Annotated in this window: 51 protein-coding genes and 1 pseudogene (1 of these 52 running past the window's edge); 5 read left to right on the forward strand and 47 right to left on the reverse strand. The window is 64.8% G+C overall.

The genetic code is table 11. The features are described 5' to 3' along the window. Window positions 1-201: 201 nt before the first annotated feature. The 10 genes from H3H39_RS22465 to H3H39_RS22510 all read right to left on the reverse strand — a co-directional run bounded on the left by H3H39_RS22465 (window position 202) and on the right by H3H39_RS22510 (window position 11857). Window positions 202-684, reverse strand: coding sequence for a GlcG/HbpS family heme-binding protein (locus H3H39_RS22465; RefSeq protein WP_182156624.1), 483 nt, complete (start codon window positions 682-684; stop codon window positions 202-204). 97 nt (window positions 685-781) lie between these two features. Then, complete coding sequence (locus H3H39_RS22470; protein ID WP_182156625.1) at window positions 782-1744, reverse strand: helix-turn-helix domain-containing protein; 963 nt, start codon at window positions 1742-1744, stop codon at window positions 782-784. Between the two features lie 127 nt (window positions 1745-1871). Continuing rightward, on the reverse strand, window positions 1872-2810 hold the full coding sequence (locus H3H39_RS22475) for a LysR substrate-binding domain-containing protein (RefSeq protein WP_182156626.1): 939 nt from the start codon (window positions 2808-2810) through the stop codon (window positions 1872-1874). A 95-nt stretch (window positions 2811-2905) separates the two neighbouring features. Further along, window positions 2906-3682 (reverse strand): SDR family NAD(P)-dependent oxidoreductase, encoded by a 777-nt coding sequence (locus H3H39_RS22480; RefSeq protein ID WP_182156627.1) that lies wholly within the window; start codon window positions 3680-3682, stop codon window positions 2906-2908. 27 nt (window positions 3683-3709) lie between these two features. Further along, complete coding sequence (locus H3H39_RS22485) at window positions 3710-5242, reverse strand: aldehyde dehydrogenase (NADP(+)) (RefSeq protein ID WP_182156628.1); 1533 nt, start codon at window positions 5240-5242, stop codon at window positions 3710-3712. Then, window positions 5239-6231 (reverse strand): AraD1 family protein, encoded by a 993-nt coding sequence (araD1, locus tag H3H39_RS22490; RefSeq protein WP_182156629.1) that lies wholly within the window; start codon window positions 6229-6231, stop codon window positions 5239-5241. The genes H3H39_RS22485 and araD1 overlap by 4 nt, the downstream gene beginning before the upstream one ends. Window positions 6232-6248: 17 nt before the next feature. Continuing rightward, window positions 6249-7988 carry an IlvD/Edd family dehydratase gene (locus tag H3H39_RS22495; RefSeq protein ID WP_182156630.1) on the reverse strand — a complete coding sequence of 580 codons (1740 nt, stop codon included), beginning with the start codon at window positions 7986-7988 and terminating at the stop codon, window positions 6249-6251. A 120-nt stretch (window positions 7989-8108) separates the two neighbouring features. Next, a complete protein-coding gene (locus H3H39_RS22500; protein ID WP_182156631.1) occupies window positions 8109-9170 on the reverse strand; it encodes an aldose epimerase family protein in 1062 nt (353 codons plus the stop codon). A gap of 74 nt (window positions 9171-9244) precedes the next feature. Then, window positions 9245-10495, reverse strand: coding sequence for a maltoporin (locus tag H3H39_RS22505; protein WP_182156632.1), 1251 nt, complete (start codon window positions 10493-10495; stop codon window positions 9245-9247). A 156-nt stretch (window positions 10496-10651) separates the two neighbouring features. Further along, the gene (locus H3H39_RS22510) at window positions 10652-11857 is read right to left on the reverse strand and encodes an MFS transporter (RefSeq protein WP_182156633.1); all 1206 of its coding nucleotides are present in this window, start codon (window positions 11855-11857) and stop codon (window positions 10652-10654) included. Window positions 11858-11957: 100 nt separating this feature from the next. On the opposite strand from H3H39_RS22510, the gene H3H39_RS22515 reads away from it, so the two are divergent. After that, complete coding sequence (locus H3H39_RS22515) at window positions 11958-12854, forward strand: LysR family transcriptional regulator (protein WP_182156634.1); 897 nt, start codon at window positions 11958-11960, stop codon at window positions 12852-12854. Window positions 12855-12945: 91 nt separating this feature from the next. On the opposite strand, the gene eno is transcribed toward H3H39_RS22515, so the two are convergent. The 4 genes from eno to ppc all read right to left on the reverse strand — a co-directional run bounded on the left by eno (window position 12946) and on the right by ppc (window position 19582). Next, on the reverse strand, window positions 12946-14229 hold the full coding sequence (gene eno / locus H3H39_RS22520; RefSeq protein WP_182156635.1) for a phosphopyruvate hydratase: 1284 nt from the start codon (window positions 14227-14229) through the stop codon (window positions 12946-12948). Between the two features lie 14 nt (window positions 14230-14243). Next, entirely contained in the window at window positions 14244-15641 is a 1398-nt protein-coding gene (gene pyk, locus H3H39_RS22525) for a pyruvate kinase (RefSeq protein ID WP_229218204.1), read from the reverse strand. Between the two features lie 93 nt (window positions 15642-15734). After that, the gene (gene gap, locus H3H39_RS22530; RefSeq protein WP_182156637.1) at window positions 15735-16748 is read right to left on the reverse strand and encodes a type I glyceraldehyde-3-phosphate dehydrogenase; all 1014 of its coding nucleotides are present in this window, start codon (window positions 16746-16748) and stop codon (window positions 15735-15737) included. 83 nt (window positions 16749-16831) lie between these two features. Continuing rightward, the gene (gene ppc, locus H3H39_RS22535; RefSeq protein WP_182156638.1) at window positions 16832-19582 is read right to left on the reverse strand and encodes a phosphoenolpyruvate carboxylase; all 2751 of its coding nucleotides are present in this window, start codon (window positions 19580-19582) and stop codon (window positions 16832-16834) included. 271 nt (window positions 19583-19853) lie between these two features. Between ppc and H3H39_RS22540 the strand changes: the two genes are divergently transcribed. Then, window positions 19854-20642: a substrate-binding periplasmic protein gene (locus tag H3H39_RS22540; protein ID WP_182156639.1), complete on the forward strand. Its 789-nt coding sequence runs from the start codon at window positions 19854-19856 to the stop codon at window positions 20640-20642. A 203-nt stretch (window positions 20643-20845) separates the two neighbouring features. Here the strand turns inward: H3H39_RS22540 and H3H39_RS28415 are convergent, their stop codons facing one another. From H3H39_RS28415 to H3H39_RS22615, 15 genes are all read right to left on the reverse strand, one after another. Beyond that, entirely contained in the window at window positions 20846-22552 is a 1707-nt protein-coding gene (locus H3H39_RS28415) for a methyl-accepting chemotaxis protein (RefSeq protein WP_182156640.1), read from the reverse strand. 96 nt (window positions 22553-22648) lie between these two features. Further along, entirely contained in the window at window positions 22649-23698 is a 1050-nt protein-coding gene (gene dmpG / locus H3H39_RS22550; RefSeq protein WP_182156641.1) for a 4-hydroxy-2-oxovalerate aldolase, read from the reverse strand. Then, window positions 23698-24612 carry an acetaldehyde dehydrogenase (acetylating) gene (locus H3H39_RS22555; protein ID WP_182156642.1) on the reverse strand — a complete coding sequence of 305 codons (915 nt, stop codon included), beginning with the start codon at window positions 24610-24612 and terminating at the stop codon, window positions 23698-23700. Before H3H39_RS22555 ends, dmpG begins: the two co-directional genes overlap by 1 nt. Further along, the gene (locus H3H39_RS22560) at window positions 24612-24851 is read right to left on the reverse strand and encodes a tautomerase family protein (protein WP_311196970.1); all 240 of its coding nucleotides are present in this window, start codon (window positions 24849-24851) and stop codon (window positions 24612-24614) included. Before H3H39_RS22560 ends, H3H39_RS22555 begins: the two co-directional genes overlap by 1 nt. Then, the gene (gene dmpH, locus H3H39_RS22565) at window positions 24839-25630 is read right to left on the reverse strand and encodes a 2-oxo-3-hexenedioate decarboxylase (protein ID WP_375540454.1); all 792 of its coding nucleotides are present in this window, start codon (window positions 25628-25630) and stop codon (window positions 24839-24841) included. The genes H3H39_RS22560 and dmpH overlap by 13 nt, the downstream gene beginning before the upstream one ends. An 8-nt stretch (window positions 25631-25638) precedes the next feature. Next, entirely contained in the window at window positions 25639-26436 is a 798-nt protein-coding gene (dmpE, locus tag H3H39_RS22570; RefSeq protein ID WP_182156645.1) for a 2-oxopent-4-enoate hydratase, read from the reverse strand. A gap of 7 nt (window positions 26437-26443) precedes the next feature. Then, a complete protein-coding gene (locus tag H3H39_RS22575) occupies window positions 26444-27904 on the reverse strand; it encodes a 2-hydroxymuconic semialdehyde dehydrogenase (RefSeq protein WP_182156646.1) in 1461 nt (486 codons plus the stop codon). A gap of 192 nt (window positions 27905-28096) precedes the next feature. After that, on the reverse strand, window positions 28097-29155 hold the full coding sequence (locus H3H39_RS22580) for an NADH:ubiquinone reductase (Na(+)-transporting) subunit F (RefSeq protein WP_182156647.1): 1059 nt from the start codon (window positions 29153-29155) through the stop codon (window positions 28097-28099). 9 nt (window positions 29156-29164) lie between these two features. Beyond that, the gene (locus H3H39_RS22585) at window positions 29165-29521 is read right to left on the reverse strand and encodes a phenol hydroxylase subunit P4 (RefSeq protein WP_182156648.1); all 357 of its coding nucleotides are present in this window, start codon (window positions 29519-29521) and stop codon (window positions 29165-29167) included. Between the two features lie 82 nt (window positions 29522-29603). Further along, the gene (locus H3H39_RS22590; RefSeq protein ID WP_182156649.1) at window positions 29604-31121 is read right to left on the reverse strand and encodes a YHS domain-containing protein; all 1518 of its coding nucleotides are present in this window, start codon (window positions 31119-31121) and stop codon (window positions 29604-29606) included. Between the two features lie 11 nt (window positions 31122-31132). Next, complete coding sequence (locus tag H3H39_RS22595) at window positions 31133-31402, reverse strand: MmoB/DmpM family protein (protein WP_182156650.1); 270 nt, start codon at window positions 31400-31402, stop codon at window positions 31133-31135. A 9-nt stretch (window positions 31403-31411) separates the two neighbouring features. Next, window positions 31412-32404, reverse strand: a complete 993-nt coding sequence (locus H3H39_RS22600) for an aromatic/alkene monooxygenase hydroxylase subunit beta (protein WP_182156651.1) — start codon at window positions 32402-32404, stop codon at window positions 31412-31414. Window positions 32405-32425: 21 nt separating this feature from the next. Beyond that, complete coding sequence (locus H3H39_RS22605; protein WP_182156652.1) at window positions 32426-32713, reverse strand: phenol hydroxylase subunit; 288 nt, start codon at window positions 32711-32713, stop codon at window positions 32426-32428. Window positions 32714-32722: 9 nt separating this feature from the next. Continuing rightward, window positions 32723-33658 (reverse strand): catechol 2,3-dioxygenase, encoded by a 936-nt coding sequence (locus H3H39_RS22610; protein ID WP_182156653.1) that lies wholly within the window; start codon window positions 33656-33658, stop codon window positions 32723-32725. 39 nt (window positions 33659-33697) lie between these two features. Next, the gene (locus H3H39_RS22615; protein WP_182156654.1) at window positions 33698-34024 is read right to left on the reverse strand and encodes a 2Fe-2S iron-sulfur cluster binding domain-containing protein; all 327 of its coding nucleotides are present in this window, start codon (window positions 34022-34024) and stop codon (window positions 33698-33700) included. A 646-nt stretch (window positions 34025-34670) separates the two neighbouring features. On the opposite strand from H3H39_RS22615, the gene H3H39_RS22620 reads away from it, so the two are divergent. Beyond that, window positions 34671-37259 (forward strand): DUF6600 domain-containing protein, encoded by a 2589-nt coding sequence (locus H3H39_RS22620; protein WP_182156655.1) that lies wholly within the window; start codon window positions 34671-34673, stop codon window positions 37257-37259. Between the two features lie 221 nt (window positions 37260-37480). Here the strand turns inward: H3H39_RS22620 and H3H39_RS22625 are convergent, their stop codons facing one another. Then, window positions 37481-37879: a VOC family protein gene (locus H3H39_RS22625; protein WP_229218192.1), complete on the reverse strand. Its 399-nt coding sequence runs from the start codon at window positions 37877-37879 to the stop codon at window positions 37481-37483. A 320-nt stretch (window positions 37880-38199) separates the two neighbouring features. Between H3H39_RS22625 and H3H39_RS22630 the strand changes: the two genes are divergently transcribed. Next, window positions 38200-38553, forward strand: coding sequence for a hypothetical protein (locus H3H39_RS22630; protein ID WP_182156656.1), 354 nt, complete (start codon window positions 38200-38202; stop codon window positions 38551-38553). Window positions 38554-38608: 55 nt separating this feature from the next. Here the strand turns inward: H3H39_RS22630 and H3H39_RS22635 are convergent, their stop codons facing one another. From H3H39_RS22635 to H3H39_RS22655, 5 genes are all read right to left on the reverse strand, one after another. After that, window positions 38609-40276, reverse strand: a complete 1668-nt coding sequence (locus tag H3H39_RS22635) for a sigma-54-dependent Fis family transcriptional regulator (RefSeq protein WP_182156657.1) — start codon at window positions 40274-40276, stop codon at window positions 38609-38611. Window positions 40277-40358: 82 nt separating this feature from the next. Then, entirely contained in the window at window positions 40359-42800 is a 2442-nt protein-coding gene (locus H3H39_RS22640; protein ID WP_182156658.1) for an efflux RND transporter permease subunit, read from the reverse strand. Then, window positions 42797-43924, reverse strand: coding sequence for a WD40/YVTN/BNR-like repeat-containing protein (locus H3H39_RS22645; protein WP_220461640.1), 1128 nt, complete (start codon window positions 43922-43924; stop codon window positions 42797-42799). The genes H3H39_RS22640 and H3H39_RS22645 overlap by 4 nt, the downstream gene beginning before the upstream one ends. 124 nt (window positions 43925-44048) lie before the next feature. Next, window positions 44049-45398, reverse strand: a complete 1350-nt coding sequence (locus tag H3H39_RS22650; RefSeq protein ID WP_182156659.1) for a DUF1329 domain-containing protein — start codon at window positions 45396-45398, stop codon at window positions 44049-44051. 21 nt (window positions 45399-45419) lie between these two features. After that, window positions 45420-47105: a DUF1302 domain-containing protein gene (locus H3H39_RS22655; RefSeq protein ID WP_182156660.1), complete on the reverse strand. Its 1686-nt coding sequence runs from the start codon at window positions 47103-47105 to the stop codon at window positions 45420-45422. Between the two features lie 301 nt (window positions 47106-47406). Between H3H39_RS22655 and H3H39_RS22660 the strand changes: the two genes are divergently transcribed. Next, a complete protein-coding gene (locus tag H3H39_RS22660; RefSeq protein ID WP_182156661.1) occupies window positions 47407-48303 on the forward strand; it encodes a LysR family transcriptional regulator in 897 nt (298 codons plus the stop codon). 213 nt (window positions 48304-48516) lie between these two features. Here the strand turns inward: H3H39_RS22660 and H3H39_RS22665 are convergent, their stop codons facing one another. The 12 genes and pseudogenes from H3H39_RS22665 to mdcA form a co-directional block, all read right to left on the reverse strand. Beyond that, a complete protein-coding gene (locus H3H39_RS22665; protein ID WP_311196962.1) occupies window positions 48517-49299 on the reverse strand; it encodes a sterol desaturase family protein in 783 nt (260 codons plus the stop codon). Next, complete coding sequence (locus tag H3H39_RS22670; protein WP_182156662.1) at window positions 49296-50027, reverse strand: PEPxxWA-CTERM sorting domain-containing protein; 732 nt, start codon at window positions 50025-50027, stop codon at window positions 49296-49298. The genes H3H39_RS22665 and H3H39_RS22670 overlap by 4 nt, the downstream gene beginning before the upstream one ends. 133 nt (window positions 50028-50160) lie before the next feature. Beyond that, window positions 50161-50515, reverse strand: a pseudogene (locus H3H39_RS22675) (Rossmann-fold NAD(P)-binding domain-containing protein); the annotation flags it as partial. A gap of 31 nt (window positions 50516-50546) precedes the next feature. Then, window positions 50547-51482, reverse strand: a complete 936-nt coding sequence (gene mdcH / locus H3H39_RS22680; protein WP_182156664.1) for a malonate decarboxylase subunit epsilon — start codon at window positions 51480-51482, stop codon at window positions 50547-50549. Next, on the reverse strand, window positions 51479-52147 hold the full coding sequence (locus H3H39_RS22685; protein WP_182156665.1) for a malonate decarboxylase holo-ACP synthase: 669 nt from the start codon (window positions 52145-52147) through the stop codon (window positions 51479-51481). Before H3H39_RS22685 ends, mdcH begins: the two co-directional genes overlap by 4 nt. A 1-nt stretch (window position 52148) precedes the next feature. Beyond that, on the reverse strand, window positions 52149-52913 hold the full coding sequence (gene madM, locus H3H39_RS22690; RefSeq protein ID WP_182156666.1) for a malonate transporter subunit MadM: 765 nt from the start codon (window positions 52911-52913) through the stop codon (window positions 52149-52151). A gap of 10 nt (window positions 52914-52923) precedes the next feature. Continuing rightward, the gene (madL, locus tag H3H39_RS22695) at window positions 52924-53352 is read right to left on the reverse strand and encodes a malonate transporter subunit MadL (protein WP_182156667.1); all 429 of its coding nucleotides are present in this window, start codon (window positions 53350-53352) and stop codon (window positions 52924-52926) included. A 95-nt stretch (window positions 53353-53447) separates the two neighbouring features. Continuing rightward, window positions 53448-54287 carry a biotin-independent malonate decarboxylase subunit gamma gene (mdcE, locus tag H3H39_RS22700; RefSeq protein WP_229218193.1) on the reverse strand — a complete coding sequence of 280 codons (840 nt, stop codon included), beginning with the start codon at window positions 54285-54287 and terminating at the stop codon, window positions 53448-53450. Next, complete coding sequence (locus H3H39_RS22705; protein ID WP_182156668.1) at window positions 54284-55132, reverse strand: biotin-independent malonate decarboxylase subunit beta; 849 nt, start codon at window positions 55130-55132, stop codon at window positions 54284-54286. Before H3H39_RS22705 ends, mdcE begins: the two co-directional genes overlap by 4 nt. Then, a complete protein-coding gene (locus H3H39_RS22710) occupies window positions 55129-55440 on the reverse strand; it encodes a malonate decarboxylase subunit delta (RefSeq protein WP_182156669.1) in 312 nt (103 codons plus the stop codon). The genes H3H39_RS22705 and H3H39_RS22710 overlap by 4 nt, the downstream gene beginning before the upstream one ends. Before the next feature lie 20 nt (window positions 55441-55460). Then, a complete protein-coding gene (locus tag H3H39_RS22715) occupies window positions 55461-56342 on the reverse strand; it encodes a triphosphoribosyl-dephospho-CoA synthase (protein ID WP_182156670.1) in 882 nt (293 codons plus the stop codon). Further along, window positions 56342-57209: the 3' portion of a malonate decarboxylase subunit alpha gene (gene mdcA, locus H3H39_RS22720; protein WP_182156671.1), read on the reverse strand. It continues 794 nt past the right edge of the window; the window shows 868 of its 1662 coding nt (coding positions 795-1662); the start codon falls outside the window, past its right edge — the gene reads right to left on this strand; it ends in the stop codon at window positions 56342-56344. Before mdcA ends, H3H39_RS22715 begins: the two co-directional genes overlap by 1 nt.

The following is a 57209-nucleotide window of genomic DNA, read 5'->3' on the forward strand; positions in this document are numbered from 1 at the left end:
CAACCAAGCGCTAATTGCTCTCGCCAGGCGGCGCTGCGATGTCATCTACGCCATGATGCGAGACGGCACACTTTATTGTCCTGCCTCCGTCACAACTGCTTGACGAACGACATAGGGACACCCCCCCGGAAAAGTCAGCCCATCACTCTGCGACGATTGGTGTTGCCTGGAACGGCTATCGGCGCCGCCAGCCAGACTGATTTACTTGCCCGCCTCGACCCCGGCACGGGCAATCTGGCCATCCTGGCCGCTGGTCCCGCCCGAGACACCGATGGCGCCCACCAGTTTGCCGTTGAGCAAAACCGGCTCGCCGCCTTCCAGCATCAGCAGGTCTGGCAAGCTGAGCAGGGCATTGCGGCCACCGGCGATGCCCTCTTCCAGGGCTTTGCTGGGACGGCGCAACGTGGCGGCGGTACGCGCCTTCTGGAAGGCGAAGTTCGGACTGGCCGTCATGGTATCGTCCAGCACTTCGAGATACACGGGCGTCCCATGGGTATCGACCACGGCGACGGCCACCGCCAGTTTCAGGCGCTTGGCTTCGGCCACGGCGCCGGCGGCGGCGCGCTTGGCCAGGTCCAACGAAATGGGCGCCCCATAGCCGGGCTGCTGGGCAAACACGGGCGTTGCAGGCAGGGCGGCCCAGAGCAGGCCTGCGGCAAGAAAGTAAGCACTGGTTCGCGACATGGTGGTCTCCACATTGTTGACATATTGCAACGATGCCATGGATTGCCACGGCCGACGTTGCATTGCGCGCCATCACGGCTTGCAATGCGCGCCAACGCTAGTCGCGTGCCGCGTGCCGCATGGCCGACGCCGTCATGCCAAACCTGGACTTGAACTGGCGGTAGAAGGTGGCCAGCGAATCGAAGCCGCAGCGCAGGGCGATATCGGTGATCGACATCTGCGGATGCGCCAGCATCAGGGTGCGGGCGCGTTCGATACGCTGCCCCCGGATCGCGTCGGAAACGCTATGCCCCACGCCTTCAAACGCGCGATGCAACTGACGTAGCGAGATGTTCTGGGCGAGCGCGATGGCGGCGGGAGTCAGGCGCGGCGAGTCCAGGTGGCTGTCGATGTATTGCAGGGCGAGCGACAGGCGCTGCTGCGCCACCACGCCGGCCAGCTCCTCCGGCGCCGCCGCATCCGCCAGCGCCGCCGCCAGCAATTGGTCCAGCGCCCGCAGCGCGGCCGCGGCCGCCGGTGCATCGAGCCGGGGCAACTCCTGATTCAGGCTGTTCAGGTAGGATGCCAGCAAGCCGTTCATGGACGTTTGCGGCTGCACCAGCTGGAAGCCGCCGTGCTGGATACGCGGCGCGGACAGCGCAAACAGATGTTCCGGCACGCTCAACGCGTGAAAACCCCAGTCACGGCCATCGGCGGCGACGCCCTTGTACACGGCATCCTGGCTGCCGACCACCACCGAGCCGGCCGCCGTGACAAACTGCTCGCCCTTGGCATTCTCGAAGCGGCTGCCACCCTGCTTGATCAGGTACACCAGCAGATTGTTCGACGGAGCGGCCCTGGCGCGCGCACGGTTGCGCTCGACCACGCTCCACGACGTGTTCACCTCCATCACGCCCGCCAGCGCGCCCCTGGCGATACGAATATGCGCCGCCACCGCGGCCGGCTCGGCACCGCCCAGGTTGACGTCCAGGTTGAAATAGTGCGCGGCCGTGTCGCGGACCAGGGCAACCCGCCGCTCGCCTTGCAAATCATGGGTTGAAACGCAGGATTCAGTCAGCATCGGCGGCACGCGTTATCAGGAATATAAGCACGAGGATAACGCAATTTTCCTGCCGCCGATCCGGCGCACAGCGAAAATCGTCGTGCCGGCCCACAGGATTGCGATCCGGGCCTGGCCTATCGCCGTCTCAGAATATCTCCCTGGCCACCGCACGCAGGGCGCGCAACAGCAGTTCCGCGCCGGGCGACGGCAAGTGGCCATCCAGCGACACGATGCCGTAAGCATCCATCCGGCACGGCAAATCAATCGGCAGCACGCTCAGGACATTCTGCGATTCGTAATACCTGGCCACGGCGACCGGCATCACGTGCAGCGAGTCGGTCTGCTGCAGCAGGGCCGTGACCAGCAACAGCGCCGTCGTATCGATCACGTTCAGGGGCGGCGTGAGGCCGGCGCGGCGGAACATCAGGTCGCAGCGCGAGCGCAGGATGCTGCCCTGGGGCGGCAGGATCCACGGCCGGTCGACGATGTCGCTCAGTTGCAGGCCATCGACGGCCAGCAGCGGATGGCCCACCCGCACCACCACGCAGGCCGGTTCGTCCGTCAGCTCCTCGTATTGCAGGCCGGCCGCGCTGACGCGCTCCGGAATCCGGCCGATCATGAAGTCGAGCCGGCCCCGCTGCAGCTGGTCCAGCAGCACATTACTTTGCTCCATCTGTACACCGATGCGCAACCTGGGCGCCTGCTCCTTCACCATGGTCAGCACGCGCGGCAGCAGCACCAGGCCGGGCGTCATGATGGTGCCGATCTCCACCTGGCCCTGCAGGCCGGACTTGACGGCGACGATGTCGTCATGCGCCAGCGACAGGCTGTTCAAGGCCATGCGGGCGTGGCGGATCATCGTTTCGCCGTAGATGGTGGGCTCCATGCCGCGCGGCAGGCGCTCGAACAACTGCACGCCCAGCATGTCCTCCAGCTCCTTGAGCTGCTTGGAGGCGGCGGGCTGGGTCATGTGCAGCTCTTCCGAGGCGCGGTGGATGTTGCGCTGCTCGTCGAGCGCGATCAGCAGCAGCAGCTGACGGGTTTTCAGGCGGGCTTGCAAGAACCAGTTGGGGTTGATATCCATGGGTAAATATTATCAGTCTCTGGTCTGGAATGCGAAAAAGCCGGCTACGCATCGCGCAGCCGGCTGGCAAAGGGCGAACAACGGCGCGGCGGGGCTCAGACCCAGCCGGCGTCGACGATGAACTCCTGCGCCGTGCACATGGCGCCGTCGTCGGCGGCCAGGAACAGGGCCATGGAGGCGATATGCGCGGGCATCAGCTTGCCGGGCAGGCATTGGCTCTTCTTGATTTCCTCCTCGGCCGCGTCATCCACCCACAACGCCAGCTGGCGTTCCGTCATCACCCAGCCTGGCGTGACCGTATTGACGCGGATCCCGTGCGCGCCGTACTCGCGCGCCAGCCCGCGCGTGAGGCCGACCACGGCCGCCTTGGCCGTGGCATACACCGGATATCCGGCGCCCTTGACGTGCCACGAAATGGAACTGATGTTGATAATGGAACCGCCGCCCTTGCGCTTCATGCCCTCGAATACGGCCTGGCAGGTGAAGAACATGGGGCGCTGGTTGATGGCGATGCGCTGGTCCCAATACTCGGGCGTGACCTCGCCCGTCGCATGGCGCTGGTCGTTGGCGGCGTTGTTGATCAGGATGTCGAAGTCGCCATCCAGCCCGCCCGGGCCGGCCAGCTCGGCCATGGTTTGCCGCAGCGCCGCGATGTCGGCGATGTCGCAATAGCGGAATTGCGGCGCCGGATGGCCGGCCTCCGCCACGCGCCGGCACAGCGCCTCGCTCGCTTCGCGTGCGATATCGACGAAAGCGACCAGCGCCCCCTGCCGCGCGAACGCGTCCACCAGCGATTCGCCGATGCCGCTGCCGCCGCCGGTAATGAACACCCGCTTACCGCGCAGGCTGCCGTAGGTGGCCAGTTGAGTCATGTCGTTCTCCAAGATGTGCAATTACTTTTATTCGTCATTATCGTCCCGCAGCACGGCTGGCAGCAACGCCTGCGGCAGGTTCTGGTACGCCACCGGACGCAGGAAGCGCACGATCGCGGCCGTACCAACCGATGTGCTGCGGCCGTCCGAGGTGGCCGGGAACGGCCCGCCATGGACCATCGCGGCCGCCACTTCCACGCCGGTGGGGAAACCATTGGCCAGGATGCGGCCGGCCTTGCGTTCCAGGACCGGCAGCAGCGCCTGCGCCGCCTCCACGTCGCCCTCCTCCATCTGCAGGGTCGCCGTCAACTGCCCTTCCAGGCGCTCGGCCACGTGGCGCATCTGCGCCATATCGCGGCACACCACCAGCAGCGCGGCCGGGCCGAACACCTCGTCAGACAAGGCATGCTGCGCCAGGAAGGCGTCGGCGCTGGTGCGGAACAGGGCTGGCGCGCCCTTGCCGTCCAGTTGCGCCGTCATGGCCAGTGTGGCCACCTGTGGATGATCGGCCAACTGGCGCATGCCGCGCTGGTAAGCCTGGGCGATGCCGGGCGTGAGCATGGGCGCGGCGCGGCCCTCGGCCACGGCCAGCGCCGCCGCCAGTTCAAAGCGTTCCAGGTCCGGGCCATCCAGGGCCAGCAGCAGGCCGGGATTGGTGCAGAACTGGCCCACGCCCATCGTGAGCGAGGCGGCGAAGTCGGTGGCGATCTGGCCGCAGCGGGCCGCCAGCGCGGCCGGCAGCAGGAACACGGGATTGATGCTGCTCATTTCCGCGTAGACGGGTATCGGCTGGGGACGCGCCGCAGCCAATGCCATCAACGCCACGCCGCCGGCGCGCGAACCGGTGAAACCCACCGCCTTGACGGCCGGATGGCGCACCAGTTCCTGCCCCACCTCGTTGCCCGCGCCAGTCAGCAGCGCGAACGCGCCGGCCGGCATCTGGCACTGCGCCAGCGCCTTGGCCACGGCACGCGCCACCAGTTCGGACGTGCCGGGATGGGCCGGATGGGCCTTCACCAGCACCGGGCAGCCGGCCGCCAGCGCCGACGCCGTGTCGCCGCCGGCCACCGAGAACGCCAGCGGAAAATTACTGGCGCCGAACACGGCCACCGGTCCCAGGCCGATCATGCGGCGGCGCAGATCCTGGCGCGGCGGCACACGTTCCGGCAGCGCGCGGTCGATCACGGCCTCGTTCCAGGCGCCAGCCCGCAGCAGGTTGGCGAACAGCTTGAGCTGGTTGACGGTGCGGGTGCGCTCACCCTCGATGCGGGCGCGCGGCAAGCCGCTTTCGGCGCAGGCGCGCTCGATCAGCGCGTCGCCCAGTTCCTCGATCTGGTGGCCGATGGTTTCCAGCAGCGTGGCCCGTTGGTCGTCGCTGCTGGCGCGGAATGGATCGAAGGCCGCTTCCGCCAATTTGCACGCCAGGTCGATCTGGGTCGCGTCGACGGCATGGAAAGCCGGTTCCATGGCGCGGGCCTCGGCCGCACTCCAGGCCGTGAACGCCTGCCCTTTGCCCCGCACCGGCATGCCGCCGATGATTGCTTCGCCGGTGATGATCATAATGGCGTCACCTTGGCGATGCCGGTGGCGTAGGTGACCAGCATGTTGCGCAGGGCCGGCCCGAACGCGGGTGCCTCGATCTCGAACGTTTCGCCCGGCTTGACGACGATGTTGTCGGCCACGCTCAGGGTTGCCGTGCCGAAGAAGTGGATATGCACGTCGCCCGCACGGCGGAACAGCGGATATTTGAAGTGGTGGTGTTCCAGGTTGGCGATGGTATGCGACATATTGCGCTCGCCGCTGACGAAGGCCTTCTGCCAGCGCACCTGCCCTTCCCCGTCCAGGATACGCGAAGTGCCTTCCACGTGCGGCGGCAGTTCGCCCACCAGCAGCGCCGGCCCCAGGCCGCAGGCGCGCAGCTTGGAATGGGCCAGGTACAGGTAATTCTGGCGTTCCGTCACGTGATCGGAAAACTCGTTGCCGATCGCATAGCCCACGCGGTAAGGCTGGCCGTCGTCGCCGTTCACGTACAGGCCGGCGATTTCCGGCTCCTCGCCGCCGTCGAGCGCGAATTCCGGCATCGCCAACGGCTGGCCGCTGGCCGCCACGATGGAACCGTCGCCCTTGTAGAACCATTCCGGTTGCACGCCCGCCGCGCCGGCTGGCGGCTTGCCGCCTTCCACGCCCAGGCGGAACATCTTCATGCTGTCGCTCAGGGTTTCAACGTCGCCGCCGATTTTCTTGTGCATGGCGTCGCGCGTGTCGGCACTGCCCAGGTGGGTCAGGCCGGTGCCGGTCACGTAGCAGTGCGCCGGATCGGCATGGTCGAGCGGCGCCAGCAGGCGGCCCGCCTGCGCCACACTGGCGTAATCGACCGTCACCGTGCCCACCGCCGCGCCGGCCAGCGCGGCCAGGCCGCGCCTGGCGCGGATCGCCGCCTGGGCCAGCGCGTAGGTGCTGTCATAGCCTTCGATCACGCGGATCGTTTCCTGCTCCAGCACGCCCACGCGGCGCGTGCCGTCTTCCGTCTTGAATTGAACCAGTAACATGATGTCTCCCGCTAGTTTTAGTGTGAATGCTTGGGCACTTCCGAGCCACGGTTCCCGACCAGGAAATCGAAGTCGCAGCCTTCGTCGGCTTGCAGCACGTGGTCGATGTAGAGTTGCTGGTAGCCGCTCTTGGCGGTGGCCGGCTGGCGCGCAGCCCGTTCAGCCAGGCGCTCGGCCATCGCGGCATCGCTGATTTCCAGGTTCAGGGCGCCACCGGCGCAGTCGAGCGTGATCCAGTCGCCGTCACGCACGATGCCCAGCGGGCCGCCAGCCATGGCCTCGGGCGCCACATGCAGCACCACCGTGCCGTAGGCCGTGCCGCTCATGCGCGCATCGGAAATGCGCACCATGTCCCGCACGCCCTGGGCCAGCAGCTTGGGCGGCAAGCCCATATTGCCCACCTCGGCCATGCCGGGATAGCCTTTGGGGCCGCAGTTCTTCATCACCAGCACGGAGTTGGCGTCCACTTCCAGGTCCGGATCGATGATGCGGGCCTTGTAATGGTCGAAGTCCTCGAACACCACGGCGCGGCCGCGGTGCTGCATCAGGGCCGGGGTGGCGGCGGACGGCTTGAGCACGGCGCCACGCGGCGCCAGGTTGCCGCGCAGGATGCAGATGCCGCCATCTTCCAGCAGCGGCTTGTCCAGCGGACGGATCACCTCATCGTCATACACGGGCGCATCCTGGCAGTTTTCCCACAGGGTCTTGCCATTGACGGTAAGCGCCTCGGGATGGGGCAGCAGCTTGCCGTCGCCCATGCGGCGGATGGCGCCGGGCAGGCCGCCGGCGTAGTAGAACTCCTCCATCAGGAAGCGGCCCGACGGCATCAGGTCGACGATGGTGGGCATGCCGCGTCCAACGCGGGTCCAGTCCTCCAGCTCCAGGTCGACGCCGATGCGGCCGGCGATGGCTTTCAGGTGGATCACGGCGTTGGTGGAACCGCCGATGGCGGCGTTGACGCGGATCGCGTTTTCAAAATTCTCGCGCTTGAGTACTTTCGACAGGCGCAGGTCCTCATGCACCATCTCGACGATGCGGATGCCGCTCATGTGGGCCAGGATGTAGCGGCGCGAATCGACGGCCGGAATGGCGGCGTTGTGCGGCAGGCTGGTGCCCAGCGCTTCGGCCATGCAGGCCATGGTGGAGGCGGTGCCCATGGTGTTGCAGGTGCCGGCCGAGCGCGAGTGGCCCGATTCGGCGTGCATGAATTCGTGCATCGTGATGGTGCCGGCCTTGACCTGCTCGTGCAACTGCCACACGGCCGTGCCGGAACCAATGTTCTTGCCGTTGAGCTTACCGTTCAACATCGGGCCGCCGCTGACGACGATGGTGGGCAGGTCCACGCTGGCCGCGCCCATCAGCAGCGCTGGCGTGGTCTTGTCGCAGCCGACCAGCAGCACCACCGCGTCCATCGGATTACCGCGGATCGATTCCTCCACGTCCATGCTGGCCAGGTTACGGGTCAGCATGGCGGTTGGGCGCAAATTCGATTCGCCGTTCGAGAACACGGGGAATTCGACCGGGAAGCCACCCGCCTCCAGGATGCCGCGCTTGACGTAATCAGCCAGTTGGCGGAAGTGGGCGTTGCAGGGCGTCAGTTCGGACCAGGTATTGCAGATGCCGATAATCGGCTTGCCCTGGAATTCGTGATCGGGAATCCCCTGGTTTTTCATCCAGCTGCGGTACATGAAGCCATTCTTATCCTGGGTGCCGAACCACTCGGCCGAGCGCAGCTTGGTTTTCTTTGTCGCGGACATGCATTCCTCCTGGTTGAGCGCGCGGAACACCTTGCAGTCCGCGCAGCGATGAGTGATGGTAGTGCGGCCAGCCATAACAATCCAATCACTTATTCCTTTAAGTCGATATCGAAACGGATATCAATCCTGAACCAGGAAGCGGTAAGCGATGGTGCTGCGATGTACCTGCCCCGGCCGCAACATGGCGCTGGGAAAGTCTGGCTGGTTGGGGTTGTCGGGGAATTGTTGCGGCTCCAGGCACAAGCCGCTGCGATAGCCATGCTGGCCCGCGCCGCCCGTGAGGAAATTCCCGCTATAGAACTGCAGGCCCGGCGCCGTGCAGGACATTTCCAGCATCCTGCCCGAGCGGGGATCGCGCAGCCGTGCCGCCAGCGTGGCGTTGGCGTGCGGACGCGGACGCAGCACGAAATTGTGGTCATAACCGCCGCCCACGGCCAGTTGCGGATGGTCCGCGCCGATGTGCTGCCCGACCGCGCGCGGGGTGCGGAAATCGAATGGCGTGCCTTCCACCGGGACGATCGCGCCAGTGGGAATCAGGGTCGCGTCCACCGGTGTGTAATGGTCGGCGCCGATCGTCAGCCGGTGATCGAGGATATCGCCCTGCCCCGCCAGGTTGAAATAGGCGTGGCTGGTCAGGCTGACAGGCGTGGCCTGGTCGCTCTCGGCGCGGAAGTGGATCAGTAATTCATTGGCACGATTGAGTTCATAGAGCACCGTCAGCGCCAGGTTGCCGGGGTAGCCCTGGTCGCCATCGGGACTCAGATGCGTGAGCGACAGCCTGGCCGAACTGGCTTTCGCGCAGGGCATGGCTTGCCACAGCACCGTATGCAGTCCGGCGCGCCCGCCGTGCAAGTGGTTGACGCCATCGTTGACGTCGAGCTGCACTAGTGTGCCATCTTGCAGGTAGCGGCCATGGGCGATGCGGTTGGCGTGGCGGCCGATCAGGGCGCCCAGGTAGCCGCGATCGTCCAGATAAGGGGCAAGAGTCGCGTGCCCGAGCGTGACATTGGCGCGCACGCCGTCGCGGTCCGGCGCGTGGATGGCGGTGATGATGCCGCCGAAATCGCTGATGCAAACAGTCAGGCCGCAACCGTTATCGAGCGTGTAGAGGGAAGCCGCGCGACCGTCCGGCAACTGGCCGAACGGTGCGCGGGTGATGCTGGGGAGCGCGGTGGCGTTCATGAGAAACGAGATGGGCGCCGCCACGGCCCGGTTTGGACGTATCCTCCCCGAACCGTGACGGCGCCCTGCCCTCTTTAGAACCAGGCTTCGACTTGCAGGCCGACCGAAGTGCCGTTGGTGGCCGAACCGAAGGCCGGGCCGGCGTTGTTGTTGGCGTTCATCGCGGCGGTGGCTGGGTCGTTCCACTTGCCGTAGGTGACGAAGGCACGCAGTTCAGGACGCGACCAGTAACCCTTGCCGGCCGTGATGGTCGGCGCGATGGTGATCGTGTTCAGGCGCAGCGTCTCGCCGCCATTCGGCTGCGTCACGCGATGGGTGCCCAATTCCGCCTGCAGTTTGAAGTGTTCGCTCAGCGCATACACAGGACGGGCGCCCAGCGTGGTCCAGGTGCTGGAGCCGAGGTCCGACTTGTCGCGCTGGCCCAACACCACGAATTCCATGCTGAATTCAGGGGTTGGCTGCATCACCAGGTCGTTGAAGACGCGGGTGCGGGTCACATCGCTGCCCAGCGTGGTGCTGCCGGAGGCGCCGATGCGGTCGTTGCCGACGCCGATGCCCGTGCCTGGGCCCACGCCGTACTGGATGCCGAAGGTGTTACCGCCGCCCAGCACCTTGTCCTGCTTGTGCAGCACGGTCAGTTGCCAGCCATTGTGCTTGTCCTTGCCCTGCGCCGTGATGATGGAGGTGGCGATATCGAGCGTGCCACCCGGGTTGACAGGCAGGCCTTCGTAGATCAGGTTCTGGCGCAGGGCCGATTTGTTGTCGGTCACCAGGCCCGTGGCGGGATTGGTGGTGATGCTGTCGTTGTCCTTGAAGACGGCATAGCTGAATTTGCCGGGACCGGCCTTGACGCCGTCGATACCGCCACCGGTGCCGTTCAGGTTGATGTACTGCAGGTCCAGCATGTGGATGTCCGGACGGTAGTAGTAGCGCTTACCGATCCAGGCCACGCCGCCGTTCAGCACATCGATGCCCTTCGCTTCGACATAGGCCTTGGCCAGGCCCAGCTTGGCGTCGCCGAACTCGGAACCGGAGTTCCACTCATTGGCCCACAGCGTGCCGACGAAGCTCACGCCGTCCGGGGTCTTGGCAAATTCCTTGGTGTAGCCGCCTTCGAAGTAGGCATCGCACTCGTTGCCGAGGCGGTATTTCATGGTGTTACCGCCCAGGCCGTAGCAATTCTGTGGGCCGTGGCTGCTGCCCACGCCGGCGCGCAGGTAGCCGTGGAAGCCTTCCTCGTCATGGCCAGCGTCGGCGCGGGCGGCGTTGCCGGCCAGGGTCATGGCCAGGGCCAGCGGCAGCATGGTCAGGATGCGTTGCTTCATGAATGTCTCCTCGTTGTTTTTGGTTGGGTTGTGGCGCAAAACTGGTATCACCGCATGCGGTTCAGATGCCGAGCTTGATACTAGTGGCTGCAACGATTCCTTTCCAATTACTTATTATTCGAGTTCGATATCGGAATTGATATGAGTGGCAAATACTCAATGTGCCACGGCGGCGCGCCGCGGCTGAGCCAGTGTCGCCGCCCCCTCCGCGCGGTCCAGGCGGCCGGCCAGCGTCGTCAGGCCGAACGCGCCCAGCACAACGATGGCGCCTATCCACGGCGTCGCCATCAGTCCAAGATGCACCACGATCAGGCCACCGCCCCACGCGCCACCGGCGATGCCGAGGTTGAACGCGGCGATATTCAATCCCGAGGCCACGTCGACCGCCTGCGGCGCATCGCGCTCGGCCCGCTGGACGACGTACACTTGCAAGCCCGGCACATTCCCGAACGCGACCGCGCCCCAGGCCAATACCGTCGCCAGCGCCAGCCATGCATGGGGCGCCGTGAAGGTCAGCGCGAACAACACCAAGGCCAATAAGGCGAACACGATCTGCAGGGCGCGGATCGGGCCCTTGCGGTCGGCCAGCTTGCCGCCCCAGATATTGCCGAAGGCGACGGAGACACCGTACACCAGCATCACCAGGCTGACGCTGCCGGCCGAGTATCCCGACACTTGCTGCAGGATGGGCGCGAGGTAGGTGAAGGCGATGAAAGAGCCGCCGTAGCCGAGCGTGGTCATGGCATACACCAGCAACAGGCGCGGTTTCTTCAGCACGGACAGCTGAGTGAGCAAGGACGCTGGCTTGCTGGCGGCGATATCGCCAGGCACCAGGATCAGGCTGCCCACGAAGGCGATGCCCCCCAGCAGCGAAACGGCCAGGAAAGTGCTCTGCCATCCCAACGTCTGGCCGATGAAGGTGCCGAGCGGCACACCCGTGACCAGGGCCACCGTCAGTCCCGTGAACATCAGGGCGATCGCGCTGGCGGCCTTGTCCCTGGGCACCAGGCTGGTCGCGATGGTGGAGCCGATCGAGAAAAAGACCCCGTGCGCCAGGCCGGTCAGCACGCGCGCCACCATCAGGGCGGCGTACCCCGGCGCCAGCCAGGCCAGCAGATTCCCAGCCGTGAACAAGGCCATCAGGGCCAGCAACAGGTGCTTGCGGTGCATGCGGCCAGTCAGCGCGGTCAGCACGGGCGCGCCAATGGCGACGCCAAGCGCATACAGGCTGACCAGCAGCCCGGCCGACGGCACGGAGACGCCAAGGCTGGCGGCGATGGTAGGAATCAGGCCGACGATGACAAATTCGGTCGTCCCGATGGCAAACGCGCTGAGTGTCAGCGCCCAGAGTGCGAGAGGCATGGTTTTCCTTTGCGGTGAGTGGGGAGTTCCGCAGTGTGCGGCTCCCGCTGTCAAAGAAAAAGCGTTCCGGCTACAATACATTTTTGACCAAGGATCACGAATGCTGCATATTGAAGCGTTGATTGCATTTGTCAGCGTCATGGATAAGGGGTCGTTTTCTGCGGCGGCCGAGCATCTCGGGCAAACCCCTTCGGGCATCAGCCGCGCCATTTCACGCCTGGAAGCGCAATTGGGTACCACCCTGATCACGCGCACCACGCGCAGGCTGGACCTGACCGAGGAGGGAGCATGGCTGCTGGTGCGGGCGCGCGGCATTCTGGCGGAGTTGCAGGAGACGGAGGCGCAGATGGCGGCCCGCCGGTCCCAGCCCGCCGGCCTGGTGCGGGTCAGCGCGGCGACGCCGGCACTGATCCACTTGCTGGCGCCGCTGGTGGCGGCGTTCATGGATGCCTATCCTTTGATACGGCTGGAGCTGGTCAGCGGCGAGTCCATCGTTGACTTGATCGAGGCGCGCATCGACCTCGCCATCCGCATTGGCCCGCTCGCCGATTCCACCCTGAACGCGCGACGCCTGGGCAGCAGCCGGCTGCGGCTGCTGGCGGCGCCGGCTTACCTTGCGCGCCATGGCACGCCCCAGGACACGGCGCAGCTCACGGCCCACCGCCTGCTCGGCTTCACGGCGCCCGCGTCGCTCAATATCTGGCCCCTGCCCCAGCACGAAGGCGACGGGCTCGCCGTGCAACCGGCCATCGCCGCCTCAAGCGGTGAGTCGCTGCGGCACCTGGCCCTGAGTGGCGCCGGCATCGCCTGCCTGGCGGACTTTCTGACGCGCGACGACGTGGCCAGCGGCCGCCTGGTGCCCATCCTGGCGCCGGCCACACTGCCCTGGAGCCAGCCTGTATGGGCCGTGTTCTACAAACAGGGCACGCTGGCGCCACGCATCGCGGCCCTGGTCGACTTCCTGGCACAGGGCCTCAAAGACATGTTGGACGACTAAGGACGGCGGCACCATCGCATAAAGCAAAAACGGCCGGATCGCTCCGGCCGTTTTGTGTTTGTATTGCCGCGCCATGACTGGCGCCGCACGCTTACTTCAGGTTATAAAACGCCTCGCGGCCAGGGTAGGAAGCGACATCACCCAGGTCTTCCTCGATGCGCAGCAGCTGGTTGTACTTGGCCATGCGGTCGGAACGGGACATGGAGCCGGTCTTGATCTGCAGCGCGTTCAAGCCCACGGCGATGTCGGCGATGGTCGAATCTTCCGTCTCGCCCGAACGGTGCGAGATCACGGCCGTGTAACCGGCGCGCTTGGCCATTTCGATGGCGGCGAAAGTCTCGGTCAGGGTGCCGATCTGGTTGATCTTGATCAGGATCGAGTTGGCGATGCCCTTCTGGATGCCTTCCTTCAGGATCTTGGTGTTGGTGACATACAGGTCGTCGCCCACCAGTTGCACCTTCTTGCCCAGTTCCCTGGTCAGGATCGCCCAGCCGTCCCAGTCGCCTTCGGCCATCGCGTCTTCGATCGAGATGATCGGGTACTTGTCGCACCAGGTGGCCAACAGATTGGTGAATTCGGTGGCCGTCAGGCTCAGGCCCTCGCCTTCCAGCTGGTATTTGCCGTCCTTGTAGAACTCGGAGGCGGCGCAGTCCAGGCCCAGCGCGATCTGGGTGCCTGGCTGATAGCCCGCTTCCTCGATGGCCTGGATGATCAGCTTGATCGCTTCTTCGTGATTGGTCACGGACGGTGCGAAGCCGCCTTCGTCGCCCACGGCCGTGGTCAGGCCCTTCTTGTGCAGGATTTTCTTCAGCGTGTGGAACACTTCAGCACCGTAGCGGATCGCTTCGCGGAACGATGGCGCACCGACCGGGATGATCATGAATTCCTGGATATCCAGGTTGTTGTCGGCATGCGCGCCGCCGTTGATCACGTTCATCATCGGCACCGGCAGCTGCATCGCGCCCGAACCGCCGAAGTAGCGGTACAGCGGCAGGCCCGCTTCTTCAGCGGCTGCCTTGGCGACCGCCATCGACACGGCCAGCATGGCGTTGGCGCCCAGGCGGCCCTTGTTTTCCGTGCCGTCCAGATCGATCAGGATATGGTCCAGGAAAGCCTGTTCATTGGCATCCAGGCCCATGATGGCGTCCGAAATTTCGGTGTTGATGTTCTCGCAGGCTTGCAGCACGCCCTTGCCGAAGTAGCGTTTGGGATCGCCGTCGCGCAGTTCGATCGCTTCGCGCGAACCGGTGGAGGCGCCCGACGGCACGGCCGCACGGCCCTTGGCGCCCGACTCCAGCAGCACTTCGCACTCCACGGTCGGATTGCCGCGCGAGTCGATGATCTCACGGCCGGTCACATTGATGATTGCACTCATAACTACAGCTCCAGTCAGTTGTCGTTCAGCGCCGCTGCGCCGATTTTCATGATCTTCAAGGCGTTGGTACCGCCCACCACGCCCATGGGTTCACCCCAGGTGAGCACTACGTTATCGCCCGCCTTCACGGCGCCGCGCTTGACCAGCAGGGCTTCGACAGCGCGGAACGCCTGCTCCTTGCCGCCGTCCACCTTCAGTTCCAGCGCCGTCACGTTGCGGTACAGCGCCAGCTTGCGTTGCGTGGCCAGGCTGGGGGTCAGGGCCAGGATCGGGATGTCGATGTTGTTACGGCTCATCCACAAGGCCGTGGAACCGGATTCCGTCAGCGCCGCGATGGCCTTCACGCGCAGGTGGTGCGCCGTGAACAGCGCACCATACGCGATGGACTGGTCGATACGGCTGAACGAAGCGTTGGACAGGTCCACGTCCAGCTGGCAGGTGTCCCATTTTTCCGCGTCCAGGCAGATGGCGGCCATGGCTTCCACCGTCTCGACCGGATAGCGGCCGGACGCCGTTTCGGCCGACGTCATCACCGCATCCGTACCATCCAGCACGGCGTTGGCCACGTCCGACACTTCGGCGCGGGTCGGCACGGCGTTGACGATCATCGATTCCATCATCTGGGTGGCGGTGATGGCCAGCTTGTTGGAGGCGCGCGCCATCTTGATCATGCGCTTTTGCAGCGCCGGCACGGCGGCGTTGCCTACTTCCACGGCCAGGTCGCCGCGCGCCACCATGATGCCGTCCGACGCGTCCAGGATTTCCTGCAGCGCCGGAATGGCTTCGGCCCGTTCGATCTTGGCGATCATGAAGGGCTTGTGGTCAAACGGTTCACCGGCGATGTTGGCCAGTTGGCGCGCCATTTCCATGTCGGTCGCGTTCTTGGGGAAGGACACGGCCAGGTAATCGGCCTGGAAGCTCATGGCCGTCTTGATGTCTTCCATGTCCTTGGCCGTCAGCGCCGGTGCGGACAGGCCGCCGCCCTGGCGGTTGATGCCCTTGTTGTTGGACAGTTCGCCGCCGATGCGCACGGTGGTGTGAATCGCGCTGCCCACCACGCTGTCGACCACCAGCACGATCAGGCCGTCGTTCAGCAGCAGCACGTCGTCCGCCTTGAGGTCGCGCGGCAGGTCCTTGTAGTCCAGGCCAACGCGCTCGTCGTTACCCAGCTCGCAAGCCGCATCCAGCACGAACTTGGCGCCGGCCACCAGCTCGGTCTTGCCGTTCTCGAATTTGCCGACACGGATCTTGGGGCCTTGCAGGTCGGCCATGATGGCCACTTCGCGGCCGCATTCGCGAGCCGCCTCGCGCACCATGCGCGCGCGGTCCACGTGGTCCTGCGCGCGGCCGTGCGAGAAGTTGAGGCGCACAACGTCGACGCCAGCCTTGAACATCTTGACCAGCGTGGCCATGTCGTTCGAAGCCGGGCCGATGGTGGAAACGATCTTGGTCGCGCGATGGGTAACGGTATTGGGCACGGTTTGTCTCCTGGTGCGTTGGAATTGTTATTTGGCTGCGGCCATCAGGGCCACGGTGGTGTCGAGCATGCGGTTCGAGAAGCCCCACTCGTTGTCGTACCACGACGACACCTTGACCAGACGGCCCGACACCTTGGTCAGGGTCGAGTCGAAGTTGGACGAGGCTGGGTTGTGGTTGAAGTCGATCGACACCAGTGGTTCGGTCTGGTAGGTCAGCACGCCTTTCAGCGGGCCTTCAGCGGCGGCCTTCATCAGCGCGTTCACTTCGTCCACGGTCGTGTCGCGCTTGGCGATGAACGACAGGTCGACCAGCGACACGTTGATGGTCGGCACACGGATGGCGAAGCCGTCCAGCTTGCCGTTCAGCTCAGGCAGCACCAGGCCCACGGCGGCGGCGGCGCCGGTCTTGGTGGGGATCATGCTCATGGTGGCGGAACGGGCGCGGCGCAGGTCTTCATGCATCACGTCGCTCAGCACCTGGTCGTTGGTGTAGGCGTGCACGGTGGTCATCAGGCCGTTTTCCACGCCGATCGCGTCGTTCAGGGGCTTGACCAGCGGGGCCAGGCAGTTGGTGGTGCAGGAAGCGTTCGAGATCACAGTGTCGGCGGCCTTCAGCACGTGCTGGTTCACGCCGAACACGATGGTCGCATCCACATCCTTGCCGCCCGGTGCGGAAATGATGACCTTCTTGGCGCCCCCCTTCAGGTGAGCCGAGGCCTTTTCCTTGGTGGTGAAGAAGCCGGTGCATTCCAGCACCACGTCCACGCCCAGCGATCCCCACGGAATCTCGGCCGGATTACGCTGCGCGAACACGCGGATCACGTCGCCGTTCACGATCATGTTGTCGCCGTCCACTTCCACCGTGCCGGGGAACTTGCCATGCGCCGTATCGTAGCGGGTCAGGTGCGCATTGGCCTTGGCGTCGCCCAGGTCGTTGATGGCCACGATCTGGATATCCTGCTTCTTGCCGCCTTCGTAAAAAGCGCGCAGCACATTGCGGCCGATGCGGCCATAACCATTGATTGCTACTTTGATCGTCATGCTCTGTTCCTCAGGGTTGGGTTGGAAGGACACATCATTCAGTACGGTGCGGCGTGCGGCTGGGTGCGAATTGCGGAACCTCGTCAGCCGCTGTTACGCAGGCCGGCGGCGATGCCGTTGATCGACAGGTGCAGGCCGACACGGGTGTCGGCGTCCGCATTGTTGTCGCGATAGCGGCGCAGCAGTTCGACCTGCACGTGATTGAGCAAGTCCACATACGGGAAGCGGTTGCGGATCGAACGTTGCAGCAGCGGGTTGTGGTCCTGCAGTTCGCGCTGGCCGGTGATCTGCTTGACCGCATCCACCGTGCGCGCATGTTCGGCCTGGATACGGCCGAAGATGGACTCACGCAGCGCCACATCCGTCACCAAACTGGCGTAGCCGCTGGCGATGGCGATATCGCTCTTGGCCAGCACCATGTCCATGTTCGACAGCAGCGAGTGGAAGAACGGCCAGTCCTGGTACATCTGGCGCAGCATGGCCAGGCGCGGTTCGCGGTCCTCGGCCAGGAAGGCGGCGATGGCGGAGCCGAAACCGTACCAGCCCGGCAGCATCAAGCGGCATTGCGACCAGCTCAGCACCCACGGGATGGCGCGCAGGTCCTCGATCTTGCCCGCCGCCTTGCGCGAAGTGGGACGGCTGCCGATGTTGAGCGCGGCGATCTCGGAAATGACGGTCGATTGCCAGAAGTAGGTGTCGAAACCTTCCGTCTCGTACACCAGCGAGCGGTAAGCCTGCATGGCCGACGCCGACAGCGCTTCCATGGCGGCCAGTTGCGCCGCCTCGGGTTGGAACTGGCGCTCGCCCAGCAGGGTCGCCTTGAGTGTGGCCGCGACCATCACTTCCAGGTTGCGGCGCCCCACTTCGGCGTTGGCGTATTTGGCCGTGATCACTTCGCCCTGCTCGGTGACGCGGATGCGGCCCTGCACCGTGCCGGTAGGCTGGGCCATGATGGCCTCGTAGCTTGGGCCGCCGCCACGGCCGACGGAACCGCCGCGGCCATGGAACAACTGCAGCTTGACGCCGTGGCGGGCGAACACTTTCACCAGTTCGATCTCGGCCTTGTACAGTTCCCAGCCGGAGGTCAGGTAGCCGCCATCCTTGTTACTGTCGGAATAGCCGAGCATCACTTCCTGGCGCATGCCGCGCGATTGCAGCAACTGCTTATATTCCGGCACCGAGAAGGCCTGCTCCATGATGGCGGGACCGGCGCGCAAGTCCTCGATGGTTTCGAACAGCGGGATGATGTTGACCGCCAGCGTGGCCGTCTCACGGCGCAGCAGGCCGAATTCCTTGAACAGCACGGCAACTTCCAGCAAGTCCGACAGGCTGGCAGCCTTGGAGATGATGTAGTTGCAGATCGCATCCTGGCCGTAGGTATCGTGCGCTTTTTTCAGCTGCGCGAAGATGGCCAGCTCGCCGGCCGTGTCTTCCGAATACGCCTGGTATGGGCTCACCAGCAGACGTGGCGACGCGATCTCCTCGCGCAGCACGGCGCAGCGCCCCGCCTCATCCAGCGCCAGATAGTCGCAACCGGGACGGGCGTGGGCCAGCAGTTCGGCCACCACGCGCTCGTGCACGTCGGAGTTCTGGCGCAGGTCGATCGGCGCCAGGCTGAAGCCGAATACCTGCACGGCGCGGCGCAACTGGCGCAAGCGGCCCTTGGCCAGCGCGCCGGCGCCATGGGCCAGCAGCGAGTGGTGCAGGATGTCCAGGTCGTCGCGCAACGCTTGCGCGCTGACGTAATGGGAACGCGAGTCGGCATCGTCGGCGGCGCCGGTCAGCAGCGCGTGGGTGGCCGACAGCTTGGCGTGCATGCCGTGCAGCGCGCGGCGGTATGGCTCGTCCACCTGGTGCGGCGAGCCATCCGTCGCTTCATCGGCCAGGCGGCGCAGTTGTTCGGAGCTGCCGCTCAGGGCCTGCGCCAGCGAGAACTGCGAGGCCAGCTTGTGCAGTTCCGTCAAATAGTGCGACAACGCGACATTCGACTGGCGCTGCAAGGTGGCGCGCAGCACGTCGGCCGTGACGAAAGGATTGCCGTCACGGTCGCCGCCGATCCAGCTGCCGATGCGCATGAAGGTGGGTAGTTCGCGTCCCTGCCAGGCCGGGTCCAGCTTGGCCAGCGTGTCCTGCATGCCGCCGTACAGCTGCGGCAAGGTGTTGAGGATGGTGCGGTCGAAGAACGACAGGCCGTTTTCCACCTCGTCCAGCACCGACAGCTTGGTGGTGCGCAGCAAACGGGTCTGCCACAGCGTGACGATACCGCGCGCCAGCGCTTCCTCGTTCGCTTCTTCTTCCTCGGGCGTCATCTGGATGCGGTCACGCTCGTCGAGCAGGCGGGCGATGGCCATCTGGCAGTTCAGGATGCTCTTGCGCTGCACTTCCGTGGGATGGGCGGTAAAGACGGGGCTGATGCACGCTTCGGCCAGCACTTCCTGCAACTGGTCCGAGTGGCCGTCATCGACGATATTTTTCAGCGCCTGCGTCAGGCTGCCGTTGCGCGGCGCGGTGCCGGCGATCAGGTGGGCGCGGCTGCGGCGGGTGTGGTGCTGGTCTTCCGCGATATTGGCCAACAGCGAGAAATAGCTGAAGGCGCGGATCAGTTGTTTGGTGTCGACCGGGCTCAGCGCATGCAGTTGCGCCTGCAGCGCGTCGCGGCCCTCTTGCGATGGGCGCTGGCGCAGGCCGATCGAAGTCTGGCGTACCGCTTCGATCGACTCGAACACGGCCTCGCCATGCAGCGAGCGGATCGCGTCGCCCAGCAATCGTCCCAGCTGGCGGATATCCCGGCCCAGCAATTCATCTTTGTCATACAGTGCGTTTGAACCGTCCATGTGCCCGCCAAATTGTAGTGAATTTACGTAGAACATTCATGGACAAGCATAAATGCCCTCAAATTTCAGAATATTCTACTGATGAAAGTGAGAAATTACAATGCACCGCACAATAAAATGAAATTTTACTACACAGCACTATAAAACCAGCGAGTTACTTAAATACAACTAGCGGCAGGCAGCAGGATTCGACAAGCAGGCGGCACGGCCAGCAAACGATGCTATATTGAACACTTTGGCAAGAGCCAGGCTGGGACAACCCGTGGCGCACATGCATCGCATCATATTTCCGGCGCTGTTGACGCTGGCCACGGCAAGTTCGTCCGCCGTGGCAGATAATTACCACTGCGTGTCACTCGCTTATCCACCGCTGATCCAGCAGGATGCCAGCGGACCCGCGCACGGCCTGGCGGTGGACGTGGTACGCGCCGTGTTCGCCCGCCTGGGGCACGACATGACGGTGGAGGTGATGCCGTGGGCTCGTTCCCTCACGATGGTCAGGCTGGGGCAGCGCGATTGCGTGTTCACGATCTTCCGCACACCGGAACGGGAGCAATTCCTCGATTTCAGCCATGAGTCCATCATCCCCCAGCTGATCTATTTTTACGCCAGGAAGGACTCCGGCGTGGCCTTCAACGGCGACCTGGGTGCGCTGGCGGGACGGCGGATCGGCACGGTCATGAAGGTCAACTACGGCGAAAAATTCGATGCCGCTCGCGAGCGCTTCACGGTGCAGGAGGTGGCCACGCTGGAGCAGAATTTCCGCAAGCTGGTGCTGGGCCGGGTCGACCTGGTGCCCAGCAACGTCTACACGGCCACCTACACCTTGGCCAACATGCACGACGCCGCCGTCGATGCGGAAGTGGTGCAACTGCCCGTCCCGCTCGAGAACGTCGCCAGTCACATCGCCTTTGCCAAGAACCGGCAGTTGACGGCGCTGCGCGACCAGTTCGACAAGGAACTGAAAGCCTACGTCGCCAGCGGCGCCTACCGCCACCTGCTGAACCAGTACCGCATCGCCATCACGCCGGAAATGGCGCGATTCCTGGACAACAACTGATGACGGAAATCATGCACTAAATAAAAGACAGCACCGCCAACGACGCCAACCAACCCGAACCCGGAATCCAGCCCGAATATTTTCGTCCAAGGCGGTGTCAGGTCTGTCATTCGGACAGTCGTCGCGCATCTTTGAGTTTTTTCAACACGAGCCTTCCATTTTCAATTTAGCCAAAATGAGAAGCTGTCTACCACTTCCGATGTCTACGTCGTTTGATTGAGCTCAAGGCTACTATCTTTGAGTCCAATTGACAGACCTGACACCGAATTGGACACGGAATTGCGGCGTGAACGTTGCTCTCTCGTCGGCGAAACGCTGTCCCGTGCCACCAGCCGGAACACGTTCACCAGATGCCCCAGCCGCACCGCCTGCTGCCGCATGTTCTCCGCGCCGGCGGCCGCCTGCTCGACCAGCGCGGAATTCTGCTGCGTCATCGCGTCCAGCTGCACCACGGCCTGATTGACTTGCGCGATGCCCCGGCTTTGCTCCTCACTGGCATCGCTGATCTCGCCCATGATGCAGGCCGACCGGTCGATGGACTGGGCGATACCACTCATGGCGTAGCCCGCCGCATCGGCCAACTGATTACCCTGCCCGACCTGCCCCACCGATACTTCGATCAATCCCTTGATCTGCTGCGCCGCCGCCGCCGAGCGCTGGGCCAGCGTGCGCACTTCGGCCGCGACAACGGCGAAACCGCGCCCCTGCTCGCCCGCGCGCGCCGCTTCCACCGCCGCGTTCAAGGCCAGGATGTTGGTCTGGAACGCGATGCCGTCGATCACCCCGATGATGTCGGTAATCTGCTCCGCGCTGGTTTGTATCCGCCCCATCATCCCCACCACCTCGCCCACGGCGGCCTTGCCTTGCGAGGCGCTGTCGCAGGCGGCCACTACCAGCTTGTTGGCGTCGCGCGCGTGGTCGGCATTCTGGCGCACGGTTTGCGTCAGCTGCTCCATCACGGACGCCGTCTCCTCCAGCGCGCTGGCCTGCGCTTCCGTCCGTCCGGCCAGATCGGCGTTACCGGCCGCGATCTCGCTGGCGCCCTGGTTGACGAGCACCGTCGCCTCCTGGATCTGCCCCACCAGCAGCTTGATATTGGTCTGCAAAATGCGCAGCGCCTGCATGACGGCGGCCAGTTCGTCGTAGCCATCAGCCTCGATCTTGCTGGACAGGTCGCCCGCACTCATGCACTCGATAGCCACCTTGGCCTGCCGCAGCGGCAGCAGGATGCCCTGGTACAGCAACGGGATCAGCGCCAGCGCCGTCAGCGCGCATACCACTGCCGTGATGCTGGCCCAGTACCCGGTCACGCCCGCGCCCGGCCACGCGCACGCGGCGCTCACCAGCGACAGCACCGCCAGCCCGCCGCCGGCCGCGCTCAACCGCGCCTTGATGGTCATCTTGCGGAAGGGGTTGAAGCGCGCCGACAGGGTGCGTACCATCGCCTTCCCCTCCCTGATCTCCATATGCTTGCTGCCGCCGTTCATAGTCCGGTAGGCCGCGTCGGCAGCGCGGATCTGCTGCGCCGTCGGCTTGACGCGGATCGAGATAAAGCCTACCACCTTGCCGTCTTCCAGTATCGGCGCCGCATTGGTCTCGACCCAGTAGTAGCCGCCGCTCTTGGTCTTGTTCTTCATCAGCCCGACCCAGGTCTTGCCACCGCTCAGGGTGCGCCAGAAGTCTTCCGCCACCAGCTTGGGCATGTCGGGATGGCGCATGATGCTTTGATGGGCGCCGATCAATTCGTCGGCCGAATAGCCGCTGATGCGGACGCAATCGGGATTGACATACGTGAAGTGGCCCTTGATGTCCGTCTTCGAGATGATCATGTCCGACTCGCTGAGCACATATTCGCCGCCGCTCTGGCGTGGCCTGCTCGCATTGGTCCGGGTGAAAATGGGGTTGCTCATGGGAGGTTCCAGTGGTGAAAAGAACGGGGCGGGTGGGACGGGGCGGCGGGCCAATAACGGCCGCCGTCCATCCCAGCCCGCCCCGCCATCAGGCCATCAAGCCGCTTCGGCCAGCAGGCCGCGCTCGCGCGCCATGGTCATCGCGGTATCGGTGATCATGTCTTCCTGGCCACCGATCATCTTCTTGCGACCGAGTTCGATCAGGATGTCGCGTGCCGGCACGCCAAAGCGCTGGGCCGCCCGCTTGGCGTGCAGCAGGAAGGTGGAATAGACGCCCGCATAACCGAGCGTGAGCGAGTCGCGGTCCACCCGGACCATGTGATCCATCAGCGGCACCACGATATCCTCGGCCACGTCCATCAGCTTGAACAGGTCGCAGCCCGTCTCGATGCCCATGCGCTCGCACACGGCCACGAACACTTCCAGCGGCGTGTTGCCGGCGCCCGCGCCCAGGCCCGCCACGGAACCGTCGATCCGGCTGGCGCCCGCCTCGATGGCCGCGATCGAATTGGCGATGCCCATGCCCAGATTGTGGTGGCCATGGAAGCCGATTTCCGTCTCCGGCTTGAGCACCGCGCGCAGCGCGCCCACGCGCGCCTTGACGTGCTCCGGCAGCATGAAGCCGGCCGAATCGGTCACGTAGACAGTCTGCGCGCCATACGATTCCATCAATTTTCCCTGCTGCGCCAGCGCATCCGGCTCGCTCAGGTGCGACATCATCAGGAAGCCGGTGGTGTCCATGCCCAGCTTGCGGGCGTAGGCGATGTGCTGGGGCGAGGTGTCGGCCTCGGTGCAATGGGTGGCCACGTGCACGCTGCGCGCGCCGCAGTCGTAGGCCGATTGCAGCTCGCGCATCGTTCCCAGCCCCGGAATCAGCAGCACGGATACCTTGGCCTGCTTCATTTTCGGCACCACGGCATTCAGGTATTCCTCGTTGCTGTGCAGCGCAAAGCCATGCTGCAGCGAGTTGCCACCCAGGCCGCCGCCGTGGGTCACTTGGATCAGCGGCACGCCCGCATCGTCCAGCGCCGTGGCCACGGCCACCATGTCGGCTACCGTCATCTGCTCGCGCTTGGCGTGCATGCCGTCGCGCAGGCACATGTCATGGATGACGACCTTGCGACCTTTCAGACTGTTCTCGTTCATTATGCGACCTCCATGGGAGAGAGTTGGATGGTGCCGGCGATGATCTCCTCGGCGAACATTTCAGCCGTGCGCGTGGCGGCGGCCGTCATGATGTCCAGATTGCCCGCGTAGCGCGGCAGGTAGTCGCCCAGGCCCGCCACTTCCATGAACACGGTGACGCGCTTGTCGTCAAAAATGGGGCCGTTGACAAGGCGGTAGCCGGGCACGTACTTCTGCACCTGCTCGATCATGGCCAGCACGGCGGCCGTGATGCGGGCCTGGTCCGGCGCCTCGTCGGTCAGGCAAGAGATGGTATTGCGCATCAACATGGGCGGTTCGGCCGGGTTGATGATGCACAGCGCCTTACCCTTGCGCGCACCGCCGACAGCGCAAATGGCGTTCGACGTGGTGTAGGTGAATTCATCCAGGTTGGCGCGGGTGCCGGGACCCACCGAGCGCGAGGCCAGACTGGCCACGATCTCACCATAGGCCACGCTCTGCACGCTGGTCACGGCGGACACGATGGGGATCGTCGCCTGTCCGGCGCAGGAGATCATGTTGACGTTCATGACCACCTTCTCCGTCAGTGCGCGCAGGTTCACCGGCGGCACGCACAGCGGGCCAATGGCGGCGGGCGTCAGGTCGATCATCATCACGCCCAGTTCATTGAGCTTGCGCGAATTCTCCGCGTGGACATAGGCCGAGGTGGCGTCGAACGCGATCTGGATATTGTCTTCGAGGACGTGCGGCAGCAGGCCATCCACGCCGCCGGCCGTCGTTTTCAGCCCCATCTCGGCGGCACGCTTCAAGCCTTCCGATTGCGGGTCGATGCCCACCATCCAGACCGGCTCCAGCAACGGACTGCGTTGCAGCTTGTAGATCAAGTCGGTGCCGATATTGCCGGAACCGATCAACGCACATCGTATCTTCTTCATCACGCCTCCTGTTTGCGCTGGCCGATGGTGATCCCGCCAACGGCAAAGTTTTCATCCGGGTGTTCGGTGATCAGAATCCGAACCTGTTCCGGTCCCACGCCCAGCGTGTCCACCAGCGCCGAGGTGACTGCGGCCACCGCGTTGCGCTTCTTTTCCGTGCTGCGTCCCGCCAGCAGGTGCATCTCGATAATTGGCATTGCTGCCTCCCTTGCTTGTTTAGAATCCGTTATTCGATGAATCGCATCGACACGCTGCCCAGCTCCTGGAAGCGGGCCACGATGCTGTCGCCGGGCTTGACGGCGATGGCTTCCGTGATGCCGCCGCTCATGACGAAGCTACCGGCCGGCAATACCTCGCCCTGCTCGGCCAGGATGTTGACCAGCATGGCGATGGCCTCGGCCGGATGCCCCAGCACTGCGGCAGACGCGCCCGTGGCCACGATCTCGCCGTTCTTTTCCATCACCACGCCCAGCGTGCGCAAGTCCAGGTCGGCCGCATAACGCGCCCGGCCACCGGCCACATAGCGCGCCGACGAACCGTTATCAGCGATCACGCTGGGCATGTCGAACTTGAAGCCGGCGAAGCGCGAGTCGATGATTTCCACGGCCGGCAGCACGTAGTCGGTCGCATCCAGCACCTGCTGGCGGGTGCAGCCCGGCCCCTGCAACTGGGCCTTGGTGACGAAGGCCACTTCGCACTCCACGCGCGGATGCACCATGTCGGAGGTCTTGATGGCCGAACTTTCGGGCCGCGCCATGTCCGCCGTGAGGAAGCCGATCGACGGTGCGTTGACGCCCATCTGGATCATCTTGGCGCGCGAGGTCAGACCCGCCTTCCAGCCCACGAGACGCCGGCCGGCCGCCAGGAAGCGCTTGCGCAGCGCGTGCTGCACGGCGTATCCGTCATCGCTGGTCATGTTCGGATATTCGTCGGTCAGTTTGGGGATCGCCCGGGCGCGCGCTTGCGCCCCTTCGATGCGTTCGCACAGGCGCACGATGTCATCCGGCGTCAGGGTGATTTGGCGGCTCATACGGCACTCCTTCCGGAAAATTTAACTTGGCAGCTGCCCAGCCCGCCCACGGTGCAGGTCAACTGGTCGCCATCGGTCACCGGCACCAGCGCCGATTGGGAACCGGACAGGATGATTTCGCCGGCCTTGAACGGGATGCCCAGCGCGCCCAGCGTGTTGGCCAGCCAGGCCACCGCGTTGGCGGGCGAGCCTTGCACGGCGGCGCCGGCGGCGGTGGAGAACACTTCGCCGTTCTTTTCAAGCACCATGCCGGCCAGCGTGATGTCGAGCTGGCGCGGGTCGCCGTGGTTTTTGCCGAGCACGAACACGCCACAGGAGGCGTTGTCGGCCACCGTGTCCTGGATCTTGATCTTCCAGTCCGTGATGCGCGAATCGACAATCTCGAAGCACGGCACCACGTAATCGGTGGCGCGGATCACGTCCATGGCCGTCACGCCCGGTCCGACCAGGTCGTGTTTGAGCACGAACGCCAGTTCCGCTTCCGCCTTGGGCTGGATCAGGCCATTCAGGTCGATGACGTCGCCCTCCTGGTAGATCATGCCGGAGGTGAGCTGGCCAAAGTCGGGCTGGAACACGCCCAGGAAGTCCTGCACCGCCTTGCTGGTGACGCCGATCTTCTTGCCGACGATGGTTTCGCCAGCTTGCAGGCGGCGCGCCAGCATGCGCGACTGGATGCGGTAAGCGTCTTCCAGCGTAATGTCGGGCGTGCGCGTCGTCAGCGGCGGCACGGTGCTGCGGTCGACGAAGGCTTGATACAGTTCGTCGCCATATTGGTTGATGGTGATGTCGTCCATGAATTCCTCAGAGCTTGACGCAAACGTTGCGGGTTTCGGTATAGAACTCCAGCGAGTGCACGCCGCCTTCGCGGCCGATGCCCGACTGCTTGGAACCGCCGAACGCGGTACGCAGGTCGCGCAGGAACCAGCTGTTGATCCACGTGATGCCAACTTCGATGCGGCCCGCCATGCGGTGGGCGCGCGCCAGGTTGGTGGTCCAGATCGTCGTCGACAGGCCGTAGTCGTTGTCGTTGGCCATGTTGACCACTTCATCCTCCGTATCGAACGGGCGGATATGGCAGCAAGGGCCGAACACTTCCTCGCGCACCACCGCCGCCGTCTCCGGCAGGCCGGTCCAGATGGTGGGCTGGACCCAGTTGCCCTGCTCCAGCGCGGCCGGCATGTCCGGCACGCCGCCGCCCGTCACCACCGTCGCGCCCTCCTCCACGGCCTTGGCGTAGTAGGACAGCACCTTGCGGCGATGCTCGTCGCTGATCAGCGGGCCGTAGTTGGCTTCGGGATCGTCGGGCCGGCCGAACTTGACGGCTTCCGCCTTCTGCTTGAGCGCCGCCACGAAGCGTTCGAAGATGGGCCGCTCCACGTACACCCGTTCCGTACCCAGGCACACCTGGCCGGAATTGAGGAAGGCGGAGCGGAAGATACCTTCCACGGCCGCGTCGAAGTCGGCGTCCGCGAACACGATGCCGGCGTTCTTGCCGCCCAGTTCAAACGACACGTCGCGCATGCCTTGTGCGGCGGCCTGCATGATGGTGGTGCCGGTGCGCGTTTCGCCGGTGAAGGTGATGGCGTCGATGCCGGGGTGGCGGGTCAGGTGCTCGCCGGCCGAGGACGGGCCGAAGCCGTTCACCACGTTGTACACGCCGCGCGGGATGCCGACCTTGTTCATCACCTCGCCCAGCAGGGCCGCCGTCAACGGCGTCTCCTCGGACGGCTTGACCACCACCGTGTTACCGCAGGCCAGGGCCGGCGCCACCTTCCACGTCATCAGCAGGAACGGCGCGTTCCACGGCGAGATCACACCCACCACGCCTTTCGGCACCCGGATGCCGTAGTTCAGGGCGCCGCGGCCGTCGGGGGTCGCCATCTGGAACGCCTCGGTCGGCACGTTCTTGATGACGTCGGCGAACACCTTGAAATTGGCCGCGCCGCGCGGGATGAACACATGGGTCATCACATGGCGGGGCTGGCCCGTGTCGGCCATTTCGGCCGCCACGAAGTCCTCGAAACGGCGCGTGATTTCGTCGGCCACGCCGTACAGCAGGTCCACCCGCTGGTCCGTCGTCAGCCCGCCCCACACGCCGTTGCGCGCGGCCTGGGCGGCGCGCACGGCGCGGTCCACGTCCACCTGGCCGGCTTCGGCCACGCGGGCGATCACGCTGTTGTCCACTGGCGAGCGCTTGTCGAAGGTCTTGCCTTCCACACTGTCGACGAACTCACCGTCGATAAAATTCTTCACTATTTGCATTGCCAACTCCTTGCGGGTGCTTTCGTCCTCCGAAAGCGTTTGTGTTTTTTCGCGGCGGCCTGCGATCCAGACGGAGGCCGACTGCAAGCCAGTTTAGGGATGGCATCCCATACCGTCCAATACCTTTGATCCGGCATCGTGATACCCTCAAGGTATCAGGCTCCGCGCGCGCCGGCGCCAGCCGCCGTGCGCTCAGATCGAGCGGAACAGCGGGCTGCGCACCTGCTGCGCGTCGGCCGCCGAAATGAATTTCTCTGTGTAGATATCGCGTTCGAACAAACGGCCCTGCATCAAGGTGTTGATGCAGGCGTCGATCATCAGCGGCGGGCCGCACAGGTAAGCCTTGTGGCCACGGAAGTCGTTGTCGAAATGGGCCTTCGCCGCCTCGTGCACGAAGCCACGGAAGCCCTGCCACGCACTGCCTTCCGGCTCGCCCGACAAGGCCGGCACGTAATGGAAGTTCGGATGTTTGCCGGCCAACGCCAGGAACTCGTCGTGGTAATACAGCTCCTCGCGCGTGCGCTGGCCGTAGACCAGGGTGATGGGCAGCGCGCTGCCCTCCGCCAGCAGGTCCAATATCATCGACCGGGGGCTGGACAGGCCGGAGCCGCCCGCCATGAACAGCATGGGCACGGCCGCCGACTTCTTGACGAAAAAGCGGCCGTACGGGCCGGATAGCTTGACCCGCTCGCCCACCTGCATCTGCTGGTGGACGTAGCCGGTGGCGCGGCCGCCCGGCACGATGCGGATATTGAGCTCCACCTCACCAGCGCCAGGTGGCCCGGCCAGCGAAAAGGCGCGGCTCCCCATATCGTCCGGGAAGTGCAGGTTGACGTACTGGCCGGCCTGGAAATCGATACCAGCCGGATCATCCAGCTTGATCCACACGCCCTTGATGGTGGGTGTGAGCGACTCGATCCGGCTCACCGTGCCCACGTAATCACTCACGGGCAGGTTGCGCGCGTCCGCGTCTTCATCGATTTCCGCTTCGATCACCAGGTCGCTTTGCGGCGTGGCGCAGCAGGCCAGGCATTTCTGCTCGTCGCGCTCGAAGTCCATCAGCGCGAACGACGACGCGGCGCCATGTTCCACCTCGCCGTCCACCACCTGCACCTTGCAAGTGGCGCACAGGCCGTGGCAGCAGGCGTGCGGCAGGTAGATGCCGGCCCGCAGCGCGGCGTCGAGGATGGTCTGGCCCTCCTCCACCTCGATGGTCTGGCCCAGCGGCTCTATGGTCAGTTGGTAGCTCATATCAACACCTCAGGCATCGGCGCACAGCGTGTTCAGGCCCGGCGTGCGGAAACGGATCTGGTCCTTGTGGCCGATGCCGTTGGCGGCCACGCTGGCGGAAAAGTCCGGCGTCCAGGGCTGGTTCGATTTCAGCCACTCGACCTTGTCCCAGTCGACGGCGGCGGCATCGGGGTCCGCCTGCATCAGCGGCACCAGCATGGTTTCCACCACTTCGCCCAGCTTCGTCTCCGGCGTCATGCACAACAGGAAGGGCGACGCGAACAGCGAGTGACGGTCCCAGCTCGCATACACCAGCTGGCGTCCGTTGAAATTGGCCACCGTGTCGCGCGGCACGCCGATGTAGTCCTTGATTGCAGTTACAGCCATGATGATTCTCCTTGCATATTTTGTAGATGCAGCGCCGCCTACCTCTGTTGGCCAGCGGCGCCATGGGCGGCGCTTGCTTCGCTTACTTGTTGGCCTTGGCCATGCCGCGCCAGCGGTCGAAATTGGCCTCGTCCTGGGAGCCGACGAAATCGCCGTTGTCCACGCCATCCTTCAGGCTCACCCAATCCATCCACGCGCCCACGTCGCCGCCCAGCTCCTGGAACAGGCCCGGCATGGGCAGCCAGGCCTGGATGTACTTCTCCGGCTCGTTCTCGAAGATGTGCTGGCAGTGGTCCGAGCAGAAGTGGTACTTCTCGCCCTTGTGCACGGCCTCGCGATGGCAGCTCAGCGTAGGGTCGCCCGGCTCGCTGAACACGGATGGCAGCTGGCAGGTCTGGCACAGCTTGGCCAGGCCGAAGTTCTTGAACGGCGTGCCGGCGTCGGCCAGCTTCTTGATGTGCTTCCAGCGCGGCCGGTAATACTTGTCGAACGTGGTTGGATACTTGGCCGACAGCCACTCCATGTCCTCCTCCGACGGAATCCAGCTGTGGAAGGACGTACCGAAGCTCCACTGGTACAGGCCCAGCATGAACTGGTGCGACATGTGGTCGATCGCCTCGCCCGCATCGGCCCAGCCCTTGGGCGGACGGATGCCGTAGCGCGCCAGGTCGCGGAACAGCGCGCCGCCGTTTTCCTCGCCGTAGATTTCCCACGCCTCGCGCCAGGACATGACGCGCTTGGGCAGCATGTAATCCATCATGGTGCTGACCAGGCCCAGCACGCGGAAGCCGCGCCAGAACCACTTGTCGATCCAGCCCTGCACGATAGGCAGGTTTGCCGGATCCTGCTCCAGCATGAACTTGATGCACTCCAGGCCCAGCGTCATGTGGCGCGCCTCGTCCGACTGGGCCGAGAAGCCGAAGGTCACGGTGGCCATGTCGCCGTTGTAGGCCGCGCCGGACATGAAGGGCACGAACAGCAGATTGGTCAGCACGTATTCGAACGAGAAGCCGATCGCGATCATGAATTCGAACGGACCGGCCGACATCGCATCGTCAAAGAAGGAACGGGCCACGGAGGTGTACCAGATGCGGTCGCGCTGGTCGGCGAAAGCGTGGAAGCCGTTGTAGTACTTGTTATAGTTCGACAGCGCGTGGATCTGGGTCTGCGCGTGGCGGATCTCGTCGATGGCCTGCATCTGGCACGCCACCTGGGTACCCACGCCGGGGAACTCGCGGCCCGCGCGCGAAAAACCCTTGTGCGCCGCGTATTCTCCGGGGCTGATCGCCTGCAGGAAGATCTTCAACGCGCTCAGGTAGCGCGCGTCCGTAATGTTCAGGTGGCCGTTGTTCTGGGCGTGCGCGTCGATCACAGCGTAGAACTTGCGCTCCTTCTCGGCCTGGTATTTCCAGTACGAGTCCATGGTGAGGCGGAACGGGTCTTCCCACTTATCCCAGTCGTTGATCTTGATGCCCTCGTAGCGCGCGTACGGGTACACGGCTTCCTGCGGCTGATAGCTGGTTTCCCACGCCAGGTCGCGGGTGAGCAAACGGTATTTTTCCTTCAGGCCCAGCTTGGGCTTGATCACTTTGGTATCCATGTCGTGTTTCCTTAATTGTTCCAGTGGAGCGTGAGTTCGTCTTCCGTCTCTTCGACGTTGCCGCTGAGCGTGATCAAGTTGACCTGCAATTCCTGCAGATCGAAATGGGCGCCGGTCTGTTCCTCGATGGAGCTGCGGCGGATCACCAGATGGCCGGGGGCGTTGATCTTGACCATGGCCGGGTCGCGCTTGATGGTGGCGTCCGGGTTATCGGCCAGGATGGCGTCGATGATGGGACGGGTCGCTTCGTTCGCTTGCAATGCGATAAATACAGTGGACATGGGGCCTCCTCAGACTTCAATGCCGATTTTGTTCATACGCGCCTTGAAGGCCGCCACTTCCTCGCCGAGCACCTCGTCGGCTTCCTTGCCCAGCGCCAGTCCCGCCACCGGCAGCAAGGCGACCGCCGCGCGGTTGCTCCACTTTTGCGTCCACTCCTGCAGCAGCGCGCGGTTGTGCGACGATTCCGCCGCCGCGGTACGCAGCACGGCATCCACCCACTTGCGGGTTTCGTCGAACCAGTCGTTCATGAACTGGGTGAGCATGGCGACGGCCGAACCGCCGGCCGTGGACCAAGTGTCGTCCACCACGCGCTCGTAGATCAGCGGGTACAACAAGCCGTCCAGCGCCGCGTTCTGCGCCACGAACAGCTCGAACGGATCGCGCAACACCAGGCAATCCTCCATGTAGCGGCGCAGCGGCTGCCACGCATCGTCCGCCAGCCAGGCGCGCTTGCCTTCGGCCAGCGCCTCCGTGCCATCCAGCAGCAGGCCAAGGCGCGACAGGTACTGCGCGATGCCCAGGTTATCCATCGCGTGATACATGCAGGGCTGGGTGAAGATGGTGCTGTAGCCATAGCCGCAGATGAAGGTGTTGTTCAAATTGGCGCCGTAGGCCGCATGACGCAGCGGCACCAGCACGCGCAAGGCGGCGTCCTTCAGGTCCGCCGGCAGCGCGTCGGCCAGGCCGCGCGATTCCACGAAGCTGAAATTGGCCTCGGCCGTGTCCTGCTGGCGCGCGCGGGCCAGCGTGTAGGTGTTGTAGTAGAACTGGCGCGGGTCTTTCAAGGCGTACCAGTCGGCCATCACGATCTTGGTGATGGACGCGTCGTACAGCTCCTGGCTCGGATCCCAGGTGGGGCGATAGTGCAGGTTCTCGGCGGCCTGGATATCGTAGCTGCCCTCCTGGTAGCGCGAGGCCGGTTTGTCGCCGAAGCGGCGCGCCAGGTGGTCGAAGGTCTGCCGCAAGGGCTGGATGCTGAGCGTTTGTAGATCGATTTGCATGATGGTTCTCAAATAAGATGGTTAAGCATCGGTGGACTTGAATGGATGCGCGGTCGCGTCGGACAGGCGCCAGTCCCAGTCGTCGGGCGTGGCGGACGGCGCGGCCGCCGGCAGCACCTCCACCTGGTTGGCCTCGCAGAATTCCGCGTAGGCGTCCGGCGTGAGAATCAGCTCGACGAACAGTTCCGGCTCGCCGATGGCGAACTCGAATTCGATGAAGCCCTTGCCACGCCCGCCGCGCGGGCGCACGAAGCGGCGCGTGGTGTCAAGCGCGCGGGACGGGCTGGCCGTATCCAGGACGGGTTGCATGGCGGCCTCTCAGCTGACCACGGTCAGGAAGGTTTCATGCAGCTTGCGCTGCACATAGTCCAGGCCACCCTCGCCCACCAGGCCATCGAAGGTCCAGGTCAGCGGCGCGTGGTCCGGATACGGCGTGCGGTCTTCCTTGAACGTCTCGAAGCGGTTGCCCGACGGGTCGAACGCATAGATGGTGCAGCCGCGCGTGACGCCGTGGCGGGTGGGGCCGATATCGACCGGCACCTTATGCATGGACATGATGTCGCCCGCGCGCAGCACATGGTCCCAGCTGTCCATCAGGAAGGAGCAGTGATGCAGCTTGCCCGGCTCCGGGAATTCGCCGAACGCGATGTCGTGCGACTTGATCGAGCAGCTCAGGAACACCACCTGGTTGGCCGAGCCGTCCGGCGTGAGGATATGTTCGACCATCGTGAAGCCCAGCACGTCCACGAACAGCTTGCGCACTTCCTCGATGTTGGGGCCATACAGCAGCGCGTGATCGAGGCGGCGCGGCGCGATGCCCCGCTCCGACTGCGCGCTCCAGGGCGCGGGGTTGACAGGACCGCAGCCGTTACCGAAGGGCGCCTTCTCCGCATACAGTTCGATGGTGTGGCCGCTGGCGACCACGAAGCGCACCCGCTCGCCCGTTTCCAGCATCTCGCGCGCCGGAATGCGTTCGGTCTTGACGCCGTATTCCTTCAGGTCCGCCTCCAGCTGGTTCAGGGTCTTCACGTTCAGCACCTTGAAGCCGATGAAGTCCAGGCCCGCGCGGTCGGCCTGGCGCAAGACCACGCTGGCGTGATCGATCTCGTCCCAGCACTTGAGATAGACGCGGCCTTGTTCGTCGCGGCCCGTTTCCTCCAGCCCCATCACGTCGCGATAGTGGCGCACGCCTTCGTCCAGATCGAGCACGCGGATTTGTACATGCCCTGGGCGTAAAACACCTGTCATTGCCATTTGAAGTCTCCTGGTTGTCGTTGATTGAAAATTGATGGGTCAAGCCTGTTTGCTGGAAGGCTGGTCCAGTACTGCGAGTTTCATGTGGCCGAGCACGCGGATTTCGAGGTCGGTGCTGGGGGTGATGCGGCACGCGAGCACCCTGCCCTCGCGCTCATCGTTTGCATCGACGTGGCAGCGGCTCATGGGCTTTTGCGCGTAGCGGCCGGACAGCACCTCCACCTTGCACACGCCGCATGCGCCGCCGCGGCAGCCGAGCGGAATCCCGCGCCGGCCAAGCCGGACCATCCCTTCCAGCACCGATTTGTCGTCGGGGCAGGAAAAGACTTCCTGGGTTTCGGATACCGTGATGTTGAATGTGGTCACGATGGGCTCCCCTTGCGGTCAGGCAGAACGTGGGAGGCCGGTGCGGGTGCGCGGCTGGCGGCCGTGTCCCAGGTGGGATGACGGCGCGTGCGCGGCGCTGGAATGAAGCGAGATGGATGGGGCTGGCGCAAAGCCGCCAAGGCCCTGGTGAGCTGTGGATTTCATGGCTGTCTCCTGTTTCGATAGGTCGCCAGCAGTTACCGGCGGAAAAAGATCGTTTGTCTTTTTCAAGCTATATAGCAAGGCCTATGCCACTAGTTAAGCCATTGATTTAACAGGAAAATTAGAATTCGATGCGGAGAGACGGGTTGCCATGCTCGACAAATTCGTCAAGCTGGAAACCGTGTGTGGACAAATTTGTCAAATGGGGTGGGCGAGTTCGGCTTGGCCACGTGTTCCTAACCACCGCACGGGTTCGCTCTACGTGCGGTACCGCACAGGCAAGCCATGTGATTGCTGATAGCGTGCAAGTTCAGTGCATGCGCGCCAAGACAGGAACCTCCCGCTGCGAACGCGATCGGCAACGGCCATCCAGCCCAGGCACCCGCGCGGCTTGCCGGTCAACGATCGCGGCAACCCACCATAAGGGTGGTGCGGCGATGCCGATTCCGGCCACAACGTCGCGCCGCTTGTGAGAGGAAGTCCCATGAACATGTCAACCCCACGGCGCCTGCGGGCGCTACTCGCCGGCATACTCAGCTTGATGCTGTGCGGCCTGGCCGCGGCGGAGCCGCCATCGCGCGCCGCGCGTCTTGCCTATATCAGCGGCACGGTGAGTTTTTCTCCGGCCGGCGAATCCGATTGGCTGCAGGCCATCGTCAACCGCCCGCTCACCACGGGCGACAGACTGTGGACCGATGCCGATGCGCGCGCCGAGCTGCAGATCGGCGGCGCGGCGCTCCGCCTGGGCCCGGCCACCAACGTCACGCTGCTCAACCTCGACGATCGCATTGCCCAATATCAGCTCACGCAGGGCGCCATGAAAGTGCGGATACGCCATATGGCGCCGGACCAGAGTGTCGAAGTCGATACGCCGAATCTCGCCTTCATCCTGCGCCGTCCCGGCGAATACCGCATTGACGCGGACATCAACGACAACGCAACGGCAGTCATGGTACTCAGCGGCCAGGCTGAAGTGTATGGCGATGGCGCCTCGTATGCGGTCGCGCCCCGGCATGGCTACCGCTTCTATGGCACCGGCCTGGGCGACTACGATGCGTTGACAATGGGCCGCAGCGACGATCTGGACCGCTGGGCAGCCGAGCGCGACCGGCGCAGCGACAATTCGTCCTCGGCCCGTTATGTGTCGGCGGAAGTGGTCGGCTACGAGGATCTCGACGCCTATGGCAGTTGGCGCTCCGACCCCACTTATGGCAACGTCTGGATGCCGACGCGGGTAGCTGCCGGCTGGACCCCTTATCGCGACGGCCATTGGGCATGGGTCGATCCTTGGGGTTGGACCTGGGTGGATGATGCGCCCTGGGGCTTCGCGGTATCGCATTACGGACGCTGGGCCAACTTGCAAGGTTCCTGGGCCTGGGTGCCAGGTCCGCCGCGCGAGGCGGCCGTGTATGCGCCGGCCCTCGTGGTGTTCATCGGCGGCCGTAATTTTCAGGCGTCGGCCTCGGTCGGTTGGTTTCCACTGGCGCCGCGCGAAGTCTACCGGCCGTCGTATCCGGTGAGCCGCGGGTATTTCGACCAGATCAACCGCAGTAACGCCGTGATCGCTCCCACCATCATCACCAGCGTCTACAATACGACCAACGTCACCAATATTACCAACACCACCAACGTGACCAACGTGGTGTATGCCAATCAACAGGTGAACGGTGCAGTGGTGGCGGTACCGACGCAGGCGTTCGTGCGCTCGCAACCGGTGGCCCGGGCCGCCGTCGCCGTATCGAAGGAAGTGGCCACGAGCGCGCCGGTGATGTATGTCGCCGCCGTCGCGCCGGTGCAGCAAAGCGTGCATGGTGCCGCGCCCGCCGCCAGCGCCAAGCCACCGGCGCTTGAGCGCGCCGTCGTGGCGCACGCCCCTCCTCCGCCGGCGCCGATTGCATTCGCGGCCCAGCAAGCGCAATTGGCCGCCAAACCCGGCATACCGATCGATGAATCACGTCGTGCGCAATTGAAACCCGCCGCCCAAGCCGCAGCGCCCAAGATCAGCTTGGTAAGCGCAGCCAAGGCGCCTGCCCCAAGTGCACTCCCGCCTCCGACCGCCCCGGCAGCCAGGTCGCCGGAGGCGCGCAAAGCCGAGGCGTCCAGGAGCGATGCCACGCAAGGGATGAAAGCAAATGCCGACGCGGCAACAGCGAATACATCCAGAGCCGAAGCCAGCAGGACGGCGGCCACTGCCGCTGAAGCATCAAGGGCTGACGCAGCAAAAACGGAGGCCGCAAAGACCGATGCCGCGAAAGCTGACGCCGCCAAGGCCGCGACAGCTCGGGCCGAAGCGTTGAAGGCGGAAGCGGCCAAAGCCGACAACGCGCGCGCCGAGGCGATGAAGGCCGACGCCGCCAGGGCTGCGGCCGCCCGCGCCGAAGCATCGAGAGCGGAGGCAGCTAACGCCGAAAACGCACGCGCCGAAGCGATGAAAGCCGACGCCGCCAGGGCTGCGGCCACCCGCGCCGAAGCGTCGAGAGCGGAGGCAGCTAACGCCGAAAACGCACGCGCCGAAGCGATGAAAGCCGACGCCGCCAGGGCTGCGGCCACCCGCGCCGAAGCGTCGAGAGCGGAGGCAGCTAAAGCCGAAAACGCGCGGGCCGAGGCGATGAAGGCCGACGCCGCCAGGGCTGCGGCGACCCGCGCCGAAGCGTCGAGAGCGGAGGCAGCTAAAGCCGAAAACGCGCGGGCCGAGGCGATGAAGGCCGACGCCGCCAGGGCTGCGGCCGCCCGCGCCGAAGCATCGAGAGCGGAGGCAGCGAGAGCCGAAAACGCACGCGCCGAAGCGATGAAAGCCGACGCCGCCAGGGCTGCGGCCGCCCGCGCCGAAGCGTCGAGAGCGGAGGCGGCTAGAGCCGAAAACGCGCGCGCCGAGACCATGAAGGCTGACGCAACCAGGGCTGCGGCGGCCCGCACCGAAGCATCAAGAGGGGAAGCGGCAAGACCACCGTCAAGCAGGGCTTCGCCGCCAGCGCCGCCCCCAGAGGCACACGGGCGCACGCCGAAGAAATCCGAATCGGAAGCTAAAACAGATGCGGAGAAGATATCCGAAGAGGATGCGCAGAAACGCTAGCAATCATCTGTTGGACCTGTCAGCGTGCTGGCGACTCGGGCTAAGTCGCTAGCAGGCCGGCATAAATGACCAGGCGCATTTACCTGGCAAGACCTGCTCCCGCTCCGCCAACCAAGGGGCGGGTGCACGCCGGCGGTCAAGTGATCCGGCACGTCATCGATCAAGTGTGACGATAGTACCGGGCTCTCTTAGCCGGCTCCCCCCCCCTAGGCACGGCCAACTTAGACCGTACAATTTAACATCCATTGCACCCCAAATTTGTCGGTCAATTTGCCAAAATAATCACCCCAAACCTGTGTATCCAGGGGTGTAGTGATCGTCCCGCCATCGGCCAATTTGTCGAAGATCTGTTTCGTCAACTGCTTGTCCTTCATCTGCAAAATGTGAGCTGAACCTCGCATCGGCTCCGCGTCATCATTATCGGAAGCAAAAAACAGCACCCCTGGGCCCTCAAACCGCGCATGCATGATCTTGCCGCGCATTAATTCGTTTCGAACGGGCATACCATCTATGCCATAGCACAACATATCGGTTATCTTGCCCAGACCGCACTGGGTATAAAACTCCAATGCTTGTTTGCAAGATGTGGTAAAGAATAGATAGTTTGATAATTGCATCATTTCACCCTTATGGCCGAGGCATAGCCGACGAATTTGTTCGATCAGTTTCTTTCATATCTTCGGTCGCCATCGGCAGTGCCGAAATAACCGAAAGAACCAAGGTGCCAGAATAACATCATTGGTAAAAGCAAAATGCACGCTTTCTCACTGACGCCAAGCGATAGGCCAGTTTCGCAAGCGGACAAGCAATTTGCGCGCGGCCTGTGGAGTTGGCCGGCACGCCTTTCAGCTCCTTCAGGAATATCGGAGGCTTGATCGAGGCCGTCTCTAATGTAAATTCTCGGCTATACCGAGCTTTTCAATTGCCAGGCGGGCACATATTGACCTTATTTGAACACGACATGTCTGCCGATGGAACGCACGCATATCGCCGCCCGGAGGATGAGCCTGAGCGAATAAATGGCCTGCCCGCGCGTCTGGTGGTTTTACAAGCGCCATCTGGCAAGGCAGTCTCCGTCCTCAGCTGGACGGAAGGACGGCGCGCTTATGAATTGTGGATGGATGCGAACGTGGTACTTGAAAAGAAACAGGCGCAATTCTTTGCCCTGGCCGCTTCGTTGCCGAAATCCATTCCGGCTAAACCGGATGAACCGGAGTCGGAAAAGCCCATGTTAGGCTCCGACGGCATGCCGGTATTTTCCGCCCCGCCTGCAGTAATTCAGATGGAAAAATAGCGAGCGGATGCTCACACCGCATGGTGCGGGAATGACGGGTAATCGAAAATCCCCATCACTCCCCACTCCGGTTGAACTTGTACGCCAGCTGCCGCCGCGTAATCCCCAGCAACCGCGCCGCCTGGCTCAGGTTCCCATTGGCCTTCTTGACGGCCAGATCGACCAGCGCATTCTCATGCGCGATGAGATTGAATTCCGGCCCCAGCAACTCTTCGCACAGCACTTGTTCCCTGGCGGCGCTCCGTTCCGGCAGATTGCCCGCCTGATCGATGCCCTCCCCCTCCTGCTCGAACTGCTGCTGCTCCGCGAACAAATGGCTGGCCTCGATGCGTCCGCCGGGCGGCACCAGCAGCACACCGCGCTCGATCACATTCTCCAGTTCGCGGATATTGCCCGGCCACGCGTACTGGCTCAGCATCTGCATGGCCCGCTCCGTCACGCCCAGCACCTTCTTGGGATAGAGCGCGCTGAACTTCTCGATGAATGACTCCACCAGCAACGGCAAATCGGTCGGCCGCTCGCGCAGCGGCGGGATCGTGACGGGATACGTCGCCAGCCGATAGTACAAATCGGCCCGGAACTTGCCGGTGCCGATGGCTTGCTGCAAATTGACATTGGTGGCCGACACCAGCCGCACGTCGACCTTGCGCGCATGGTCGTCGCCCAGCCGCTCCACCTCCCCCGTCTGCAGCACCCGCAGCAGTTTGACTTGCGCGGCCGGCGCCAGGTCGCCCACTTCGTCCAGGAACAGGGTGCCGCCATGCGCCCGTTCAAACCGGCCGGGACGCGACTGTTCGGCGCCCGTGTAGGCGCCCTTGGTCACGCCGAATAGCTCTGATTCGATCAGGTCGTGCGGGATGGCGGCGCAGTTGACGGCGATGAAGGGCTTGTCGGCGCGCGGGCCATTGTCGTGCAGCCAGCGGGCGAAGCGTTCCTTACCCACGCCCGTTTCACCCAGCAACAGCACGTTGATGGGACTCAGGGCCGCCCGTTGCAGCAGCGAGAACGCGGACTTGAACGCGGGCGAATCCCCGACCAGGCTGTCCTCGCCGCGCGTGGAACAGAGCGTGTCGCGCAGCTGGGTCACTTGCTGCTGCAACTCGATCATCTGTTCGGCGATGTTCTCCGGATGGAAATAGCGCAGGTAGTCCTCGTCCCACTCCTCGGCGTTCTTGCCCACCATGGAGCACAGCGTGGCGCCAGCGGCGTGGCAGGCCGTTTCGCGGAACACGACCAGCCGGTTCATGAACGCGGTGACATAGCCCGAGGCGTAGCCGATCACGCTCCAGCACGCATGGTCCGGGCCCGGGCCGAATGTCTGCAAGTGCGATTCCGCTTCCCAGGAATTCTCCAGCGTGAATTCGCCGTAGAAATTGCCGTGCTCGAAGTCGAGGTCGCATTGGATGGTGCGGGTCTTGACGATCCCTTCCAGCCCATGAATCTCGGGGCCCAGCAGGAAGATTTCGCCCAGCGGACGGTCGCCGGCCAGCTTCTTGGCCAGTTCGCCGTCTTGCTGGCCGGCCACGAAGCCCATCCGTACCAGCAGGCCGCGCGCCCGTTCCACGCCCAGGGAGTCGAACAATTCCTTGCGCAAGGCGCCAAAGGCGCGCGTGTGCAGCAGCATCATGCGGCTCTCGTCGAGCCAGATGTTGCCGTGCGCAGTGTCGAAACGCAGGCGCGCGCGTAAATTGAACACTTCGCTGAGCGCCTTATCTTTTGCCATGTCTCGCATATGATTTAATCGTTTCCCTACTTTAACGCAGAAAGTCACTTTGAACCATGCCAAGCCGGCCTGGACGACACACTCACGCCACAGCGGGCGCCTTGCTCTCCGGCACGCCCCCTGCCTGTATTCCCGCTTCGGCCCCAGCCCGCACCGTGGGTCGCAGCAGGAAGTGGGCCAGTGCCGGCAGCAGGATCAGCGTACCCAGCATGTTCCAGACGAACATGAAGGCGAGCAGGATGCCCATGTCGGCCTGGAACTTGATGGGGGAAAACGCCCAGGTGGCCACGGCGATGCCCAGCGTGACGCCGGTCAGCACCACCACCTTGCCCGTAAACAGCAGCGCGCGGTAGTAGGCTTGCGACAGGCTCATGCCCGTGCGCAGTTGCCCCAGCATCACTGTCATCACGTACAGCGCGTAGTCCACGCCGATGCCCACGCCCAGCGCGATCACGGGCAAGGTGGCCACTTTCACGCCGATGTGCAGCGCCACCATCAGCGCTTCGCACAGCACGGAGGTGAGCATCAGCGGCAGCACGGCGCAGATCACGGCGCGCCAGGAGCGGAAGGTGATGAACGACAGGACGATCACGGCCGCGTACACCAGCAGCAGGATTTGCAGGTTGGCGCGCTTGACGACGATGTTGGTGGCCGCCTCGATCCCGGCGTTGCCGGCGGCGGACAGGAAGCGGATCTGGCTGTTGTCGTGGGTGCGGGCGAACGCTTCCACGCTGTCCACCACGCGGCTCAGGGTGTCGGCCTTGTGGTCCTTCAGGTAGACGTAGACGGTGAGCAGGTCGCAGTTCTGGTTGAACAGTTCACGCGGGGCGCGGGTGATGATGGAGTTCAGCATGTTCTGGGAACGGGGAATCTCGTACCATTTCAGGCTGCCTTCGTTCATGCCGGCCGCCGCCTGCTTGGCCAGCGCGGCCAGGGAGTTGGTCGCTTCCACGCCGGGCAGTTGCTGCAGGCGCGATTCGAGGTCGTCCACGGCTTGCAAGGTGTCGTAATGGGCGCAGTAGAATTGCGGCGTTTTCACCATCACCACGTAGGTGTCGCTGCTGGCCGCGTAGTTGGCCACCATGAAGGCGTTGTCGCGGTTGTAGCGCGAGTCGGGCCGCAGCTCGGGCGCGCCAGGGTCGGTGTCGCCGATCTTGAGCTGCAGGCTGGCCAGGAAGCCGGCGCCGCCCAGCACCACACTGGCGGCGATGGCCACGGCGGCCCATTTGCGCTGGGTGAACAGGTCGAGGAAGACCCAGAACGGATGCTTGTCTTCCTCGTCGCTTTGCTCGGCGGCCAGGCTGCGCTGGGCCGCCACGGCGCTCACGCCGGTGAACGACAGCAGGATGGGCAGCAGCACCAGATTGGTGAAGATCAGCACGGCCACGCCCAGGCTGGCGGCCAGCGCCAGTTCGCGGATCACCTGGATGTCGATCACCAGCAGCACGGCGAAGCCCACCGCGTCGGCCAGCAGCGCCGTCATCCCGGCCAGGAACAGGCGGCGGAAAGTGTAGCGCGCGGCGATCAGCTTGTGGGTGCCGCGGCCGATGTCCTGCATGATGCCGTTCATTTTCTGCGCGCCGTGGCTCATGCCGATGGCGAAGACGAGGAATGGCACCAGCACTGAATACGGGTCCAGCCCCAGGCCCAGCGTGGGCAGCAGGCCCAGTAGCCAGATCACGGCCACCAATGAGCACAGCACCACCAGCGCCGTGCTGCGGGCGCAGCGGGTGTGCCAGTACAGCACGCCGGCGCAGATGGCGATAGCGAGGGCGAAGAACACCAGCACTTCACGCAGGCCGTCGAGCAGGTCGCCCACCACTTTGGCGAAGCCGGTGATGTGGATGTGGATGTTGCGCGTTTCGTACTTGGCGCGCAGTTGCTCCAGCCGGCCGGACAGGGCGTGATAGTCGATCGGTTTGCCCGTCTCCGCCACTTTCTCCTGCAACGGCAGCAGGATCACGCTGGAACGGTAGTTGGCGGCCACCAGCAGGCCGATTTCGCCGGAACGCTCGACGTTCACGCGCACCTGATCCAGGCTGGCGGGCGAGCCGTCGTAGGTGTCGGGGATCACGGGGCCGCCATCGAGGCCGTCCTCGGTCACGCCGGTCCAGCGCACGGATGGCGTCCACAAGGACTTCATGTAGGGGCGGTCCACGCCTGGGTAGAGGAACACTTCGTCCGTGATCTTGCGCACCGTTTCCAGGTAGTCGGCGTCGAAGATGGTGCCCTGCTCCACTTCCACGGCGATGCGCAGCGAGTTACCCAGGCCGGCGATCTGCGCCTTGTTGGCCAGGTAGTTGACGATGTAGGGATGGCGCGTCGGGATCATTTTCTCGAACGCGGCGTTGAGGGTCAGGCCCAGCGCCTGGTAGCCCAGCAGCGCCGTCACGATCAGGCACAGCGCGGCGATGGCCAGCCGGTTGTTGAACAGCAGGCGTTCGACCAGGGTGCCGGAGCGCGCGTCGAAGTCGCGCAGGTCGCGGATCACCGGTTCGTCATTGGACAGTTGGCCGTGGCTCATTTTGTAACTCCTAAAACAGTTTCAGCGGCGATGCGCACCATGCCGCGCGTGCCGGACAACACCAGGCTGCCGTCGGCCGATTGGGCCACGCCCGTGAACGAGGCCCGCTGCGACAGCGGCACGGGCGCGAAGGTCGCGCCGTCGTCCCGGCTTTTCAATACGCGGCCCGTTTCGTCGGCCAGCACGATGTCGCCGGACGCCAGCCGTTGGCCGGCCGTGAGCGTGATCGGCAGGCCGGTATCGACCTTGCTCCAATTGGCGCCGCCATCGATGGAGCGATAGGCGTTGCCGCGCAGGCCGAACAGCATCAACTCGCCGTGGCGGCCCGTCACCATGCCGAAGTAGCTGCCCGCGTAGGGTGTTTTGATTTCCTGGAAATTGGCCGTGTCGCTGGCGGCGCGGTACAGCGCGCCCTGCTCGCCGGCCAGATACGTGTGGCCGCCCTCGGCGTAGATCCGGTACAGGTGGTGGCCGCGCGGATTGTCGATCTGGCCACGCAGTGTGGTCCAGTTGGCGCCGCCGTCGGCGGTGGACAGGGCCATGCCGTAAGCGCCGACCACCATGCCGTGTTGCGCGTCGCTGAAACGGACGTCCAGCAAGGGCTTGTCGGCGCCTTCCGTCAGCATGCGTTCGGCGTCGCGCAGACGCGCCACGCCAGCCTCGCCGTCCTGCGGCGCGTGCTGGCGCGCGCTGGCCAGTTCGATCTGGGCGGCCTGCAAGCCGTCCAATTGCTTGCGCCAGGTTGCGCCGCTGTCGCTGGTGGCCAGCACCACGCCGCCGTGGCCGACGGCCCAGCCGTGCTGCGCGTCGGGGAAGTGCACGGCGGTCAGCGCCACGCTGACGGGGGCCGGCGCCTGGCGCCAGCTCTTGCCTTGGTCGTCGGACAGCAGGATGATGCCGCGCTCGCCGACAGCCACCAGCCGCGCACCCGCGCTGGCGACGGACAGCATGACGGAGGTATCGGCATGCTGGCGAATGGCCGCCGGGCGGGCCAGCAGGTCCACGCCGGCTTGGGCTGATGCGCTGGCAACTGCGGCGTCCATGGCGCCAGAGGCGGCGGACATCAGGCCGCAAGCCAGGCAGCAGGCTGCGATGCTGGGAATTCGTTTGAATGGTATGAACATGGTACGCAATCCAATGGGCCGCCGGCGGCAGGTCTGGCCCGCGCCGGCGGCAAAAACATGTGTTACTGGGGACAGCGCGGGACAGCCTGCGCGGCCCCGCTGCGAAGCTGACTGTGATCGGCGCTTAGCGTGCCGCTTCCGCCGCCACGGCATCACCGGTGAAGAACTTCTCGGGCTTGCGGGGCACGATGCGGAAGGTCTCATCGTTCAGCAACTGCACGCCACTCATGGTGCCCGCCTGCAGGTTGAACACCAGTACCGGCTTGACCAGGTTAGCCGGCACGGATGGCGCGGCGAACGGCGTCATTTGCGAGGTGCGCCACAATTTACCTTCCGCGTCGTAGCCATCCACCATGGCCAGCAGCCAGCTATCCTCATCGAAGTAGTAGCGGCGCTTGGGCACCGCATGGCGCTTGCCCGGGGCGACCGTGGCTTCCACCACCCACACGCGGTGCAGTTCCCAGCGCATCTTGTCCGGGTTGTAGTGGTGCTTGCCCAGCGCGTCGTCCAGCTTGGCGCTGATCAGGTTGTTATTGTTGTAGGGGATGTACATCTCCTGCTTGCCGATCAGCTTCCATTGGTAGCGGTCCGGCGGGCCGAAGAAGCCCTGCACTTCATCGAAATAGTTGGCGCCGGAGGCGACGAAATCAGGCGTGTCGTAGCCCACCGTGGGCGCGCGACGCACACGGCGCTGGCCCACCAGGTACTGCCACGCCTGGCGCGGTTCCTTGGCGTTGACGCCATCGCGCAGCACCAGCGATTCACCAGCCTTGAACGGTGGTGCGGTGGTGATGAAGCGCTGCAGGAAGTACTCGCCCGACCATTTCTCGGCGCTGCCGTCCTTTTGATAGTAGGGATACTGGAACCAGATATCGTTGCGCGTGGCCAGCGTGACCGAACCATCGGCCGAACCGACCACGTTGCGGAAGGCGTAGGCCACCGATTCCGGCTCCACCCGCAGCAGGTAATTCCAGATCACCTCCGCGCCGCTCTTGGGCACCGGGAAGGGAATGCCGCCGAAGCAGCCTTCGACCGACGCGCCGCCTTCGGCCAGCTTGCAGTTGGTGGCGTTCTTCAGCGTGTGCTCGTACACGGTCTGTGGCGCGGCGGCCGTGCGGTGGGTGGGATAGACGTCCAGCCGGAAGCTGTCCGGATATTTGGCCATCAGGGCGCGGGTGCCGTCGCTCAGTTTGGCCGCGTATTGGGCGGCGTTTTTTGCCGTGATCTGCACCGACGGTTTCTCGCCGGGGAACAGGTCAACCGGAATGTCACCGCGCACGGCGCCGGATGGCATCTTGGTCAGGCCACCGGTCCAGGCGGGAATGGTGCCCTCTTTATTAGCGGCCTTCTCCGCGCCCAGCGGCGTGAGAGTGGCGTTCAGTTTGGCCGCTTCGTCGGCGGGCACGGCGGCCATGGCCAGCTTGCCGGCGGCAAGCAAGGCGACCAGGGCGAGCAGCTTGGGTTGGGTATGCATGATGTGTCTCCTGCGATGTTGTTAGAAGGTGCGCTGGACCGAGAAGGTCACGAAATCCCGGTCCTTGTAGTACTGCTTGTAGCTGGCCTGGGTGTTGATGGCCGCGTCCAGGGACGGAGCCGGACCGGCGGCGCCGATGTAGTGGGTGAACTGCACGCCCGCGCGCCAGGTCTTCTTGTAGTCGAAATTCACGCCGACACTGAGGTCGCCGCCATGCTCAGGCGCCACCTGGAACACGGCCGAACGGCCGGAAATGCCGTAGCCAAGGCCGATCGGCACTTGCAGGTCCAGACCGGACAACACCTGGAAATACTCAGGCTGGAACACCATGCGCATGGCCCACGCGTCACGCGTGTGGGTGGTATTGAGCACACCGTTCTGGAACATGGGGTTGACGGGATTGCGCGTCACGCTCAGCAAGCGGTTGAAGGCCAGCTCGCCCACGAAGCTGCCCGCGTCCCACAGCGGATTGGCGGCCAGCACAGTGATGGCGGACAGGTTGGCGTGGAAGCTGTTACCGACCGCGTAAGGCGAATTCTTGCGGTTGTCGGCCGTGGGATCGAAGTTGACCACCAGGTCGCCCAGCGGTGCCAGTGGCGTGTCGCGGCGGGTGGACATTTCGCCACCCACGTTGGTTTCGCCGATCAAGGTCGAGAAGCTGGCGCCGTAGACTTTCACGTCCTGCGCATACATCAGGCGATAGACGCCGCCGTTGTAGGCGCCTGGCTCGGTCACGGTGAGCACGGGGATGGGCGACTTGTCGTGGTACTTGGCCGCGTACAGGCCATATTCCACCTCGCTGCCCGGCACCTTGAACTTGACGCGTGCGCCAAACTGGCCCGAATCGCGCCCTTCCAGATCGTGCGCGCGGCTGGCCGCACCACCTACGGGCGTGAGCAGCAGGTCGGCACCGTCACCAACGAAATCGGCGGGGCTGAAGTAGCTGCCGGCCGCCGGCAGGCGCAGCGCACGCCATTGGTATTGGTAATACGCGCCGACGGACAAATCGGAATTGATCTGCAAATTGCCCGACACCTGCCCCACCGGCAGCGCGATTTCCTTGAACTGCACGCCGGGCAGCGAAAACAGCTTGATCAGGTCCACCGGGCCTTGGGCGTAGGCGATGCCGTTCGCGCCCAGGAACAAGGTTTCGCCGTACAGCTGCGTGTGGCGGCCGACGCGCCCGCTCAGGCCCATGCCATCGCCAATGTCGGTGCTGCCGTAAACGAAAGCGTCGGCCAGTTCCGCCTTGCGGCCCATCAGCTTCTTGGCCGCTGGCGTGAACACGTTATTGGCGCCGCCCGTCAGCGCGTTGGCCGTGTTGGGGAATGGGATGGAGACGGGAAAGTCATTGCCGCTCTTGTTGTAGACCGTGTCATACCAGGCGGCGGCGGACACGCGCGCGCCCATGCCCTGATAGGCCACATCGAGTTCCGTCAACCAGTCCACGCGGTTGTTGATCAAGCCCTTGTCCAGGGCCAGGTCGCCCGCATCCACATTGGGATTGGCGTACGACGCGGCCACGTTCTGGCTCGGATCCTTCATGCGCAAGGCGGCGGAATACTTGAAGGTGTTATCCCAGCGGACCTTCAGGTCGGGCTGGCCGGTTTCGATTGTTCCCGCCTGGGCGTGCGCCATCTGTAATATGGCGGCCACACCGGCCGCGAGCGCAAAGCCGCCTGCAGAAACTGCATTCCTGTTACTCATGTCTCCTCCGTTGAATTCTCTTTTTATGGTTCCCAACTACATTTGCAGGCGACGGACGGCGTGCTTGGAGCGCCGGCCCGGACCCGAAACTTCAGGACTTTTTGCATGGTAGTTTGCGAAAAAATGAGCGTCCAATGCCTTCTAAACGCCCTCTTGATACGAAAAAGGTATGACTCGCCCACTTACGCCCTGAATCACGCGTAAAATGGCTGGCCTCAAGATGTGCCGCGCGATGGCCGCCCTACCCGCCCCGTCGCGGCGACGCCACGCGTCACCTGATCGCCACCAGCAAAAGGCCAGCATGAATTTTCGACAGATCAAATACTTCGTCGCCGTCGCGCAGGAACTGAATTTCGGCCGCGCCGCGCTGGCGCTGAACATTTCGCAACCGCCGTTGACGCGCCAGATCCAACAACTGGAAGAAGAAATCGGCGCCCCGCTGTTCGAGCGCACGGCCAAGGGTGTGACGCTGACGCAGGCGGGCGAACTGCTGCTGCAGGAATCGCTGAACATCCAGTCGCTGGTGGAGCAGGCGGTGGAACGCACCCAGCGCGCCGCGCAGGGCAAGCTGGGACGGATCGACGTCGGCATTTTCGGCTCGGGCATCCTGTCCATGATCCCCAAGCTGCTGCTGCGCTTCCGCACCGCCTACCCGGACGTGAACATCGTGCTGCATGCGATGAACAAGACCGAGCAGATCGAAGCGCTGCGGCAGCGCCGCATCACCATCGGCTTCAACCGCATGCTGGAGCCGATAGCGGATATCCGCATCGAACTGGTCAAGACCGAACCGCTGCTGGTGGCGCTGCCGGAGGGGCATCCACTGGCGGCCGAGGAATCCGTCCCGCTGGCCGCATTGAAGAACCATCCGATGGTGATGTTCCCCACCGGAGTCAAACCCAATTTCATCGACCGGGTGATGGACCTCTGCCGGCAGGAAGGCTTTGTGCCGGACGTATCGCAGGAAGCGGGCGACGCGGTGACGGGCGTGGCGCTGGTGGCCAGTGGATTCGGGCTGGCATTGGTACCAGAATCGGCAACCAGTTTGCGTTTGCCGGGCGTGGTCTACCGGCCGCTGAAAAATGCACCGCACGCGGTGGTGGACCTGAGCTGCATCTACCGCGAGGACGACGTGTCACCGATATTGGCGGCGTTTTTGGAGATAGTCAGGGCGGATGGCAAGGACGCGGATCGCTAATTGGCGTCGGATATTCGGTGTCAGGTCTGTCAATCGGACAGTCGGCGCACACCTTTGATTTTTCTCATGACGCGATTTTCAATCGTCGAAGTAACTTCAATTAAAGGCGGTCTACCATATGCGATATCGGCCTCGCTTGACTAACCGCAAAGGTGTCGTCGTCGTGTCCGAATGACAGACCTGACACCGAATTTTGACAACAAATTTGACGACTTAGTCAGAATCCGGACGCGGTGGCTCGCCCAGTCCATACCCTGCTGGCCAGGTCGGCGGCAAGTGCAGCGTGCCGAACAGCTTGTCCATCAGCGGCAAGGTGGGCGCGAAGTTGCGGTTGTATGGCCCGGCGCTGGTGTGGTGCCAGTGATGGAAGCCCGGCGTGGCGATCAGCCATTCCAGCGGTCCAAGCCGCACGCGCAGGTTCGAGTGGATGAAGAAGCCCCAAACGGTGCCGATGACGATCACCAGCGCCGGCGTGGCGGCGCCGCTCAGACTGGCGCCGGCAAGGCCCAGGATGTAGAGCGGCAGCAACCCGAACATGCGGGTCACGATAATGTCGCCCGGATGCGCATGGGTGTTGACGAGAAAGTACAGGTGCTCGGGCTGATGATGCACGGCGTGGAGCCGCCACAACCACGGGATCTGGTGGCTCAGGCGGTGCCCCCAATAAAATCCCGCTTCAGCGATCAGCACCGACAGCGGCAACTTGACCACCATCGGCAACGCCCCCAGCGTGGCGGCGAGCGCGGATGGCACCACTGCCTGCGTGACCACGGCCACCAACGACATCAGCATGCCGAGGATGGCCGCGGGCAGCAGGCCATTCAACAGATACCAGCCCAGATCCATCGCCAACACCCGTCCCGGCAGCTTCGCGCGGCGCAGCGCCAGCCATCGCTCCAGCGGAACGAACAGTGCCGACAGCAGCACCAGCCACAAAGCCAGCCGCGCGATATCGAGCGGCAGCCTGGACAGATGGGCGAGGACGGACTGAATCACGCGGCGTTGACAGCAGCCTTGCGGCGGCGAGCAGCGAAACCGACCAGGCCCAGACCCAGGCCCAGCATGGCCCACGTTTCAGGTTCCGGCACGGCGGACGTCATCGACACGCCATCAAGCAGCGAGAACGGTGGAACGCCGGCTGGCGTACCCACGGCCAGGAAGCTCAGCAATGCGCTGGCGCCGGTGGCGGTGAAGGTGAACGTCTCCTTCTGCCAGCCAGTGAAGCCGTGGCTCGTGTTGTGGACGACGCCGGTGGCGTGCGTTTCGTTGCCCAGCGAAACTTGCCACTGTTCGGTGTTCGCGCCGCTAAAGCCTTGCTGCTGGGCGCCCGCCCAGTAGAAGCTCAGGTTGTATTGCTGTCCCGCGACCAGGCCGTTGACACTCTGGGTGATCGGCGATTGCTGGAACGCGCCGTCCGATGCCAGGAAGTTACCGCCGGCTGGACTGGCGGTCAGTCCGTTGGCCGCGCCGTTACCGGGTCCCCACAGCTTCAGGTTGCCGTACTGGCCCGAGACGCCAGTGGTATCGGCGCCGGTGCCATGGAACAGGAAGGTGTAGCCGTTGACGGTATTCCAGCCGCTCGCGCTGCCGCCAAAGTTGAGTTGACCAGCGGTGCCGGTTTCAAAACCGCCATTGACGATCAGTTCAGCGCCAGCGGCGTGGGCACTGCCCACGCTCAGCGCCGCGATGGCGGAAAGGGATAAAAGTAAGGATTTGAGGCGCATGTAAGCTCCAAAAAGGGGATGTTTAATTTACAAGAAAAATGTTACCACAAATAAAACATGATGTAATAACTATTTCTTTTTTTGAAAGTTTCCCTTTTTAATACGTTCTTTCAGGCTCGCATGACCTAGCTACTCAGGCAAGGCCGAACGTTTCGGATGCCGCTACCTACCGGCCCAGACGGCATGAAACGGCGCAGCTTGGCCAACAGCGAGGCCTCGCTGTTGGGCGTATGGCGCATGCGCCAAGTGCCCTGGGCGGCGTCGACGATCGTGCTGACCACCGCATCGGGCGTCGGCGCCTTCTCGACGTTTTTTTTCTGGATGGCCTGGAGAGCCACGCTGCGCCCGGCGTCGTAGGCGGCGATCATCGCACGCGCCTGGGGCGCGTTGAGATCCAGGTTGGTCTTGGTGAAGGAAGGCTCGACCAGCGCCACCCGCACGCCGAACTTGCGCACCTCATGGTCCGGGGTTTCGGACAGTCCTTCAATCGTGTCCGAATGACAGACCTGACACCGAATTTCATACCTCGCCCGCGTGTTGGCGCCGCACCGCGCTGATGACGCTGTCGAGGCGGTTTCCATCGCAGCACATCGCACGCCCTTCCGCGAACACCGGTTCGGCCAGCTTGGTCAGTACGGAACCGCTGGGCATTTCCACCGCCAGGCGGGCGCCGCGCTCCCAGGCGTGGCGAACGGTGTCGGCCCACTGCACTGGCCGCGCCATGTTCGCGGCCAGGTCGTCGACGATGGCGCGCGCGCCGAACAGGGCACGCGCGGCGCTGCCGCTGATGTAGGTGACGGATGGACGCCGCGACGACAGGCTCTCCGTCGCCGCCGCCAACTGGCGCGCCTGGGCAACCAGCAGGTCGCAGTGGGACGGCACTGGAACGGCCAGCCGTTCGGCGCGCAACGCGCCATGCCGAAGGGCGAGCGCCCCTACGGCGCTCATCGCCGCCTCGGCACCCGATATCACCAATTGGCGTTCGGCGTTCAGGTTGGCCAGATACACCGCGCTGGCCGGACCGTGCACGCTGGCCAGCAGCGGTTCCAACTGGCGCGCAGTAAGCCCCGCGATGGCGGTCATGCCATAGCCCGCCGGATAGGCTTCCTCCATCAACCGCGCACGCAAGGCGACCAGCCACACGGCGTCCGCGAAATCCAGCACGTCTGCAACCACGGCGGCTGGCCAGGCGCCGATCGACAGCCCTGCCACCATGCTCGGGCGCGCGTCATGCGCCGCGAGCACCCGCGCCATCGCCACGCCGGCCACCAGCAGGCACAGTTGTACCGCGACCGTAGATCGCAGCGCGGCATCGGTGTCGAGCGTGCTCACGTCGCGGCCCAGGGCCTGGCTGGCCTCCTCCAGTGTGCGTGTGGTCTCGGGATGGGCCGGCAGGGTGTGCAGCATGCCGCATTTTTGCGCGCCTTGGCCGGGGAACGTGAACAGGACACTCATGCGGCCTCCAATGCCGTCCATGGATCGGCCAGCAGCAGCGGGCCTCGAGCGGTCTTGAGCAGCACGCGCCCTGCTCCCGCCGCATATTCAGACAGTGCGAAGCCGCCGACGCCGGTGTCGATCTGGATATCAAGCCGGCATGGCGCGCTCTCCTGCAACGTGTTCAGGACAGCGATCACGGCCGGGTCCAGCCGCGCGTGCGCGCGCACCAGCAGATCGAGGTCGCTGGTCGGACTGAGCACCGGCAGCTCGCTCGCCAGCCAGAATCCGACGCCGCCCGCCGGTCCCCATTCCAGACCCAATGCGTTCAGCCGGGACGCGAGAGCAAGCAAGGCGGCCACACAAGGTAAGTCAACGGCAGCGGACGCGAACCGCGCGCCATCATCCGCCACGCGCTGGGCCAGCATCGCGGGCGAGACGTGGCGGACCAACGCACCGGCCCACGCGTAACCGGCGCAGCGCTGGTTACGCCGCAGGCCACGGGCCCCTACCGGCACCCGATCCGATATCACGGCCTCGCGCCGCACCACCAGTGGCGCGCGAGCGAGCCACGCGCCGTCCAGCCATACTGGCCCTTCGCCGTCCAGGCATGCAGGCCGCCCGCCGGCCGGCACGAAGGCGTCCGGCCGGTCCAGCCACAGCAGGTCGTGCGGACGGAAGTCCATCTCAGCCGACCAGCGAGCGGGTGACGAAGAACAGCAACGATGGTCCGAGCAGGCAACCAAGGCCCGTGTGGAAGGTGGCCACCAGCGCGCCGTAAGGCACCAGGCGGCGGTCGGTGGCCGCCAGGCCCGCCGATACACCACTCACCGTGCCGGCCAAGCCGCCGAACACCATCGCGGAGCGTGGGGTGCGCAGCCGCAGGAAGCGCGCCGCCATCGGCGTGCCCACCATCACCATGATCGACTTCACCAGTCCGGTCGCGATCGACAACGCCATGATCTCGGATGGCGCGCCGATCGCGGCCCCCGTCACCGGCCCGACGATGTAGGTCACCGCGCCTGCGCCGATGGTGGTGATGCTGACCGCGTCGCGGTAGCCAAAACTCCACGCGACCGAGGCGCCCACGATGAATGGGAGCACGGTCCCGAGCAGCAGCGCGACCACGCCCACCAGCCCGGCCTTGCGCGCCTCGCTCACATGCACCTCGAAGGCGGTGGCGGTGATGGCGAAGTCGCGCAGCATGGCGCCGCCCATCAGGCCCAGGCCGGCGAACAGCGAGACGTCGCCGATGCCCTGCTTGCCGCCAGTCTGCACACCGCCCCAGTAGGCCAGCAGCAGGCCTATCAGGATCGCGATGGCCGAGCCGTGCACACGCCCCATGGTCAGGCGGCGCGACAGCTGCATCGAGACGATCATCACCAGGCCGACCACGGCGAACGCGAGGATCAGGCCATTGTGTTTTGCGGTTTTTTCCAATAGTTCCAACATGATCGTCTCCTCAGGCACGGTGCGTCGCGACGCGGTTATCGGTTTCGGCTTCCGTTTCGGTGGCCGCTGCGTCGCCCGCTTCGGCGTCGCGCTCGGTGCGGTTGATCATCGAGACGAAGCAGGCGCACACCAGCACACTGCCCAGGGCCGCGAGCAAGGCGACCGGGCCACCGCGCAAGGCGGCGACTACGTTCTGGGTCGCAGCCATCGCCACCACCACCGGAATGTACATCGCGCCCCAGAAGCCGACGCCCATCTCGGTCGTCTGCGGCATCAGGCCGCGCTTGTGCAGCCACAGGCGGGCGCAGATCAGCAGGATCATGGCGATGCCCACCCCGCCGACGTTGGTTTTCACGCCCAGCAGCGTCCCGAGCAGGTCGCCCAGGAAAATGCCGGACAAATGGCACACGGCCAGTATTGCGGTTCCATAGATAATCACGTTGGTCTCCTCCAGCTTGTATCAGCAAAAAATAGGCGCGGCGGCTTGTTGTTTAATTGTTCGCGATGCCGCGCGTTCGGCTCAGCGCTTGGTCGTCAGTCGGCGCCCTCCCATTGGGTCCGCAGCAACTCACGCACGCGGCGCGATGCCTGGCGGTGCGCGCCGTTCAGACGTCCCGCCAGATCGCGTTCGTGGTCTTCCAGAATGTCGGCCAGTGCGGCCTGCAGCGCGTCCCGGACCTGCGCGATATCGCCCGCGTCGGGCAGATCCGCGCCGTTCAGCCGCAACACCTTCCACAGGATGCCAAGCGAGGCGAAGTTGCTGATGTCGTAGGCCATCGGCGGCACGCTGGCGGCCAGCTTTTCCAACGCTTCCACCGACCGCAGGGTGACGCGGGCGGCGGACGCCTTGCCCATCGCATGTATCTGCACACCGGGATCGTCCAGCGCGATCAGGCGGTTGGCCTGATACCCGTGGGCCAGGAAGGCGCCCGACATGGCCAGGCCGACGATCAGTCCGATCACCGGATGACCGGCCAAACGCGCTTCGGCATAGGCACCGGCGGCACCGGCCAAGGCCTGGTGGATGCCGAACGCTTCCTCGCGCCGGCCGTATGCCTGGCTCGGGACGTCGATCACGGCTACGATCGGGCGCTTGACGGTGGCATGGCGATCCAGTTCCACCACTTCCTGCACGGCGCGCGCCAGTTGCCAGCCTTCGACCAGCCCCACTTCGCCGGCGCGCGCGCGGGGGAAGCGGTTGTCGGGGTCGGGGACCACGGCGATGTAGCGTGCCGGCTGGCCGGCCAGCGGCGCATCGCACACCCGCACCGCCGGCCAGTCATGCGCAGGACGCGCGTCGCCGGTGAGCAGCGCCAGCCACGTGGCGCCGCGGCCCGCGCCCTGCTTGCTGTGTTGTTCTTTCAGTTCCATCATGCGTCTCCTTGAGCATAGATCGCGCGCACCTCGGCCGGCGCCGGCTGGCTGGCGGTATCGACGCGCGCCAGCCGGGCCAGGTATTCGCCGACGCGCCCACTGCGGTGACACGCTGGCAAGCCTTGCACGAACAGGCGCGCCAGCACGGCCTTGATTTCGGCGGTATCGTCGGCCACCAGCGCGTCCACCAGGCCGCTAGCGTGGCGCTGCTCGCCGCCCGTCAGGCCCCAGATCAGCGCACGCTGGCGCGCATCGAATTCGGCGCTGCCGGCTTCTTGCTCGATCACTTGCGGGCCGTTCAGGCCCAGACGTGCCTCGCGCGTCATCACGAGATAGGAGCACAGACCGGCCGCGATCGACATGCCGCCATAGCAGCCCACCGTACCCGCGCTGACGCCGATCACCGGGCGATAGCGCCGCAGGTCGACGATGGCGGACTGGATTTCGGCGATCGCCGCCAATCCCAGGTTCGCTTCCTGCAGGCGCACGCCGCCGGTCTCGAACACGATCACGGCCTGGGTCGGAATGCCGCGCCGGTTATCGCGCGCCGCCAGTTCCAGCGCGCCGGCGATCTTGGCGCCGCCGATCTCGCCCATGCTGCCGCCCTGGAAGGCGCCTTCGATGGCCAGCACCACCGTCGGCCGGCCATCCAGTTTTCCCTTGGCGACGACCACCCCGTCATCGGCCTGGGTCACCAGCTTCTGCATCGCCAGCCAAGGCGAATGCAGGCGTTCGAAGGGGCCGGCCAGTTCGCGCATGGTTCCGGCGTCCAGCAGCGCCGCCGCGCGGCTGCGCGCGCCCCGTTCGATGAAGCTGTCGCGCTTCAGGAATTGTTCGATGCTCATGGCGCTCTCCCCTTCTGTTGCGCCTCCTCGAAGGCCTGCTCGATGCGCATGCGCACCACGCCAGGCGTGGCGCCGTTGTCGTTGATCTCCAGATGCGCGGCCGGCAGGCTCACGGCGCCCAACACGCGTTCCAGCAGCGCCTTCCAGGTACCGCCGTAGCCGTCCACCGAAGTCTGCACCGCCACCGTCGTCTTGCCGATGGCGCCCGGTTCCAGCAGCACTTCCAGGTCGCCCGAGGCGACCACGCCGACCACCGCGCGCGCCGGCGCCGGCGGGCCGGCGTCGAATTCGAATTCCAGTCGTTCCATGATGATGCCCTCTCCTTCTTTTATCGGTACTCGCGTTCGATGCGGTCCAGCAGCAGGCTGGCCGCCAGCAGGTCGGCCGCGCCGCCGGGCGACACGTGCAAGGCGCGCATGCGCGCTTCCAGCGTGTGCAACGCGGCGCGTCCGTTCGGCGTGGCCACGCCGCCCAGTGCCAGCACGCGGCGTGCACCGTGCTGGGTGGCCTTCAGTGCGCGGCCGCCGCCACGGGCCAGCAAACAGGTGTCGTCCAGTCCCGCCATCACGGCCAGCAAGGCGTTGATCCGGGCTTGCGGCTCGCCGTCGCCACGGGCGCGCGACAGGCGCAGCATGGGCAAGGCTTGTCCGGTCACCGCCGGGAAGCCGGCGCGGGCCTGGCCGCGCGCGCCGCCCACACCGTGTTCGCGGCAGGCGCGCTCGCCCTTGTTGCCTGTCTGCGCGGGGGCCGCCGTGTCGTCGATGCGGGCCAGCATGCCGGCCACATCGGCGATCGCCTCCGCGTCCGGCCTGCCGTCGTGGCGGGCGGCGGCCGTCACCAGCAGGCCCAGGGCCCATATGGCGCCACGGTGGGTGTTGACGCCGCCGGTGGCCGCCATCATCGCCGCCTCGGCGTCGCGGCCGATGGCGCCGATGCGGTGGCGCAGGCGATGCGGATCGCGCAGCGTGGCGCCGGCCAGCGCCATGTGCAGGAAGGCGGGACGCAGCGCGCAGGCCGAGCGGCACATCAGCAGCCAGCTCAGGTCGTGGTGGGCGCCGTTGCCGCGCATGTCGACCAAGCCCGGTTTCGGGGTCAGCACAGCTTCGTCGACCAGCGCGTCAACGGCCAGACCTGCCAGGGCCGCCGACCGGCCGGTGTGGTCCGGCGCCAGTGCATTGGTGGGCCGGCGGAGAAAATGAAGGGCCGTCATTACCAACTCCTGAATTTGGCCGGAGGGTCGTACAGTCCGCCGGACCAGTCGACCAGTTCGGCGATGCTCTTGGCCGCCAGCAACGAGCGGGTCGCTTGTGAACGCTGCACGCCCATGTCCTCGGGCAGCGCGATCAGCCCCTCCTGGCGCATGCGTGCCGTCTGTTTGGGGTCGTGGCGCAGGCCGATCGGCGTCACGCCCGCCACCGCCGCCAGCATCGCCTTGCGCTCCTCCAGCGAGCGCGCCTTGTACAGGTAGGCGATGCCTTCCTCGGTCAGCACGTGGGTCACGTCGTCGCCGTAGATCATGACGGGCGCCAGTGGCATATCGCAGGCCTTGCCGACCGCCACGGCGTCCAGCGATTCGACGATGGTGGGCGCGCCGCCATCCTGGAACGTCTCAACCATCTGCACCACCAGCTTCTTGCCGCGCGCGAGCGGGTCGTCGGTCTGGATCAGGTCCAGCCAGGCCGGCGTGGGATGGCGCCGGCCGTGCGGATCGTGGCCCATGTTGGGCGCGCCGCCAAAGCCGCTCAGGCGGCCGTGCGTGACGGTGGACGAGTTACCCATGCCATCCATCTGCAGCGTCGAGCCGATGAACAGGTCGACCGCGTACTGGCCGGCCAGTTGGCAAAAGGCGCGGTTGGAGCGCATCGAGCCGTCGCGGCCGGTGAAGAACACGTCGGGCCGGGCCGCCGTATAGGCTTCCATACCCAGCTCCGCGCCGAAGCAGTGCACGCTGTCGACCCAGCCCGATTCGATGGCCGGGATCAGGGTCGGATGCGGGTTGAGCGTCCAGTTGCGGCAGATCTTGCCCTTCAGGCCCAATTGTTCGCCGTAGGTTGGCAGCAGCAGTTCGATGGCGGCC

Source organism: Rugamonas apoptosis (assembly GCF_014042355.1).
In the GTDB taxonomy this organism is placed as follows: Bacteria; Pseudomonadota; Gammaproteobacteria; order Burkholderiales; family Burkholderiaceae_D; genus Rugamonas; species Rugamonas apoptosis.

Excerpts from the sequence above, each read along its gene's own strand:
- H3H39_RS22710 (WP_182156669.1), bottom strand. The coding sequence starts at position 55,440 with ATGGAACGACTGGAATTCGAATTCGACGCCGGCCCGCCGGCGCCGGCG.
- dmpE (WP_182156645.1), bottom strand. The coding sequence starts at position 26,436 with ATGGACGACATCACCATCAACCAATATGGCGACGAACTGTATCAAGCC.
- H3H39_RS22670 (WP_182156662.1), bottom strand. The coding sequence starts at position 50,027 with ATGCGCCTCAAATCCTTACTTTTATCCCTTTCCGCCATCGCGGCGCTG.
- H3H39_RS22660 (WP_182156661.1), top strand. The coding sequence starts at position 47,407 with ATGAATTTTCGACAGATCAAATACTTCGTCGCCGTCGCGCAGGAACTG.
- H3H39_RS22685 (WP_182156665.1), bottom strand. The coding sequence starts at position 52,147 with ATGGACTTCCGTCCGCACGACCTGCTGTGGCTGGACCGGCCGGACGCC.
- H3H39_RS22635 (WP_182156657.1), bottom strand. The coding sequence starts at position 40,276 with ATGGCAAAAGATAAGGCGCTCAGCGAAGTGTTCAATTTACGCGCGCGC.
- araD1 (WP_182156629.1), bottom strand. The coding sequence starts at position 6,231 with ATGTTACTGGTTCAATTCAAGACGGAAGACGGCACGCGCCGCGTGGGC.
- H3H39_RS22475 (WP_182156626.1), bottom strand. The coding sequence starts at position 2,810 with ATGGATATCAACCCCAACTGGTTCTTGCAAGCCCGCCTGAAAACCCGT.
- H3H39_RS22585 (WP_182156648.1), bottom strand. The coding sequence starts at position 29,521 with ATGGCTGTAACTGCAATCAAGGACTACATCGGCGTGCCGCGCGACACG.
- H3H39_RS22465 (WP_182156624.1), bottom strand. The coding sequence starts at position 684 with ATGTCGCGAACCAGTGCTTACTTTCTTGCCGCAGGCCTGCTCTGGGCC.
- H3H39_RS22575 (WP_182156646.1), bottom strand. The coding sequence starts at position 27,904 with ATGCAAATAGTGAAGAATTTTATCGACGGTGAGTTCGTCGACAGTGTG.
- mdcH (WP_182156664.1), bottom strand. The coding sequence starts at position 51,482 with ATGAGTGTCCTGTTCACGTTCCCCGGCCAAGGCGCGCAAAAATGCGGC.
- madM (WP_182156666.1), bottom strand. The coding sequence starts at position 52,913 with ATGTTGGAACTATTGGAAAAAACCGCAAAACACAATGGCCTGATCCTC.
- H3H39_RS22485 (WP_182156628.1), bottom strand. The coding sequence starts at position 5,242 with ATGATCATCACCGGCGAAGCAATCATCGGCGGCATGCCGGTGCGGGGC.
- H3H39_RS22515 (WP_182156634.1), top strand. The coding sequence starts at position 11,958 with ATGCTGCATATTGAAGCGTTGATTGCATTTGTCAGCGTCATGGATAAG.
- ppc (WP_182156638.1), bottom strand. The coding sequence starts at position 19,582 with ATGGACGGTTCAAACGCACTGTATGACAAAGATGAATTGCTGGGCCGG.
- H3H39_RS22555 (WP_182156642.1), bottom strand. The coding sequence starts at position 24,612 with ATGAAGAAGATACGATGTGCGTTGATCGGTTCCGGCAATATCGGCACC.
- H3H39_RS22590 (WP_182156649.1), bottom strand. The coding sequence starts at position 31,121 with ATGGATACCAAAGTGATCAAGCCCAAGCTGGGCCTGAAGGAAAAATAC.
- H3H39_RS28415 (WP_182156640.1), bottom strand. The coding sequence starts at position 22,552 with ATGAGCAACCCCATTTTCACCCGGACCAATGCGAGCAGGCCACGCCAG.
- mdcE (WP_229218193.1), bottom strand. The coding sequence starts at position 54,287 with ATGATGGAACTGAAAGAACAACACAGCAAGCAGGGCGCGGGCCGCGGC.
- eno (WP_182156635.1), bottom strand. The coding sequence starts at position 14,229 with ATGAGTGCAATCATCAATGTGACCGGCCGTGAGATCATCGACTCGCGC.
- H3H39_RS22480 (WP_182156627.1), bottom strand. The coding sequence starts at position 3,682 with ATGACTCAACTGGCCACCTACGGCAGCCTGCGCGGTAAGCGGGTGTTC.
- pyk (WP_229218204.1), bottom strand. The coding sequence starts at position 15,641 with ATGGCCACGCTGGTCAAGATGTTCAAGGCTGGCGTCGACGTTGTGCGC.
- H3H39_RS22620 (WP_182156655.1), top strand. The coding sequence starts at position 34,671 with ATGAACATGTCAACCCCACGGCGCCTGCGGGCGCTACTCGCCGGCATA.
- H3H39_RS22650 (WP_182156659.1), bottom strand. The coding sequence starts at position 45,398 with ATGCATACCCAACCCAAGCTGCTCGCCCTGGTCGCCTTGCTTGCCGCC.
- gap (WP_182156637.1), bottom strand. The coding sequence starts at position 16,748 with ATGACGATCAAAGTAGCAATCAATGGTTATGGCCGCATCGGCCGCAAT.
- H3H39_RS22640 (WP_182156658.1), bottom strand. The coding sequence starts at position 42,800 with ATGAGCCACGGCCAACTGTCCAATGACGAACCGGTGATCCGCGACCTG.
- H3H39_RS22625 (WP_229218192.1), bottom strand. The coding sequence starts at position 37,879 with ATGATGCAATTATCAAACTATCTATTCTTTACCACATCTTGCAAACAA.
- dmpG (WP_182156641.1), bottom strand. The coding sequence starts at position 23,698 with ATGAACGAGAACAGTCTGAAAGGTCGCAAGGTCGTCATCCATGACATG.
- H3H39_RS22540 (WP_182156639.1), top strand. The coding sequence starts at position 19,854 with ATGCATCGCATCATATTTCCGGCGCTGTTGACGCTGGCCACGGCAAGT.
- H3H39_RS22655 (WP_182156660.1), bottom strand. The coding sequence starts at position 47,105 with ATGAGTAACAGGAATGCAGTTTCTGCAGGCGGCTTTGCGCTCGCGGCC.
- H3H39_RS22645 (WP_220461640.1), bottom strand. The coding sequence starts at position 43,924 with ATGTTCATACCATTCAAACGAATTCCCAGCATCGCAGCCTGCTGCCTG.
- H3H39_RS22600 (WP_182156651.1), bottom strand. The coding sequence starts at position 32,404 with ATGCAAATCGATCTACAAACGCTCAGCATCCAGCCCTTGCGGCAGACC.
- H3H39_RS22510 (WP_182156633.1), bottom strand. The coding sequence starts at position 11,857 with ATGCCTCTCGCACTCTGGGCGCTGACACTCAGCGCGTTTGCCATCGGG.
- H3H39_RS22470 (WP_182156625.1), bottom strand. The coding sequence starts at position 1,744 with ATGCTGACTGAATCCTGCGTTTCAACCCATGATTTGCAAGGCGAGCGG.
- H3H39_RS22715 (WP_182156670.1), bottom strand. The coding sequence starts at position 56,342 with ATGACGGCCCTTCATTTTCTCCGCCGGCCCACCAATGCACTGGCGCCG.
- H3H39_RS22580 (WP_182156647.1), bottom strand. The coding sequence starts at position 29,155 with ATGAGCTACCAACTGACCATAGAGCCGCTGGGCCAGACCATCGAGGTG.
- H3H39_RS22705 (WP_182156668.1), bottom strand. The coding sequence starts at position 55,132 with ATGAGCATCGAACAATTCCTGAAGCGCGACAGCTTCATCGAACGGGGC.
- H3H39_RS22610 (WP_182156653.1), bottom strand. The coding sequence starts at position 33,658 with ATGGCAATGACAGGTGTTTTACGCCCAGGGCATGTACAAATCCGCGTG.
- H3H39_RS22595 (WP_182156650.1), bottom strand. The coding sequence starts at position 31,402 with ATGTCCACTGTATTTATCGCATTGCAAGCGAACGAAGCGACCCGTCCC.
- H3H39_RS22505 (WP_182156632.1), bottom strand. The coding sequence starts at position 10,495 with ATGAAGCAACGCATCCTGACCATGCTGCCGCTGGCCCTGGCCATGACC.
- H3H39_RS22605 (WP_182156652.1), bottom strand. The coding sequence starts at position 32,713 with ATGCAACCCGTCCTGGATACGGCCAGCCCGTCCCGCGCGCTTGACACC.
- H3H39_RS22495 (WP_182156630.1), bottom strand. The coding sequence starts at position 7,988 with ATGTCCGCGACAAAGAAAACCAAGCTGCGCTCGGCCGAGTGGTTCGGC.
- H3H39_RS22500 (WP_182156631.1), bottom strand. The coding sequence starts at position 9,170 with ATGAACGCCACCGCGCTCCCCAGCATCACCCGCGCACCGTTCGGCCAG.